This is a genomic window from Marinicrinis sediminis, from assembly GCF_042685085.1.
Lineage (GTDB): Bacteria > Bacillota > Bacilli > Paenibacillales > KCTC-33676 > Marinicrinis > Marinicrinis sediminis.
In genome coordinates this window covers 1-57545 of record NZ_JBHUMM010000037.1, presented here as the reverse complement: position 1 = coordinate 57545, position 57545 = coordinate 1, and the positions used below count along the sequence as shown (strand labels likewise).

Below are 57545 nucleotides of genomic sequence, written 5' to 3'. Positions count from 1 at the left end.
ACATTTAGACAGACTTCTAGAAGGTCGTTGTTTATACTAGTCTCATCGCTGAATCAGCCTGTTCCAAGTCGAGGTTGTGCGGGTGGAGGGGAGCATGCCAGATGGTGATCTACGCTGATATCGTATTTTTGACCAACGTCCTGATTGATACGATCACCCTCTCTATGACGGCCTGGATGCAGAAGCTGAAGATCAAACCGGTCAGAATTGGACTGGCTTCATGCTTGGGTGCCCTGTATGTGGTGATGATGTTTGTTCCGGCATTATCTGCCCTGTATACGCTTGCAGTAAAAGGTCTGTTCTCAGTGTGCATGCTTTGGATGGCGTTTGGCTTTCACAGCTTGCAGTCTTTTCTGCGAAATTTCATGGCGTTCTATATGGTCAACTTTGTAGCAGCGGGAGGCATATTCGGACTTTATTATATGTCCCAGTCTCATAAAGAACTGCTGAACGGCATCTGGTTCACGTCATCGGGCGGAGGGACAGAATCGATTCATATGAGCCTCATTACGGTGATGGTACTGCTGGTTGTCTTGCTGGTCCTTTATCGGCGGCTATTGCAGGCGACAGACAAAAAACAGAAACTGACGCATCTAGTATCGGATGTGACGATTCACATCGGGCCGCATGCATTCACTTGCAAGGGACTTGTAGATACGGGAAATCGGCTGTATGATCCGCTCACTTCCACCCCGGTCATGATCGTAGAATGGAGCGTCATTGAGGAAATCTGCACCGATGCGATACGCAGAGGAATTCAGGAGGGGCAGCAGGCGTTGTTTGATGCGCTGGAGGATGAAGAGTTTGCCTACCGGGAAAAGCTGCGTTTTGTGCCTTATCGCGGCGTACAGAAAGGGACCGATTTCCTGCTGGCGATCAAGCCGGAACGGGTATGCATTCAACAGGGAGCACACTGGATTGAGCAGCGAAAGGTGTTGCTGGGTTTGAAGGGAGAGGCGCTCAGCGGAGAAGGTGTGTTTCAGGCAATTATTCATCCAGACCTAATGGATGGTGCACAGCAAGAGCAGAAATCAATCAGCTAAATTTACTACAGGAGGTTGCGTATGTACTGGAAGTTGAAATTTAACCTGCAAATTTTATTTTATCGGTTTTTGTTCTTGTTGGGACTGAAAAGTGAAGAGATTTATTACATCGGAGGCAGTGAGGCGCTTCCTCCTCCGCTTACGAGAGAAGAAGAGGAGTTTTTGCTAGGAAAATTGTCCAGCGGGGATTCCGCGATCCGTGCCATGCTGATCGAGCGAAATTTGAGGCTGGTCGTATATATTGCACGAAAATTTGAAAATACGGGCATTAACATCGAGGATCTCGTTTCCATTGGTGCGATTGGCTTGATCAAGGCGGTCAATACATTTGATCCCGAGAAGAAAATCAAACTCGCCACGTATGCATCCAGATGTATTGAGAATGAGATATTGATGTATTTGCGCCGAAACAACAAGACAAGAACCGAAGTTTCCTTTGACGAACCCTTGAACATTGACTGGGACGGAAATGAACTGCTGCTGTCGGATGTACTGGGTACCGAAAATGATATTATTTACCGGGATATTGAGGAACAGGTGGACAAGAAGCTGCTGCTCAAGGCGTTGGATAAGCTGTCTGAACGGGAGAGAACGATTATGGAACTGCGCTTCGGATTGGTGGACGGAGAGGAAAAAACACAGAAGGATGTGGCGGATTTATTAGGGATTTCCCAGTCCTATATCTCGAGACTGGAGAAGCGGATTATTAAACGCTTGCGCAAGGAATTCAATAAAATGCTGTAGAGGTACGATTGGGATTCAAGAATAAATTAGCCTGCCAGGGGGATAATGTACAGTAATGTTTCACCTTGGGAGGTAATACGCAAATGACCCGAAACAAAGTTGAGATCTGTGGTGTGGATACCTCGAAATTGCCGGTTCTCACCAATGCAGAGATGAGGGAGTTATTTGTTCAGCTGCAACAGCATGAAGAGCTGTCAGCGAGAGAGAAGCTTGTAAATGGAAATTTGAGACTGGTGCTGAGTGTGATTCAACGGTTTAATAACCGTGGAGAGTTTGTAGATGATTTGTTCCAGGTAGGCTGCATCGGCCTGATGAAGGCCATAGACAATTTTGATCTCAGTCAGAATGTTCGGTTTTCTACATATGCCGTACCGATGATTATTGGGGAGATTCGCCGATACCTGCGGGACAATAACCCGATTCGGGTTTCCCGTTCCCTTCGAGATATCGCGTACAAGGCTCTGCAGATGAGAGACCAGTTGACGAACAGAAATTCCCGGGAGCCAACGATCTATGAGATCTCCAGTGAGCTGAATGTTCCCAAGGAGGATGTGGTGTTCGCACTGGATGCGATTCAGGACCCCGTTTCATTATTTGAGCCGATCTATCATGATGGCGGCGATCCGATTTATGTCATGGATCAGATCAGTGATGAGAAAAATAAGGATATGTCATGGATTGAGGAAATTGCGCTGCGTGAAGCGATGCGCAAGCTGAACCAGCGCGAGAAAATGATTTTGTCCAAGCGATTTTTCGAAGGGAAGACACAAATGGAGGTCGCGGATGAGATTGGCATCTCCCAAGCTCAGGTTTCCCGGCTCGAAAAGTCGGCCATCCAGCAAATGCAAAAGCATGTAAAGACTGTTGAAAAATAATACATGATCCGCTGAAGTCGTCGTTCAGCGGATTTTTTTATGCTTCAGCTTGACCGGAGTGGTGGGAGCTATCTTGGATGTTCACTCAGCGGCTGCGGAGACCGGGGCCGTAGAGTCCCGTTTGATCAGGGTGGCGGGTAGCAGCATTTCCAGATAGGGTTCATTGCGGTGTTCGATGCGCCAGAATAATCGCTCGGCGGCCAGCGTGCCATACCGATTCAGATCAATATCCATAGTGGTCATGAGCGGTGTGGTCATTCTCGACAACTGTCCATTGTCATAGCTGCACAGGGAGATGTCACCTGGAATGGAGAACCCGAGCTGCTGCATCGTGGAGTGAACCATGAACCCGAGACCATCATTGACACAGAACCAGGCTGTAGGCTGGCGATCCAGTGCGCCCACTGTTCGCGTCACATAGTCGAGCTCTTCCCTGGCATCGGTGATCATCCACTCCGGTTTCACGGGGAGGCTGTGCAAATGCATCGCTAAACGAAAGCCTTCCATCCGTTCATAGTAACTCGGAGAAAAGTCGATATTCCCGATAAACCCGATGTCCCGGTGACCGAGCTGAATGAAATGGGAAATGGCTTCAAAGGCTCCAAAACGATTGTTGGTGAGAATGCAGTCAGCCTGAAGACCCGGCTCATGATGATCAATAATGACGGTGGGAATCTCAGTCTCCAGTACTTTCTGGATATAATCGGAACTGATGTGCGACAGCACGATAATCCCGTCAACCGAATGATTCTCAATAAATGGCGGAAGGATGTGACGGTCTCTCATCGTTTGATCAATGGACTGGATATGAAGCTGCATGCCGCGTTTTGACGTTTCCTTCTCAATGCTTAAATAGATTTCGCCAAAGAAATTCTTTTTTGAAAAGGCAAATTCAGAGGCAATGAGGCCAATGTTGCCGGAGTAGAGAGTAGACAGTTTCTTTTTTTGTTTTCCGTACACATAGCCAAGCTTGTCTGCGGTCTCTATAATGATTTGACGGGTGTCCTCGCTGACGCCGGACTTCCCGGACAAGGCTTGCGAAACGGAGTTTTTGGAAATATTCAATTGATCCGCAATATCTTGCATTGTCACTTTATTTTTCATTCATTACACCCCATCATAGGCCTTGTTGTTAATATTGTAACGTTACAAAAATAAAAAAGCAATACTTTTATATATATACAATCATAGCAAGGATTTTAAACGATTTGAGACCGAAAGTTAGATTGGTTTTTATCGTGTTTTTCTCGAATTTAGCATGACTTTTTTCATGATTTATCATGACAAATAGATTGACAAAACAAATGATTTCTTGTAATTTAGCGATAATCAACCCATTCCATTGAATGGATGCAGGAGGTATCACGATGTCCACAGACAATCGGGAAATTCAATCATGTCAAGCTCTCTATCATCAATATCTGCAATCCGGCAACATCGTAAAGATTCGCAATGCCAGAAAACTCGTTTTCCGCGGCGTGGGAGAGCGGGATGTCTATAACATCTCTGCGCCATTTGATGAAGCTGGCCGGCTGGTTATCGCAGGGAGGGTGGAGAAAAGGGATAGTGAGCATTCCGAAGTTGTGTTTTTTTCACAGCAGTCCGATGGCAACTGGGTACCTATTGACGAGGCGCCGGTGTTAACCTTACAGGACCCGTTCTATACCCGCATCGGTGGGGAGCTTGTGATTGGAGGTGTGGAGATCTTTCCTCATCCTGATCAAGCAGATGCACTCATGTGGCGAACGGTTTTTTACAAAGAAAAAGATTTGACCTCACTGCGCCTATGCTTCACAGGTCCGGACGGAATGAAGGATTTGCGAATGCTGGAGCTGCCAGGTGGACGCATCGCAGTCTTCACTCGTCCGCAAGGTACCAAAGGGGGGAGAGGCACGATAGGCTTCACAATCGTGGATTCGCTGGATGATTTGTCTATGGAACAGATCAATGAAGCGCCGCTACTGGACAAGCAATTCCTTGCGGAAGATTGGGGAGGGGCCAATGAGCTTCACCTGCTGGCCAATGGCTGGATTGGGGTGCTTGGCCATATCGCACGCTTTGATGAGCAAGGGGACCGGCATTATTATCCGATGGTGTTTGCTTTACATGCGGAAACAGGTGAATATACCGAGATGAAGATCATCGCAGAACGCAGTGATTTCCTTCCCGGTGCAACCAAGCGTTCGGATTTGAAGGATGTCGTTTTCAGCGGTGGACTGGTTCGTCATGCGAATGGATGGGCAGACTTGTATGCAGGCATCAGTGATGCGGAGGCCCATTGTATCACATTGCCAGATCCGTTCATGCCCTTTGAACAGAAATGATAAGTATAAGTAACGTGACTGAAATGTCTTGTCATTGATTTGAAAATATTCGTCATGCTTAATTTATATGGCCTATACTATGCTTGTATGAACAGGAATAGCCTCTTCTATAGGCCGGTCAGTAGACCTGTCAGTTTATCAAATAAAAAGGTTGACTCCACACAAAAATCATGTAATAATCACATTAAGTAATTCGTTTTGTAACGTTACAAAATGTTAAGCCATCAAAGCAACATAAGGAACGTCAGGGAAAGAAGGGGAGAGCGTGACCAAGTATCGAAAATACGAAGGCTATCTCTACATCTTGCCATGGATACTCGGCTTTTTTATGTTTACGGTTGCCCCGCTGGGATTTGCTTTCTATGTGGGGATGACGGAATGGGACACCTTCAATGCACCGAAATTTGTAGGACTGCAAAATTACAAAGACCTGTTCCAGGATGAATATTTTTTGAGCTCGCTATGGATTACAGTGAAGTTTGCCATCCTGTCCATCCCGCTCGGGATTGCGACCTCCATGTTTATTGCCATTATGCTGAATAGCAAGGTAAGAGGGGTGTATTTCTTTCGAACCGCGCTATACATGCCGGCGATCGTATCTGGTGTGTCGATTGCGCTTCTGTGGAAATGGATTTTGGACAAGGATTTTGGACTGTTGAATCTGATCCTGTCCAAGTTCGGGATTCCAGCTGTTGGCTGGTTGAGCAACCCTGACATGGTGCTGCCCTCCTATCTAATCATGGCTCTGTGGGGAGCAGGCGGTGGAATGCTGACGTATTTGGCGGGGCTTCAGGACATCCCTTCCCACCTGTATGAGGCCGCTGACATCGACGGGGCAAACGCCATTCAGAAATTCAAAAATGTCACATTCCCAATGCTGACCCCGATCATTTTCTATAATCTCATTATGGGGATTATCGGTGCGATGCGGAAATTTACAGATGCTTATATCATTGGCGGTGCAGGCAATCAAGGCCGCTTCTATATGGTCTACTTGTATGAGAACGCTTTCCGGTACTTCAAAATGGGTTATGCCACAGCTATGGCCTGGGTATTGTTTGTCATCATCTTGCTGCTAACGCTTCTCGTATTCAAAACATCCTCAGCCTGGGTGTTTTATGTAAGCGAATTCAGCAATAAGAAAGAGAAGAAACGCAGAAAGAAGGAGGTGCGACATGCCAAGTAGATCTTTAAGCATCACGCAGCTCAGGCGCCTCCGCAAAGCTTTCTTGTATATCATGCTGATTCTGTTCTCGATCTCGACGCTGCTGCCTTTGTTCTGGATGATTTCGACCTCTTTGAAATCGGGAGACGTCATCTTTGAGATTCCGCCCCGCTTTTGGCCGGACGGCTTTCATTGGCAGAATTACACGCGAGCGATTGAGGAAATCAATTTTTTCACACTTTTTAAAAACACGCTGATCATTACCGGATTTCAACTGCTGTCCAACGTCTTCGTATCGGCGTTTGTCGCTTACGGGTTTGCGAGATTTGAATTTCCGGGAAAAAATATCTGGTTTCTGCTTGTGTTGTCCACCATCATGCTTCCCGGAGAAGTAACGATGATTCCAGTGTTTATCGGATTTAGTGAGATCGGTTGGGTTGACTCCTTCAAACCCTTGATTATACCTGGCTTTTTTGGCGGATCACCGGTATTTATCTTCCTGTTGAGACAGTTCTTCATGTCGGTTCCGAAAGAACTGGAAGAGTCGGCCATCATTGACGGCGCGAACAGCTTCAAGATCTTTTACCGGATCTTTCTTCCCTTGTCTGTTCCGGCGCTTATGGTCATTGGCATCTTCTCCTTCCAGGGAAGCTGGAATGATCTGCTTGGACCGTTAATCTACCTGAACTCGACGGACAAGTTTACACTTACGCTCGGTCTGGCGATGTTTAGAGGTCTGATGAAGGTAGAATGGGGTCCGCTCATGGCCGGTTCCATCATGGCGCTCGTGCCTGTGATCGTGGTCTTTTTTGCCGCACAGAAGCATTTTGTTGAAGGGGTCAAGTTGACCGGTATCAAAGGATAGTTCAATTACCCACACCATGTAAAGGGGAGTTCAAAATGAAAACGAACAAGACATTAAAAGGATCGTTCATTCTGGCACTGATTTTGATGATGGCTGTTTTTGCGGCTGCATGTGGAGGGAACAATGGCAATTCAGAACCATCGGCAAGCTCTGACAACACGTCGAATAACGGGGGAGAGGCAGTCGAAAAGGTGGAGCTGAAGGTCGCGACATGGGCCGGGGCAGGTGAGTTGAGTGAATTTGAAGAACTCGTTTCAGGCTTGAATGCCAAGTCTGATCAGTATGAGATCGAAATACAGAGCATTCCCGCTGACTATTACCAGAAACTGCAAACGATGATTGCAGGCAAGCAAGCGCCGGATTTCATGTGGCTTTCCCAGGAACACATTCCGCAGTATGCCAAGCTGGGTGTATTGCAGCCCCTGGATGAGCTGTTGAAGGAGACCGACGGATTCAACCGAGACGATTATTTTGACGGTGCCTACAACGTCAGTGTATACCAGGAACAGGCGTATGCGTTGCCATGGATTTCTCAGCCGTACATGCTCTATTTCAACCAGGATATGTTTGAAGAGGCTGGGGTAGAGGTGCCGGCCAATGATTGGACTTGGGAGCAATTTATTGCAGCCGGCGAGAAGCTGACGAAGGATGGACAGTGGGGCGCGCTGCTGAATAATATGCCGCTGCCGATGTTTATGTGGTCCTATGGTGGCGATACATTTGACGAAAATGGCGATATTGTACTGGGTGAAGAAGGTGCGATCAAAGGTCTGGAGATGTACCAGCGAATTGCCTCTTCCGGCATAGCACCGGAGCGGGCTACAGCCGATTCCATGGGCGGAGCAGATATGTTCAAGACAGGCAAGGTCGGCATGTTCATGGGCGGTGCCGGAGATGATCTGGAGAAGACCGTTTCATTCAACGTAGGTATGGCCGTTCCGCCAAAAGGGACAGAGCAGGTAACATTCAGCTGGATCGGGGTCACAGCGATGTCCAAGTCAACCGAAAATCCGGAAGTAGCTGCCCAAGCACTGGTGGATATGACCCAGGCTATGCATGAGTGGAAGGTTCCTGCACCAACGAAAACGGCCCTGGATCTTATTGCCGAGGCCAGACCGGACAAGGCCTATGCCGTTGACACGATTCGAGCTGCTTCTGAGGTGGCCAGAGGCTTCAACAATCAGCCGCAGCAAGCAGAAATTGACACGATGATCTGGGAAAAGCTGACTCAGCCACTGGAACAAGGTGAAGATGTACAGAAGGCCGTTGACGAAACCGTAGAGAAATTCGAAAAGATTATAAAATGATGGATCAGGATTGAGGAGACAACCATGAAGGCTTACCGCTATAAAGAGAACCCGCTAGTCACCCCTGCCGATGTCAAGCCGCATCGCCCAGATTTTGAAGTGATCGGCGCATTTAATGCAGGGATAGCCACCTACAACGATGAAATATTGATGCTGCTTCGGGTGGCGGAGAGACCGATCAGTGAGGACCCGAATGTCGTCAAGGCGCCGATGCTAAATCCGGTCACGCAGGAATTGGAAATCCGGGAGCTCTCGCGCCACGATGCGGCTTATGATTTCTCTGATCCCAGAGTGATACGAAACCGGCATTCACAGGCGTCCTTTGAATATTTGACCTCCATCTCCTATATTCGGATTGCGCGCAGCAAAGACGGGCATCATTTTACGATTGATGATCAGCCCTTTGTCTTTCCTTCGACTGAGCTGGAGATATTCGGTATTGAGGACCCGCGTGTCACCCAGATTGACGATGTGTATTATATTTACTTCTCGGCTGTTTCACCGGTGGGCATCGGAGAGTCGATGGTGTCGACCCGAGATTTCCAGTCTGTGACGCATCACGGGATGATTTTCGGTCCAGACAACAAGGACGTGCTGATCTTCCCGGAGAAAATCAACGGCAAATATTATGCGCTTCATCGCCCTACCACCAAGAGTGCGGGCAAGCCGGAAATGTGGATTGCCGAGTCAGACAATTTGCAGTATTGGGGCAATCACCGCCATTTGCTGGCTCTGCGTTCCGGCATGTGGGACAGCGGGCGTATCGGTGGAGGTGCTGTTCCTTTTCGCACCGAGAAAGGGTGGCTGGAACTGTATCACGGAGCCACGGAGGAGCATCGCTATTGTATGGGAGCTGTATTGCTCGACCTGGATGATCCGTCCAAGGTCATCGCTCGTTCGCATTCCCCAATTCTGGAACCTGAGGCCGAGTATGAACGCAACGGATTCTTCGGAGATGTAGTCTTTTCTTGTGGGGTAGTCGTCCGTGATGGCGTCGTCCGCATGTATTACGGCGTGGCGGATACTTCGATGGCCTGTGTGGAGCTGCAACTGGAAGACATTATGAATACATTGGAATATGTGTAGAAAAGCGCGTCAAAGTCTGTTCAGGCTTTGGCGCCTTTTCTATTCTATTTCACGACGAGGGATGCCTTTCCATGCCAATTGCATCCGGAGCAAAACGGATTGTACCGCTTGCAAAGATGTAGGACATTTTGCGGGTCTCTGACATATATTAATAGGAGACAGAAGGGCAGGTTACCCAAAGTGATGGTGGTGAACGGATGAAGATTTCAGATTTTCAGACGAAGGATGTCATCAATATTGTGGACGGCAAGAAGCTGGGACAGGTCAGCGATCTGGAGCTGGATCTCCGTCAGGGGCGGATTCAATCGATCGTCGTTCCGAGTACAGGGAAATTTTTTGGCTGGTTTGGCGGCGGTTCCGAGGTGATCATTCCGTGGAACCAGATTGTGAAGATTGGTATGGATGTGGTACTGGTGAAGCTGGATGACTCCAGGGCGTATCGCACGCCAGATCAGACAGAGATTTCTTCGGAGTATTATCGGAGCCAAACTTAACGAGGCATCCAGACATTATGACGGAGTCAGACATAAATCGGTCCGCGGGCATACGATTTTTTTAGGCCTGATATGATACAATGGACAGAAATGTTGGTATAGGAGAGAGAAGTGAATATGCGCGAACCTTTTCAGTTGAAACAGCACGAAGAATTGCGCTGGCTGGAGCTCTCGAACTGGATGGAACAAGTACCGGGTCTTCAGGCCGGATTTTCGACGCGAATCGGAGGGCAGCGTCCGGCAACATCGCTGGCGTTCAACACGGCGCTTCACGTTGGAGACGAAGCAGAGCAGGTCATCGCCAACCGCAAGCGACTGGCTGAGGCACTCCCATTGCCCTTCCATACGTATACGTGTGCGGAGCAGGTACATGGTTGTTCGGTTCACCGCGTAACCAGAGAAGACGCGGGAAGCGGCAGGGAGTCGAGGGATTCGGCCATCCCGAACGCGGATGCGCTAATCACAGATGAGCCCGGCGTTTGGCTTGCCTCTTTTTATGCCGATTGTGTTCCGATTTATTTGCTTGATCCGGTCCATCGCGTCATTGGTCTTGCTCATGCGGGGTGGAAGGGAACGACGCTGGAAATCGCGAGACATACAATGGAAGCGATGCAGAAGCAATATGGCAGTAAGCCTGAAGAGATGCGGGCTGCCATTGGTCCGGCAATCGGTATCTGCTGTTATGAAGTAGATGCACGGGTCTATGAGGCTTGCAAGTCCCTCTTCACTGAAGCAGAGTGGAACCGACTGGAACCGGTCTTGATGCAACAAACGGATGAAAGTCACTGGCGAGCAAACTTGAAAGAATGCAACCGACAGATTATGATGAAAGCAGGAATTATGGCGACCCATATCGAATGTACTGAATATTGTACAGCTTGTCGTCAGGATCTGTTCTTCTCTCACCGCAAGGAAGCGGGGAAGGCAGGGCGCATGATGAGCTGGATCGCTTTCAGCGACGAAGGAGAAAGGAATGCATCATCTTGTTAGACAGACAACAGTTTGAACAGCAGTTGGCACAGGTCGAGGCACGTGTCACATCCGCTTGTACACGCAGTGGGAGATCGAGAGAAGAGGTCCAGGTGATGGCCGTTACCAAATATGTCTCCCTAGAGACGACCAGACTGGTACTTGAACAGGGACATGCGCATATTGGCGAAAGTCGCTGGCAGGACGCCAGCCAGAAATGGGAGCAGCTTCATCAACTGGGAACCTGGCATTTCATCGGTCATCTCCAGTCCAATAAAGTGAAGGATGTGTTGGGTCGATTTGACTACATTCATTCTCTGGACAGGCTTTCCCTGGCCAAAGCCATTCACAAAAAGGCAACTCAGGATCAACAGCGTGTGAAATGCTTCCTACAGGTCAATGTGTCAGGAGAAGCGTCCAAGCATGGCATGGAACCGGAACAGCTGATATCTATGGCGGAATCGGTTCGCGAGATGCCTTCCATTGAGATTGTCGGCCTGATGACCATGGCTCCCTACACCGAACATCCAGAGGAAACCAGACCGGTATTTCGAGCGTTAAGACAACTTCGAGATGAACTGAACCAGCGCAGCATACTGCCGAATCCCGTGCAGCATTTGTCCATGGGGATGTCGAATGATTTTGATATAGCCGTCGAAGAGGGTGCAACGTTTATTCGTTTAGGTTCTGTATTGGTTGGAAAAGATGAAGGAGGGGAAACGAATGGGAGTCATGAATAAGTTCATGAATTTTTTAGGCCTTCAGGAAGAGGAAGAAGTCATTGAACGGGAGCGGGTTCAGGATCAGGAAGAAGAGATTGAACCGGTAGCCGGCGATTTTCGCAAGCAGCAAAAATCCAATGTAGTCAGCCTTCATTCCCAAAAAAACGTGAAGGTGATGCTGTGTGAACCCAATAATTATGATGAAACACAGGAGATTGCCGATTTCTTGAGATCCAGACGCTCAGTGGTCGTCAATTTGCAGCGGGTTCGCCGTGACCAGGCTGTCCGCATTGTCGATTTTCTCAGTGGGACCGTATATGCGCTGAACGGGCATATTTCCAAGGTAGGACCGAACATATTCATGTGTACGCCGGACTCGGTTGAAGTCCATGGCAAGATTACGGAAATGCAGGAACAGGCCGAGTAATGGTTTGGAATAATACGTAGAGGTGAACAAGCATTGACCCAATTTAATGAGTTTTTGAACATCGTGTACAACATCTATTTATATATGATTATTGCTTATATACTGTTGTCGTGGCTGCCAAATGCACGCAACAGTTTCATTGGTGAATTGCTCGGACGGTTCGTGGAACCCTATCTCGGTTTTTTCAGAAGATTTATCCCTCCGATTGGCGGGGTGCTGGATCTGTCTCCGATTATCGCGATCTTTGCCCTGCGGTTTATCTTCATCGGCTTGATGGTCGTGCTGGATTACATCGGAAAAATCTTCGTGTAAGGACTTGTTGGCATGAGTAAATCAACTGGAATTCATGAACATTTCAAGCCGGAGGAAGCGCCGTTTGTTGATCGTGTGCTCGACTGGATGGAGCGGGTAGAGCAGCAGCATATGACCAAGGAAACGGACTTTCTTGATCCCAGACAGATTCAGATCGTGCAATCACTGGCTAATCGCTTTCCCTCCGTGCAGGTGCTGACATGGGGAGGCTATGCAGACGCGGAGCGGCAACGTATGCTGCTCGCACCGGATTATGCCTATTTGACCGAAGAAGATGTTCACATCACACTCTTGTCCGTCACTTCTTCCGACACCAAGTTCGCTGACCTTCAGCATGGGGATTTCCTGGGGGCGATACTGGGTCTGGGGATGAAGCGGGATAAGATGGGTGATCTGCACATCCATGAGCAAGGCTGTCACTATATTGTCGCCGAAGAAACGGCTTCGTTTCTGGACACTCATCTGAGACAGGTGCATCGTGTACAGGTGTTTACGGAAGTGCTTCCGATTACGCAGCTCATTACTTCCGAAGAAAAAGTGGAGGAATTGACCATTTCGGTCGCTTCCCTTCGTCTGGACGGTGTGATGAGCGATGCCGTACGGATGAGTCGCGCCAAAATATTGCCCTGGATCAAGTCAGGCAAGTGCAAGGTGAACTGGAAGGTGGAGGAGAATCCTTCGATACTGCTCCAGCCAGGTGATATGCTGTCGCTCAAAGGCTATGGCCGATTCAAGCTGCTGGATATCTCAGGGCCGACCAAAAGCGGTCGACACCGGGTTACACTGGGCAAGTATGTATAACGAGCATCCGGCATGGAAGCGCTGAATATTTTGAGGACAAATGAAGGAAAAGGATTGTCCTTGTCGAATTACTACTCATGGTTGCTGTGAAGCCATTGAAAATATCGAGATGCAGGAGGTGTATCCAATGCCTTTAACGCCATTGGACATACATAATAAGGAATTCTCTCGCAGCTTTCGCGGGTATGACGAAGATGAAGTGAATGAGTTTCTGGACCAGGTAATCAAGGATTACGAATCTGTCCTTCGCGACAATAATGAATATAAAGAGCAGGTTGAGACCCTTCGAGAGAAGCTGGCCCATTTTGCGAACATTGAGGAGACCTTGAGCAAAACGATTATCGTGGCACAGGAAACCGCAGATGAAGTGAAGAGCAATTCGAAGAAAGAAGCCCAATTGATCATCAAGGAAGCAGAAAAAAATGCAGATCGCATTATTAACGAAGCACTGGCGAAGTCACGTAAGGTCGCGCTGGAGATCGAAGAGCTGAAGAAGCAGGCTTCCATCTACAGAACGCGCTTCCGTACCCTGGTTGAAGCACAGATGGAAATGCTGAAGGAGGATTCCTGGGAGTCCTTTGAGCGGTCAGCCGTCAACGAATAATTCGTGGAGACGGTACGCAGCTGCCCATTGACTGGGCGATGCGAATTGGTTAAGATATAGTCCATAAGTGAAATCAGTAATTAATAAACGAATAGCTTGGAAAACGAAGATCAGGATAAGTAGGCAGGAAACTGGCATTTGCAGCGAGTCAAGGAGGGTGAGAGCTTGACATGCCAATCTTGCTGAAGATCACCTGGGAGCGGTCTGCTGAATCGCATGCTATGAAGTAGGCAGACACGGGTCATTCCGTTATCGATGAAGCGAGTGACGCTGAATGAGAAAAGACATTCAGGGTAACAAGGGTGGTATCGCGAGAGACAGCTTCTCGTCCTTTGATGGACAAGAGGCTTTTTTTGTGTTTGTAGACGATTTGCGAATCGATAAGCATGAATGGAAGACCAACAAGAATACGAAGTCAAACAAGGAGTGGTAGAACGTGAAAGTGGATAACGAAAAAGACAACACAGAAAAGAAAGATTATGGCAAGACGCTGAATTTGCCGCAAACCGATTTCCCGATGCGCGGGAACTTGCCTCAAAATGAACCCAAGATGCAACAATGGTGGAACGAAGTAGACATGTATCGCAAGGTTCAGGAGCAGCAACAGGGCAAACCCAAATTCATTCTGCATGATGGCCCTCCCTATGCCAATGGAGACATTCATATCGGGCATGCGCTCAACAAAATATTGAAAGATATGATTGTCAGATACAAGACGATGCAGGGCTATGATGCGCCATATGTGCCGGGCTGGGATACCCATGGATTGCCGATCGAGCAAGCCATTTCTAACAGCGGCAAAGTGGATCGCAAAAAAATGAGTGTGCATGAATTCCGTGAATACTGCAAGGATTATGCATTGAAATGGGTCGAGAAGCAGAAAGAGCAGTTTCAGAGACTGGGCATTCGCGGTGACTGGGAGCACCCTTATGTCACGCTGGACCCGGTTTATGAAGCCCAGCAGATTCGTCTCTTCGGACAAATGGTGAAGAAGGGGTATATTTATAAAGGCTTGAAGCCAGTTTATTGGTCCCCATCCTCGGAGAGTGCATTGGCTGAAGCGGAAATTGAGTATAAGGAGAAAACCTCTCCTTCCATCTACGTGGCCTTCGATGTCCAGGACGGCAAAGGCAAACTGCCGCAAGACGCATCTCTGATCATTTGGACGACCACACCATGGACCTTGCCAGCCAACCTCGGCATCAGTGTGCATCCGGACTTTGATTACGTGCTGGTGGAAGCGGACGGGAGAAAATTCGTACTGGCTGAGGGCTTGCTGGAGCAAGTGCAGCAGGAAATTGGCTGGGAGCAAGTACAGAAGATCCAGTCGTTTAAGGGAACAGAGCTGGAAGGCATGACCTGTCAGCATCCGTTCTATGATCGCACTTCACTGGTCATGGTCGGAGAGCATGTCACGCTGGAGGCAGGTACAGGCTGCGTCCATACCGCTCCGGGTCACGGGGAGGAAGACTTTGCAGTAGGCAAGAACTATGATCTCGGTGTCCTGTGTCCTATCGATGACAAAGGGAAGTTTACGGCAGAAGCACCGGGCTATGAAGGAATGTTCTATGATGCTGCCAACAAGCCGATCACACAGCGTCTGGAAGAGAGCGGTCATCTGCTGAAGCTGTCCTTCATCAAGCATCAGTATGCGCATGACTGGAGAACGAAAAAGCCGGTTATCTACCGGGCAACCGAGCAGTGGTTTGCTTCCATCGATCAGTTCAGGGAAACGATGCTGGAAGAGATCAAGCGTATTAACTGGACACCTGAGTGGGGTGAGGTGCGTCTGCACAATATGATCGCAGACCGCGGAGATTGGTGTATTTCCCGCCAACGGGCATGGGGCGTTCCGATTCCGATTTTCTATTGCCGCAGCTGTAACGAACCGCTGGTGAATGATGAGACGACCGAACATGTCGCACAGATTTTTGAACGCGAAGGCTCGAACAGCTGGTTTATTCGCAGTGAAGATGAGCTCCTGCCAGCAGGCACGGCGTGTGGATGCGGAGGCAAGGAATTCCGGAAGGAAACGGACATTATGGATGTTTGGTTTGACTCGGGCTCCAGCCATATGTCTGTCCTGCAAACCCGTGAGGACCTGCAATCTCCGGCTGACCTGTATCTGGAAGGATCGGATCAATACAGAGGCTGGTACAACTCTTCACTGATCACAGGCGTTGCGGTGAACGGTCACTCTCCGTATAAGGGCATTCTCAGCCATGGCTTTACGCTGGATGGAGAAGGTCGCAAAATGTCCAAGTCACTTGGGAATACCGTGGACCCGACGAAAGTGTCCAATCAGCTCGGGGCGGATATTTTGAGATTGTGGGTGGCGTCTGCGGACTATCAGGCAGACCAGCGGATCTCGGATGCGATCCTCAAGCAGACTTCGGAGGTCTATCGTAAAATTCGCAATACGCTGCGTTTCTTCCTGGGGAACCTGACCGGATTTGATCCGTCATCCGATGCTGTACCGGTTGCGAATATGCGCGAACTGGATCGTTATGCGATGATCCAGCTGAACCGAATGGCCGACAAAGTGCTCAAGGCGTACGAGAAGTATGATTTCCATATCGTGTATCAGGCCGTGCATCACTTCTGTGCCGTTGAGATGAGTGCCTTCTATCTGGATATCGTGAAGGATCGTTTGTACGCGAGCGCACCTGATGATGCAGGTCGCAAAGCGGCGCAAACCGTTCTGTATGAAGCGTTGCAGGTCATTACCCGACTGATTGCACCGGTTCTGCCTCACACGGCTGATGAAGTGTGGAAGTACATCCCGAATACTTCGCTGATGAGCGTTCAGCTTGCGGAAATGCCAGTCGTTCGCACAGAGGTGTTCGATGCGGAGATTGAGCAGAAATGGAGCCGCTTCATGGAAATCAAGGATGAAGTGTATCGCGCGCTGGAGCTGGCACGAAAAGAGAAAGTAATCGGCAATGCGCTTGGAGCCAGGGTAACGCTGTATCCAACCGAAGAAACAGCTGCCTTCTTGCGTCGATTTGATAGACTGAATGAGCTGTTCATTGTCTCCCAGGTTGAAGTGATGGCGCATGATGCGTCACTGCCGGAAGGACTGAGCAAAGGTGAATTTGCAGCGGTTCAGGTGGAAGCGGCTGAAGGTGAGAAATGTGAGCGCTGCTGGATCATTTCAACCGATGTGGGTCAACATGCAGATTATCCACAGCTGTGTCCGCGCTGTACGGATGTTGTCATGAACCACCATGCTGAGTAGCACAGACGACGATTCATGCCGAGTGAATCCTGCCGGACAAGCGGGATAGCCAATGGATTGTTAAAAAATACATGTAGATGATGGGGAAGGGGACTGTCTGGAACGTTCATACTAATGGATAGCTCACCTTCCCTCTTGCATGAGAGGGAAGGTAAAGCAAGAGAGACAGGAGGCCAGGAGGATGAAGCAGCAAGTCTCGATCCAGGGTATTGAGGAACGTTTGGAGCGCCTTGCCAAAAAGCTTGAATCCGGCGAAATTGCAGAATATGTGCGACTGGCTAACTCACCAGGCAAATTGCTTATTCGCAATTTGTTTGCCGGAATTGCGAGAGGGGTCGGCTACGCCATCGGCATCTCTGTATTTTTGCTGCTGATGCTGTATATACTCCGTGCTCTTGGCGCATTGAACCTGCCCATCATTGGTGATTTTATTGCGGATATCGTCAAAATCGTACAAATTCAACTGAAACTGGACGGCTATGCAGAGCTTAGTCATACCGTCTCAGCTATGATACACATCGGTCATATCAACAGGATTTGACACCATTTCGTCGATTTCGCTGGTCATATACTTTTCATATTCACGATTGCGCACCACCTGAATAGACGTCCCGTACAAATCTGTGGCCAGGAAGCTTTCGATGGGCTGTACATAGCCATCTGGTTCATCCTGTTCTACGTACAGATCATCGTAGTCACTGGTTTCTGCCTGCTCGGCAAAGGCAGGGGAGTTAGAGGTGCCCCAGCTCTCGACAATTTGCCAGGCGTCTTCCCCGTCAAAGCCGTTGTACTCATCGTGGTCATCCATGCTGCTTCGACCGAACGGGGGCGTCAGAAAGGCTTCTTCTGCCGGTCTGCGCCGGGAGACATGCTGGTCAGGGGTGTGGGCGACACAATAGACGGCGGTCGGATAAGCTTCCAGTCGATCATAGGGAATCGGGCGTTTGCAGGTCGGACACTCGCCGTACGTCCCTGTCTCCATGGACGCGAGCGCACGATCAATATCTTCGAGATGAAGCTCCAGATGCTCTTGCAGGGCAATGTCTTTTTCTCGTTCATACAGTTCTGAAGCCAGATCACCCGGGTGATTGTCCAGTGTAGACAATTCCCCGACGGCTTCCCGGTGCGACACCTTCAACTGGTGTTCATCACGGCTGTGCAGTTGCTGCTCGAGACTTTGTTTGTCACGCAGCAGTGCCTGTTTCAGGTTATGGAGTTGCGATTCGGTCAATCCGTTCATGACGTCAGCTCCTTCCGATCGTGCTGTCTTATCTTTTGCGATCCGTCGAAAATTTAACGAGGTAATTCCTTGAACCGCAAGCAAAGCTTTACGGTCTCAGGGAGAGAGGAGAATTATGCGAAACAAGATGGGGATATACCTGCTCATTTCCCTGCTGGTCATCATCATCGATGCCGCGACCAAATGGTGGATCAAATCTGAAATGAATTATGGGGAGTCCATACAGGTTATCGGAGATTTTTTTCGGATTACATCACACCGTAATTTGGGTGCGGCGTTTGGAATTTTGCAGAATCAGCGTTTGTTCTTCATAATCATCACGATCGTGATTGTGATCGGAATCGTCTGGTTTTTACGCAAGAGCGTGCAGGAACAGAACAAATTCCTAAGCTTTGCCCTGTCTCTACTGCTCGGCGGTGCCATCGGCAATTTTATCGACCGCGCTACAACAGGCGAGGTTGTGGACTTTTTCGATTTTTACTTTGCTTTTATCGATTATCATTTTCCCATTTTCAATATTGCAGATTGCGCGATCGTGATCGGGGTTTGCATGTTGATCTTGGATAATCTGTTGCTCTGGAGAAAGGAAAAAAAGGAATCGGTGATGAAGCATGAACAATCATAAACAGAATGAATCGCAAGGGAAGAATGATGTGGAAGAAACGGTGGAAGAAATGATGGAGGCCTCCATGGAGGAATCCTCGTACAGCTGGCAGCTGGCGGCTGAGCATGAACAGGTTGGACAGCGTATTGATAAATTTATAACCGATGAGCTGGGGGATGAAGTCTCTCGTTCCCAAGTCCAGCAATGGATCAAGGATGGGCATGTCTCGGTACAGGGCAGACCTGTCAAGTCGAATTACAAGCTCAATGCGGGTGATGAGGTGGAACTGCACATTCCGGATGAAGTGGATGGGGAGATTATGCCTGAAGCGATTCCGCTGGAAGTGGTCTACGAGGATACGGACGTGATCGTGGTGAACAAGCCGAGAGGGATGGTGGTGCATCCCGCCGCCGGTCATCGTTCGGGTACACTGGTCAATGCGCTGATGCATCACTGCAAGGATCTGTCAGGCATTAACGGTGTCATAAGGCCCGGGATCGTACACCGCATTGACAAGGATACGTCCGGCCTGATCATGGCGGCCAAAAACGACAAGGCGCATGCCTCCTTAGCTGAACAACTTAAGGCACACACCGTCAATCGCAAGTACCTCGCCATCGTACATGGCAGGCTGGAACACCAGCAGGGCACGATTGATGCCCCAATCGGTCGAGACCCGAAAAACCGCAAAGCGTATACCGTCATTGAACGCAACAGCAAGCAAGCCGTCACACACTTTGTCGTGCTGGATCAACTGGAGGATTATGCCATTCTCGAGCTGAAGCTGGAAACAGGCCGAACGCACCAGATTCGCGTGCATATGAAATTCATCGGTCATCCGCTCGTGGGAGATCCGATGTATGGAAGGTCCAAAGGCATGACGATGGAGGGGCAGGCGCTTCATGCTGCTGTGCTCGGTTTTGTTCATCCTGCAAGCGGAGACTACATGGAGTTCGAAGCTCCTCTACCACCGGAAATGGAGCAGCTGCTGCAAGTGCTGCGCGTAAGGGACGAATAGCAAGCGGAGCAAAATACAAACTATTGTACGATACATCCATTTCATATGGCTGTGAGGATTGATAGAATCTTGTTTATCATTAATTAGGTAAAGGAGTGTCTTGGATGAGTCAGGAAAGCTATATCCAAAGCATGTTTGCAGAACGAATTGGTGGTGCGAATTACGGTAAAGGCACCGCTATTTATAAATTCGAGAAAATTAAGCGCGCCAAAGCGGCAGCCAAGAAAGAGCATCCGAATGTTGCCCTGATCGATATGGGTGTAGGGGAGCCGGACGAGATGGCTGACAGCGGAATTGTCGCCAAGCTTGCCGAGGAAGCGTCCAAGCCTGAGAACCGCGGCTATGCCGATAACGGTGTTCAGGACTTCAAGGAAGCCGCAGTCCGCTACCTGAAGAATGTATTTCAGGTGGATGGTATTGATGTGGAAACGGAGATCAATCACTCGATCGGTACGAAGCCTGCCCTGGCGATGTTGCCAACTGCCTTCATCAACCCAGGAGACGTGACCATCATGACGGTGCCAGGCTATCCGGTCATGGGTACACATACCAAATATTTGGGCGGGGACGTATACAATGTTCCGTTGTTAAAAGAAAACAACTTCCTGCCAGACTTGAATGCCATTCCGGAAGACATTGCCAAGAGAGCGAAGCTCTTTTATCTGAACTACCCGAACAACCCGACGGGTGCAAGTGCAACGGTAGAATTTTTCGAGCAGGCGATTGCGTTTGCCAAGAAGCACAATATCGTCATCGTGCATGATGCGCCGTATGCAGCCCTGACGTATGACGGCTTGAAGCCTTTCAGCTTCCTGTCTGTGCCGGGTGCAAAGGAAGTCGGCGTTGAGCTGCACTCCCTTTCAAAGTCCTACAATATGACGGGCTGGAGAATCGGGTTCATTGCCGGAAATCCACTGGTTGTGAAAGCGTTCAAGGACGTAAAGGACAACAACGATTCCGGTCAATTTATCGCCATTCAAAAAGCCGCAGCCTACGGTCTGGACCATCCAGAGATCACCGAGCAAATTGCGGACAAATATTCCCGCCGTCATGATATGCTGGTTGCAGCGCTGAACGAAATTGGCTTCAAGGCGGAGAAACCGAAAGGCTCCTTCTTCCTGTACGTGGAAGCACCGAAGGGGATTAAAGGCGGACAATCCTTTGAAAGCGGAGAAGACTTCTCCCAGTATCTCATTCGGGAAAAGCTGATCTCTACCGTGCCTTGGGATGATGCAGGACGCTTTATCCGTTTCTCTGTTACGTTCGAAGCAGACGGCATCGAGAAGGAACAGGAAGTCATCGGTGAAATCAAGCGCCGCCTGACAGACGTTGAGTTTGAATTTTAATCGCAAATAAACAGTACGGCTCCATGTTCGATGCATGGGGCCGTTTTTATGAAAAAAATCATACGTGGATATTGACTTCTCTTGTCGAACATGGGATAATGCTATCAATTGAATAGGAACCTTTAATTCAGTCCCGTGAGACTGGCAAGGTGATCGACATTGAGACGAAGCTCCGTGAACCGGATTGTGCGTTTCTCCAGTAGTCGCTCCGCATCGTGCATGACCCGTGAGTCTGACGATGCAAGCATCGGAGAAACCGACCCCATTTGACCGCTTTACCCTGGCAACGCGCAGGCTGCCCGCAATCAGGCAAACTGCACGACAACGCACAGACCAGGCCTGCCAAGGGCCGTGTGCAACCAACCAGTAGGGGAAGCAGAATGGAAGGTTGGCACATCTGTACACCGTGTGGATCTTAGACAAACTCCTTGCCTGATGGGCAGGGAGTTTTTTTGTGGCTTGCCTGCTGAATGTTGCATACGTCAGGTTGATCATGAGGCTCCAAACAGGGGAGGCTGTGGACGAATGAACAAGATGAGCAAGAAGCATACCATCATGGATGAAGCTGCCATACGCAGGGCTTTGACACGGATCGCTCATGAAATTATCGAGAAGAACAAGGGGATTGAGGATTGCGTCATCGTAGGCATACGAACCCGGGGCATCTATCTGGGCAAGCGAATTGCCGACAAGATCATGCAGATTGAAGAAGCGTCTATCTCCGTTGGTGAACTCGATGTGACCACGTTCAGAGACGATTGGGACGGAGACCCGCAGGACAGCCCCTTCATCACGGAGGTGGACATCCAGGACAAGAAAGTCATTCTTTTCGATGATGTGCTCTACACCGGGCGCACCGTTCGCGCGGCACTGGATGCGCTCATCTCGCACGGCAGACCGAAGATGATTCAGCTCGCCGTGCTGATTGACCGCGGTCACCGGGAATTGCCGATCCGAGCCGATTATGTAGGCAAAAATGTACCCACGTCCAAAGACGAAGAAATCGAAGTGTTTCTGACGGAAGTAGACGGTTCCGAAGAGGTCGTCATTTGCACAGGAGGCGAGACTTGAGTGAGTTATACACAAACTAAATCCAAGCATCTGCTAGGTCTGAAATCACTGAGCGCGGAAGAAATCGACAGCATCCTGACTCGAGCCGCATACTGGGAGCATCATCCGGTGAAAGTCTCCAACATGCTGCATGACCGCTTTGTTGCGAATATGTTTTTTGAAAATAGTACACGAACACGCTTCTCCTTCGAGGTGGCTGAGAAAAGACTGGGTGCCCAGGTGCTCAACTTTACCGCTGCTTCCTCCAGTGTAGAGAAGGGAGAAAGCATTTACGATACGGTGCGCACGCTGGAATCGATGGGGATTGATGCAGGTATCATTCGGCTGAAGCCGGTAGGCGTGCTAGCAGAGATCGCAGAGAAAGTGCAGTTTGCTCTGATCAACGCAGGGGATGGAAACAACGAGCATCCGACGCAGGCGCTGCTGGACATGTATACGATGAAGAAGCATTTCGGTACGCTGAAAGGATTGACGGTCTCCATTATCGGAGATGTCGCGCACAGCAGGGTAGCCCGCTCCAATCTGTGGGGACTGCAAAAGCTGGGTGCAAACGTGCAGTTCTGTGCCCCACCTAGCATGCAGGCAGCAGAATTGAGTGAACATGCTCCTTATGTCAGCATGGATCAAGCCTTGCAGGCTGATGTGGTGATGATGCTGCGTGTCCAGCTTGAGCGGCATGACGGACAGGGAGTGCTGGGGTCCGCAGAGGGGTATCGGGCGCAGTATGGCATGACAGCAGAGCGAATGGAGAACATGCCGTCGCATAGCATTATCATGCACCCTGCACCGGTCAATCGCAATGTAGAGATGGATGATGAAATTGTCGAGCATCCACGATCAAAAATTTTCACCCAGATCGGCCATGGCGTGCCGATTCGCATGACGGTGATCGAACGAGCTCTTTCCTGACGAGGGAAGGGGATACACAGAAAACCAGGTAAGTTGAACCATAAAAGGAGGATATCATGGGGATTTGGATCTTGAACGGCCAGGTGGTCGAACCGGCAAGCAAGAAAATGGTACAAAAGCATCTTTTTATCGAAAACGGCCTCATTCAGCAAATGACAGACGCGACGGAATCTGTGAATACAGAGGGTCACGAGGTCATAGAAGCGAAAGGGAAGCTCGTCAGTGCGGGTTTCATTGATATGCATGTACACTTACGCGAGCCTGGATTCGAATACAAAGAGACGATTGAGAGCGGAAGCCGATCGGCAGCGAAGGGCGGCTTCACCACGATCGCCTGTATGCCGAATACACGCCCGGTGACGGGGGATGTAGAGACGGTCAAGTATGTATTGGATAAAGCGGAGCAGGAAGCGATTGTGAAGGTGCTTCCTTACGCCAGCATCACGGTGAACGAGCTGGGCAGAGAACTGACCGACTTTCAGGCACTCGCCGAAGCAGGAGCGATCGGCTTCACAGATGACGGGGTGGGCGTACAGAATGCGCAGATGATGAAGGACGCGATGGCGCGGGCCAAGCAACTGAACAAGCCCGTCATTGCCCACTGTGAGGATGATTCCCTGGTGACGGGGGCAGCTGTAACAGAGGGCGCCTTTGCACGGAAGCATGGCTTGAAGGGCATTCCGAATGAATCCGAAGCCATTCACGTCGGGAGAGATATTCTGCTGGCGGAAGCCACAGGGGTGCACTACCATGTGTGTCATGTGAGCACCGAGCAGTCCGTTCGGTTGATTCGCCAGGCCAAGCAGCTGGGTATCCACGTGACCGCAGAGGTTTGTCCGCATCATCTGCTTCTCTCTGACGAAGATATTCCAGCGCTTGACGGTAACTGGAAGATGAACCCGCCGCTGCGTACTCCGCGCGATGTGGAAGCGATGATCGAGGCGCTTGAGGACGGCACGATTGACATGATCGTCACCGACCATGCGCCGCACAGCGAAGAGGAGAAAGCAAAGGGAATGGCGCTTTCGCCATTCGGCATCGTCGGACTGGAGACAGCATTTCCACTGCTGTACAGCAAGTTCGTTACGACAGGCAAGTGGACACTGGCTTTCCTGCTGGAGAAAATGACCGCCATTCCGGCACAGGTATTCGGATTGCAGACGGGTGTGCTCGAAGTAGGGAAAGCAGCAGATATCACCTTGATTGACTTGGAAACGACAAAAGCGGTCGATCCTTCGACCTTCTTGACAAAAGGAAGAAATACACCATTTACAGGGTGGGAGCTGAAAGGCTGGCCAACCTTGACGATGGTAGACGGCAATATTGTGTGGGCTGAATAATCAAGCAGACAGAAGGAGTGATCCATGTGAGTGCAAAACAGGCGAGATTGTTGTTGGAAGATGGAACATTATTTACAGGTCAGTCATTCGGCAGTGAAACAGAATCGACAGGTGAAGTCGTATTTAATACAGGTATTACAGGCTATCAGGAGGTATTGTCCGATCCTTCCTACTGTGGACAGATCGTGACGATGACGTATCCGCTAATCGGAAACTACGGCATCACTCGGGATGACTTTGAAGCCTTGCGTCCGTACATTCATGGCTTCGTCGTTCGCAATCATGAAGAGATTCCTTCGAACTGGAGAGCAGAATATACACTGGGCTCGCTCCTGAAGGAATTCGACATACCGGCCATCCAAGGCATCGATACCCGTATGCTTACCCGCAAGCTGCGCCACTACGGTACAATGAGGGGCATTCTGACGACATCCAGCGAGCCGGTTGAAGCGCTCATGGAGAGACTCCAAGGCTCCAGCTTGCTGACAGATCAGGTGGAGCGGGTTTCCACGAAGCATGTCTTCAGCTCCCCGGGAATGAAGGAACGCGTGGTACTCGTGGATTACGGTTCAAAAAGCGGGATTCTCAGAGACCTGGTGAAACGCGGCTGTGATGTGGTTGTGGTACCTCATACCGCTACCGCCGACGACATTCGCAAGCTGTCCCCGGACGGTATCTTGCTCTCGAACGGACCCGGAAATCCGAAAAATGTTCCGCATGCCGTAGAAACGGTGAAGCAACTGATTGGCGAATATCCAATGTTCGGGATTTGCCTCGGGCACCAGCTGTTTGCCCTGGCAAGCGGAGCGGATACTGAAAAGCTCAAATTCGGTCATCGCGGTGGCAACCATCCGGTGAAGGATCTCATCAGTGGACGCTGCTACATTACTTCTCAAAATCACGGTTATACGGTGAAGGAAGAATCCATTGCCCAAACCGAGCTCGAAGTAACCCATATCAACAACAATGACAAAACGGTCGAGGGATTGCGTCACAAGACGGCACCGGCTTTCTCCGTGCAGTATCATCCGGAGGCGTCACCGGGACCATTTGATTCCAGCTACCTGTTTGATGATTTCATCGAGATGATTCGCACGCACCAGCAGAATCATCCGCAATCACCAAAGCAAGCTCAAATTGCAGCAGCTGCAAAAGCGTCGAAGGGAGAATACGCACATGCCCAAAAATAATGAACTCAAAAAAATTCTCGTTATCGGCTCAGGTCCGATCGTTATCGGTCAGGCTGCCGAATTCGACTATGCCGGAACACAGGCTTGTCAGGCTCTGAAGGAAGAAGGCATGGAGGTTGTTCTGATCAACAGCAATCCGGCTACGATCATGACGGACACCAATATGGCCGACAAAGTATATATCGAACCGATTACGCTCGAGTTTGTCACACAGATTATTCGTCAGGAGCGTCCGGACGGCTTGCTGCCGACACTCGGCGGTCAGACCGGACTGAATATGGCTGTAGAGCTTGCTCGTGCAGGCGTCCTGGAGCAAGAAGGAGTCAAGCTGCTCGGAACGCAGCTGACCGCGATTGAAAAGGCTGAAGATCGGGACTTGTTCCGCGACCTTATGCGTGAGCTGGAACAGCCTGTACCGGAAAGCATCATCGTTACAGCAGTCAAGGAAGCGGTGGAATTCGCCCGTGAAATCGGCTACCCGATCATCGTTCGTCCTGCCTACACCCTGGGAGGCACGGGAGGCGGAATCGTCAATGATGAAGAGGAGCTGCGCGAAATCGTGGCCTCCGGTCTTCGCTACAGCCCGATTTCCCAGTGTCTGGTTGAGAAAAGCATTGCAGGCATGAAGGAAGTCGAGTACGAAGTTATGCGCGACGCCAATGACAACTGTATCGTAGTCTGTAATATGGAAAACTTCGATCCTGTCGGGGTACATACCGGAGACAGTATCGTCGTAGCGCCAAGCCAGACCTTGTCTGATCGCGAATATCAGATGCTGCGCTCTGCCTCGCTCAAGATCATTCGCGCGCTGAATATTGAAGGGGGCTGTAATGTTCAGTTCGCACTGGACCCGCACAGCTACCAGTACTATGTGATCGAGGTGAACCCGCGTGTCAGCCGTTCTTCGGCGCTCGCATCCAAGGCAACCGGCTATCCGATTGCGAAGATGGCAGCAAAAATCGCGATCGGCTACTCCCTGGATGAGCTGGTCAATCCGGTTACCGGTCAGACCTATGCTTGTTTCGAACCGACATTGGATTACATCGTCAGCAAAATTCCGCGCTGGCCGTTTGACAAATTTACTTCCGCCAACCGCAAGCTCGGCACGCAGATGAAGGCGACGGGCGAAGTGATGGCGATCGGACGTACCTTTGAAGAATCGATGCAAAAAGCAATCCGTTCCCTGGAAATCGGGGTGCATCGTCTCTACCTGAAGGAAGCGACTCAGCTGGATGACGCTACCCTGCGCCTGCGTCTGGAAAAGCCGGATGATGAGCGGATGTTCCTGATCGCAGAAGCGTATCGCAGAGGTTTCGAGCTGGAAGAAATCCAGGATATTACGAAGATCGACTGGTGGTTCCTGCACAAGCTGCAGAAGCTCGTCGTATTCGAGGAAGAGCTGAAGCAGCCGGAATTGACAAAGGAATTGATGTTCGAGGCCAAGCGCAACGGATTTACCGATCGTGCGATAGCCGAATTGCGCCAGCTGGCAGCTGGACTGAGCCATACAACGGAAGCCGACGTTCGCAAGCTTCGCAAGCAATATGAGATCGAGCCTGTATATAAAATGGTAGATACGTGTGCAGCTGAATTCGAAGCAACCACGCCATACTACTACTCCACCTATGAGATGGAGAATGAAGTGACGCAATCTGCCAAGGAAAAAATCGTTGTGCTGGGTTCTGGTCCTATCCGGATCGGGCAAGGGATTGAGTTCGACTATTCCACGGTTCATGCTGTATGGGCCATTCAGGATGCCGGTTACGAGGCGGTCATTATCAACAACAACCCGGAGACGGTTTCCACGGACTTCAATACGTCAGACCGACTGTACTTTGAGCCGCTGTTCTTCGAGGATGTCATGAACGTGATCGAGCAGGAGAAGCCGGTTGGCGTCATCGTACAGTTTGGGGGTCAGACCGCAATCAATCTGGCGGACCCATTAGCCAAGGCGGGCGTTCGCATTCTTGGAACGAGCCTGGACAATATCGATGCGGCAGAAGATCGCAAAAAATTTGAAGCCTTATTGCGCAACCTGGACATTGCCCAGCCGCAAGGGAAAACCGTAACCTCCGTACAGGAAGCAGTCGGAACAGCTCAGGAACTTGGCTATCCGGTTCTGGTTCGTCCATCGTATGTCCTTGGCGGCAGAGCGATGGAGATTGTCTACTCTGATGAAGAACTGCTGAACTATATGGAACAGGCGGTGAAAATCAATCCGGAGCATCCGGTTCTGATCGACCGCTATATGCTTGGCAAGGAAGTGGAAGTGGATGCGATCTGTGATGGTGAAACGGTCCTCATTCCAGGCATCATGGAACACGTCGAGCGGGCAGGCGTTCACTCCGGTGACTCCATCGCGGTGTACCCGCCTCAGTCACTGTCAGATGCTGTGAAGGAACAGATCGTAGAGGTCACAACGAAGATTGCACGCGGTCTTCAGGTGATCGGGCTTGTGAACATCCAGTTCGTCATCTTCAAGGAACAGGTTTACGTGATCGAGGTGAACCCGCGCTCCTCCAGAACAGTTCCATTCCTGAGCAAAGTGACCAGTATCCCGATGGCGAATCTGGCTACACGTCTCATCCTGGGTCAGAAGCTGAAAGACTTGGGCTACGAGGATGGACTGTGGAGAGAAGACGATCACGTCTCTGTCAAAGTACCGGTCTTCTCCTTCGCAAAGCTGCGCCGGGTAGATACGACGCTCGGACCGGAAATGAAATCCACGGGAGAGGTCATGGGAAGAGACATCAGCTTTGCCAAGGCACTCTATAAAGGACTTATTGCAGCGGGTATGAAAGTACCAAGCGGCGGTACAATTGTGGCAACCGTAGCGGATAAAGATAAGGAAGAAGCTGTGGAAATCCTGCGCGGATTCTCTACGCTCGGCTACAAGCTGGTGGCCACTGGCGGTACGGCTACCGCACTGGAAGAAGCCGGACTGCTCGTGACACGCGTCAATAAATTAACCGAGGGATCACCGAATATTCTGGATCTCATCCGCAATGGAGAGGTACAGCTGATCGTCAATACCCTCACCAAAGGCAAAACGCCGGAGAGAGACGGGTTCCGCATTCGCCGTGAATCTGCGGAGAACGGAATTGTATGTCTGACGTCCCTGGATACCGCTAATGCGCTTCTGAAGATGATGCAGACGATCAATTTCTCATCCCGCTCCATGCCGGCATTTATCTAACATCATCATCGAGTATCGCTTTGTCGGCTGCTCGGTGAAGGAGAGAACAGCCTGACCATTCAAGGCAAACTTGAATGACAGGCTTTTTTTCCGACAACTTGCAAATCAAAGATCGGGGGAGATGACATGGAAGACTGGACACAAGCGGAACGGATTATGGTGGCGCTGGACTATCCCAATAAGCAGCAAGCCGAGCGACTGCTCCAGCAGCTTGAGGGAATTCCGTGCTATATGAAGGTGGGCATGGAGCTGTTCTATGCAGAAGGCCCTTCTTTTGTTGCGGAGCTGAAAAAACAGGGATACCGGGTGTTTCTCGATTTGAAGATGCATGACATCCCCAATACGGTCAAAGGTGGAGCAGCCAGCATTACCCGCATGGGCGTAGATATGTTCAATGTGCATGCCGCAGGCGGAAGTGCCATGATGGAAGCAGCGATGGAAGGTGTGGCACAGGCTTCTGCAGGAAGCAACGAAAGACCAACGGTCATTGCCGTCACCCAGCTTACCAGCACCAGTCAGCACATGCTAAACGGGGAAATTGGCATTGCCGGTACGGTGCAAGATACCGTTGTCCGTTATGCGAAGCTTGCCAGTCAGGCCGGTTTGCAGGGGGTTGTCGCCTCGCCGGTTGAAGTGGCCGCGATCAAGGAAGCGTGCAGCGCCTCTTTTGTAACCGTGACACCGGGTATCCGTCCTGCCGGAGCGGCAATCGGCGACCAGTCCAGAGTCATGACACCGAAAGAAGCACGAGCTGCAGGAACGGATTATATGGTGATCGGCCGACCGATTACGGCAGCTGAGCATCCAAGACAAGCGATCGAACAAATCGTAAAGGAGTTGTCTGAATGACCATCTATGATCAAGCCCTTTCCAAAGAGATTGCACAAGCTTTACTAAACATCGAAGCCGTATTTTTGCGTCCACATGAACCCTTCACCTGGACATCCGGCATTCAATCCCCAATTTATTGCGACAATCGCATGACGCTTTCTTTTCCGGAAGTGAGAGAGAAAATTGCGGACGGCTTTGTACAAATCATTCGCGAGCAGTATCCCGATGCAGAAGTGATTGCCGGTACCTCTACAGCCGGGATTCCGCATGCGGCCTGGATAGCGCAGAAGATGAATCTGCCGATGGTATACATTCGGGACAAGGCGAAAGGCCACGGCAAGCAAAATCAGATTGAGGGACTGCTGAAGAAGGGTCAAAAGGTCGTCGTGATCGAAGATTTAATCTCAACGGGAGGAAGTTCGCTCAAAGCGAGTCTGGCCGTTCGGGAAGCAGGTGCCGAAGTGTTGGCCACGATTGCCATCTTTACGTACGAGTTTGAGAAGGCCAAACAGGGCTTCGACGATGCAGGGATCCAGCTGGCTACGCTGTCCGGTTATTCGGACCTGATCAAGGTAGCGGTAGAAAGCGGAAACGTCCAGGAAGAAGATGTCGCTCTACTAAACAGCTGGAGAGAAGATCCATCTGCCTTCGGTAAATAGAATCGGATTTTAGTCCCATCGCCAATCGTTTCATCGCCTCTAACACGGGCACGAAACGGTTGGCTTTTTTCATTGGAAAATTTTAAAATCATGGTTTGCATGGCTCCTATTGTATGCGAAAATAGATGGGGGATAGGTGTAGGACCCCATACATAGTGATGATGGACATGAATACGGATGAATTCCGATGAGGGAGGGACACGCATGGTTGTGGTGCAGGTAGAGCATTTGAAGAAAACCTTTGGTTCGATAACGGCCGTTGAAGATGTCAGCTTCGAGGTACAGGAAGGAGAAATCTTCACGATTATCGGTCCAAATGGTGCGGGCAAGACGACGACACTGGAAATGATAGAAGGACTGCAACATCCGGACAGCGGTTCGATTACCGTAATGGATATGAATTGGAAGCAGGATGAAGCGAAGATCAAGCAGCGAATCGGGGTGCAGCCTCAGACCAGTGCTTTGTTCGATTTGCTAACGGTATATGAGAACCTGCTCTTGTTCCAGAGCTTCTATCATCAGCAACGGGCCGTAGAGGAAATTCTGGAACTGGTCAATCTGACGGAGCATCAGACGAAGAAGGTCAAGGCCCTGTCAGGCGGGCAGAAGCAACGGCTGGCGATTGGACTGGCGATGATTAACGACTCGGATATTTTATTTCTGGATGAGCCGACGACCGGACTGGACCCGCAGGCGAGACGGAATATCTGGGACATTATTCTGAAGCTCAAGGAAATGAACAAGACCACCATCCTGACGACGCATTACATGGAAGAAGCAGAGAAGCTGAGTGATCGGGTGTGTATTGTCGATCAGGGGAAGATCATTGCAATGGACACCCCGGCACAGCTTATTCAGCAGCTGAGCAAGGAACGGGAAATCGTCGTTCGGCTGGAGCATAAACAGACCGCACTGGAAGAGGAAGAACTGTTGAATCATGCAAGCGGGCTTCCTGATGTGGTACGGGCAGAATGGGATGCCGGCCGCCTGAGCCTGGTCTCTACCAATGCGGAGGTTACGCTATTCCATTTGCTCAAACATACGAATGAGCAGGAGATCGGCATCGAACAGATTTCCATTCGTGAAATGAGTCTGGAAGACGTGTTCATTGCTTTCACAGGAAAGGAGTGGCGTGACTGATGAATCAGCTGGGCAGGTTGTTTGTTGCGAATTTTAAAATGACGTTTCGGGAAAAGCAGGTCTGGTTCTGGTCGATTTTTTATCCGGTTTTGCTGCTGATTATATTCCTGACGATCTTCAGCGGTATCGGCGGGGATGACGGTGACGGATTCAAGGCGGAAGTGGTACTGGTGCAGGAAGAGAGCACATCGATGCCGATGCTTGGCGGCATTTTGCGCAGTATACCGGTGCTGGAATTTGAGGAAGAGCAGGCCGTTTCTCTGGACAAGGCGGAGGAAATGGTGCGGGCCCAGGATGTGGATGCCGCGATCGTGCTGCCTGACGCGGGAGGGGAACAGCAGGTTTCCCTGATCATGAACACGGAGAATGAGAATGCTTCGACTTCGCAGGCGCTGAGAAGCATTCTGGACGGGGTCCTGCAGGAAATGAATTATCAGGAAGCACAAGTGGAACGGGTCTATTCCCTGGATACTCGCTTCGTCTCGGCGGGCTCGGAAGACATGGACTATAACGACTTTCTGTTAACGGGGCTGATTGCGCTGTCGATTGCACAGGCTGGCATGTTCGGACTGGTAGAACTGGTGCAAATGAGAAAGAACGGGATGCTGAAGCGTTTGCGTATGACGCCGATGAATATGCGTATTTACGGAATCAGTAACATCCTGGTTCGTTTTATCTTGTCGGTGATCCAGATTGTAATGCTGACGCTGATCGGACTGTTCCTGTTTGACGCGCATCTGAATTTTGCCATCTTCTCCTTTATTCTAATGTTCACGGTGGGGACGATGTCGTTCACAGCCTTTGGCTATTTCTTCGCTTCTGTGAGCAAATCGATGGAAAGCTATATGGGTGCGGCGAACCTGGTCAGCTTTATTATGATGTTCCTGAGCGGCATTTTCTTTGATTACAATTTGTTGCCAGGCTACGTGAAGCCGATTGCGGATGTAATGCCGCTGACCTATTTTGCAAACGGCATTCGCGATACGATGCTGCTAGGTCAAGGCATGATGGATTCGTCCTTCTGGATCAACATTGGTGTGTTGCTGGCATGGGGACTTGGGATGTTCGTCCTTGCAGGGAAGTTTTTCCAGAGTCGTTCAGATCTCAATCGTTAACATAGAGAGCATGTAGTCGTTCATTCGACATGAATGGATGTGTATGGAATGGCTCGCAATGGTGCGGGCCATTTTCTTTTTTTCAGCAGGTGAGAAAATTTGCAGAGGATGTAACCTTTTATGGGATGATGTCGTCCATATATACGTAGAGAAATCATCAGAGGGGGAAAGTGTGTCTGTATGCGATGGCGATTAAAGAAAAAAGAACCGACCAGCCATTTGGATGCCCAGAAAGTCGCTGAGCAGCCTGGTGTTGACAGTGTCACCAACGTGTCTCAGGAGCCGATTGTCATGGGTATCTCTGAACACGCGGATGACATGGAACGCCCACAATCCGATGCACGGTCCACCGGGTCAGGCGTGGAGATGGCTTTAGGTGAACGGACGAATCAAGATGAGGCCGCAACGAATGATTCAGCCGGTCAGCCTGCGGGCAGTCAGATGGTGAAGGAACCGGAATACGAAGGACCTTTACTGAAAGTCAGTGGCGTCGAGCGTTCCTTTCAGACAGGAGGGCGCAAACTGGACGTATTGAAAGGTATACATATGGAATTATGGCCGAAGCAGCTTGTCATGTTGAGAGGGCGCTCCGGTTCAGGAAAAACGACCCTCATGAACATTATTGGGGGTCTCGATCAACCGTCCAGAGGCGAAGTATACTTCAAGGAACGTCCCATTCATGCCTGGAGTGACGAGAAGAGAACCCGGATACGGCGTAAGGAAATCGGCTTTATTTTTCAAACCTATGCGCTTTTGCCCTTGCTGTCCGCGTATGAGAATGTGGAGCTCTCGCTTCGCATGTCCGGCTATCCGAGAAGCGAGTGGAAGTCACGGGTGAAGCATTGTCTGGAGCTTGTGGGACTGGGCAAGCGTATGGATCATCGCCCTTTTGAGATGTCGGGGGGAGAACAGCAGCGGGTGGCCATTGCCAAGGCGATTGCTCATCGACCGTCTCTGATTCTGGCTGATGAGCCTACGGCGGAGCTGGATTCGCAGATGGGTGCCCAGATCATGGCGGTTTTTCAGGATATTATCGAGGCAGAGCATGTGACCATATGCATGACTACGCACGACCCTACAATATTGGAGGTAGCCGATCATGTCTATCAAATGGTGGATGGAAGATTTACAGAAACAGCGATCGAAGACATACAGCCATGATCGTAAACGAAGCAGAAAGTGGACGGTGGCTGTTCTGGCCGTGATGATCGGAATTAGCGCCAGTGGCTGTGCCCTGTTGCCCGAAGAAAAGCAGGAGGAAGTCATACCGGTGATTACGCCGCCGAAGCTGTCGGAGAAGCCAGTCTATGCAGCAGCCGCGCAAACGATTGAGTCAAAGGTGAGCGGGGTAGGCAAGCTGATGTCGGCCAGAGAGGAAACGCTGTTCTTCACAGAGGAAGGAAAGCGGATTCGGGATATTTACATCGCGCCGGGTGACTTTGTCCAGGCGGGGGACGTGCTGATGTCCCTGGATGTACAGGAATTGCAGGATCAACTGCGCGAGAAGCGACTCGGATTTCGGGAAGCGGAGCTGCGGATGAAGCAGACGCTGCGGAACCAGGATCAGATGACCGATGAAGAATTTGAACGGGAGAAGATTCAATTCGAGAAGCAGCGTCTGGAGCTGACGGAGCTTCAGGAACAGATTGGACGTTCAACGCTGACGGCGCCGTTTAGCGGCACGATTGTGACCATCAGTGCTGCCAAGGGGGATCAGGTGAAGGCATACAGTCCGGTGGCCGTACTGGCTGATCTGACCCAGCTGGCGGTGACGGCAAAGCTCAGCAGCAACGATCTGCAAAAGGTCGCCCCGGGGATGGAGGCGATTGTAGAGATTAACGGAGCTGGACAGCACAAGGGAAAAGTCAAGCAGATGCCGGTCAATGAAACGTCGGAGGGGAATCGGGATTCGTTCAACGGTTTCGATCCGTACAATCCGAATGGTGGCGGGACCAAAATAGAGAAGATCGAGGATTTCCTTGTGGTTGAACTCAGTGAAATGCCGGAAGGGTTGAACCGCGGTACCCCACTGAGTGTCGCGATCGTCATTCAGCGTAAGGAAAATGCCATCGTCATCCCTCCTTCTACCTTGCGAACTTACGGAGGCCGCACCTACGTGCAGGTCGTAGACGAGGACGGGAGCAAGCGGGAGGTTGACGTTGAGGTTGGGCAGCAATCCTCGACGGTCGTGGAGATTGTGAAAGGGCTGGAGCCCGGTCAGAAAGTAGTGGGTAAATAATGCTCATGCTGCGGTTTGTATTTCGAAAAATGTGGAATACCCGCTGGCTGACGATCAGTACGCTGGCGGGACTTATTATCGCGGTGGCATTCTCAACCAGTATCCCGATGTATGCCAATGGATCGCTGAAGCGGGTTGTAGCGAACTCCCTGATGGAGAACAACAGCGGACTGCCAGCCGGATCACTGCTCATTCGTTATCAGGCAGTTGGGGCAGAAAAACCGGATTTGGATGCACTGAAGGAAGTCAATCAATACATAACGGACGAAATTCCGGAAAAAATCGCATTCCCTCAACATAACTATGTGCGAGCATATTCGCTTCGCTCCACCCGTATCAAACCGCTGGACCCGGATACCGATGCAAGCAAGCGACGCCAGATGTCCATGATGTCCCTGACAGATGTGCAGTCTCATATCCGTGTGGAGAGCGGCAGCCTGTTCAGTGATGAGATGAAAAACGGGGTCGTGGAGGCCATTGTGCTTCAGGATTCCTTGTACCGCAATTATTTCAGGGTGGGAGAGACGTATGCGTATCCCGTCTCGGCAGGAAATGTGAACAGCACGATTAAAGTGAAGATCGTGGGAACCTTTGAGCCCGAGGGATCGACCAATCCGTTTGATGCCTACTGGTTTCAGGGCATGGATGCGATGCTGAATACTTTTGTGATCAGCGAGAAGGTCATGGAGGAAGAATTGCTGGAAAAACAGCGTTTGCCGCTGGATTTGGCCAAATGGTATTACAATATCGATCTGCGGGACATTCAGACGAGTCAGCTGTCTTCCCTGGCTGGCACACTGGAGAGACTGGATGTCGATGTATATCAGTTGCTGAAAAATACAAAAGTTGATCTCTCATTCGAAGACATGCTGAAAGACTTCCGCAAGCAAAGCCTGCAATTGCAAGCTCTGCTGTTTACGCTGGCGGCTCCGATGATTGCGATGGTCTTTTATTATATCGCGATGAATGCCAGACAGTCGCTGGAACGTCAGCGCAGTGACATTGCCGTGCTTCGCAGCCGGGGAGGCAGTACGAAGCAAATTTTCCTCGTTTATTTTATTGAAGGACTGCTGCTCGGTGCAGTTGCCATTTTGACAGGGCCGCTGCTGGGCTGGTTTATGGCAAAAAGCATCGGTTCATCGAACGGCTTTTTATCATTTGTCAATCGGTCATCCATTCCGATCGATATCAATATGGATGCCGTGCTGTACGGACTGGTTACGGTGCTGATCGCCATGCTGTCCAGTCTCATTCCTGCCATCTCGTATGCCAGACAATCCATTGTAGGCATGCGCAAGCAAATGGCGCGGGGAGACCGCAAGCCACTCTGGATGCGCTGGTTTCTCGATGTGGCACTGGTGGGGGCAGTCGGTTATGGCTGGTACACTTTTGAGCAGAATCAGGTACTGTCTATGCAGACGGGCCTGTCCAACAGTGAGCTGCAGGTGCAGCCTTTGCTGTTCTTTGTGCCCGCGCTTAGTATTTTCTCATTGGGACTGCTGTTCCTGCGCATTTTCCCGTGGCTGCTGAAGCTGTTTACATGGCTGGGCAAATCATTCATGCCTGTTCCGCTGTACCTGACTCTGACACAGCTGTCCCGTTCCGCGAGATCGTATTATCCGCTCATGCTGCTGTTGATTCTGACGCTTGGTCTTGGGGTCTATAATGCGTCCTCGGCCCGAACGATTGATCAAAATTCAACGGAGCGCACGCAGTACGAGTACGGGACGGATGTCGTGGTGCGTAGCGTATGGGAAGGGTTTGTGGAAGTTTTCCCGGATGCTCCTCCGAAGCAGCCTGGGGAGGACAAAGGAGGCGGAGAAAATCCGGACAATGGCGGTGGCGGAGGTCAACCGGGCGGGCCCAATCAGCCTGGCGGACAGAAGCCCCCGGTCAAGGTGAACTACCGCGAGCCTCCTTTTCAGATCTTTCAAAACTTGCCAGGCGTGGAGCAGGCTGCCAGAGTGCTGAAGACACCGGGCAATGCAGTAGTGGCTGGACGTACAGCCGGTCAGGGTGTTGTGCTGGGCATTGACAATCTGTCCTTCTCTGAGGTGGCCTGGTTCCGGGATGGAGACCTCCTTCCCGTCCATCAGAATCATTATTTGAATGTACTGGGCTTTCATGAAGCGGCGGTGATCGTGCCGGAGAGTTTCGCCGAGCGGCATCGGCTGGAAGCTGGAGACATCATCAATATTGCGATTGAGCAACAGTCGATTGAATTTATCGTAGCGGCCACAGTCCCTTACTGGCCTTCACAGTATCCAGATGAACAACCGTTTTTTGTGGCCAACCTGGACTACATATATGATCAGGTTCCGATCATCCCTTATGAGGTATGGCTGAAAATGGAGGATGGCGCACCGGCCACACCGATGGTGGAAGCGCTGGCTGAGAAAGGCATTCAGCTGTCATCCATTCAGGATATGCGCAGCGAATTGGTCAAGCAGGAGAAGCATCCTTCACGTGGGGGAGTATTCGGGATTTTGAGTCTCGGATTTCTCGTATCGGTGATGGTGTCACTGACTGGATATGTGCTGTACTGGTTCTTCAATCTGTCCAGCAGAGTTGTGCAGTTCGGGGTGCTCAGAGCGATGGGATTGTCGCGCAGGCAGCTGACTGGCATGCTGTTTCTGGAGCAGGTGTTTACAGCCGGACTTGCGATCGGACTCGGGGTATTGATCGGCAAGTTGACCAGCTTGCTCTTCCTGCCGTTTCTGGAAACGTCGGAAAGTGCGCAAAAGCAGGTCCCTCCGTTCAAAGTTGTGTTCGATTCACAGGATACGATGCAGCTCTACATGGTCGTATCTGTGATGATGGTGATCGGGGCCGCCCTGCTATTCATGCACATTCGCAAGCTGCGTGTCCATCAGGCGGTGAAACTCGGAGAGGAGCGTTGATCCCATGATTGAATGTGAAGGACTGGTCAAGATTTACCAGACCGATGAAATTGAGGTTGTGGCCTTGCAGGGACTGAATATTCACGTAAAGCCGGGTGAGATGATGGCGATCATCGGAAACAGCGGCAGCGGGAAATCTACCCTGTTGAACATTCTGGGTGGTCTGGATAAACCTTCAGCCGGTCAGGTGCGGGTAGGGGAATGGAATCTGCTGAAAATGACGGATGACCAGCTGGTGGAATACAAGCGAAAAACAGTGGGCTTCATCTGGCAAAACAATGCACGGAATCTGGTGCCTTACCTGACCGCGATCGAGAATGTCGAGATGCCGATGATGCTCAGTGGGAAGCTGGATCGGGCATATGCGAGGCAACTGCTCGAATGGGTCGGGCTGAAGGAACGTATGCATAATAAGCTTCAGCAGCTCTCAGGTGGTGAACAGCAGCGTGTGGCCATCGCGATTTCATTGGCCAACCGACCTTCGCTGCTGCTGGCGGATGAGCCGACCGGTTCTGTGGATACGCAAACGGCCGATATGATTATGGATATTTTTCGGCGCATGAACAAGGAGCTCGGGGTGACCATTGTCATTGTGACGCATGATTTGACGCTCGCTGGTAAGGTCGATCGGGTGATAGCGATCCGTGACGGGCTGACCAGCACCGAGTTCGTGAAGCGAAATCCGAATCTCGATCTGCTCAGTCAGGAAGGAAGCAGAAGGATCGGGGAAGCGCATGAAGAGTATGTGGTGGTGGATCGAGTAGGCCGCCTGCAGATTCCAAAGGATTTTCTGGAGGCGCTGAATATAGATAATAAAGCATCGATGGAGTTTGATGGTGATCAGATTGTCATTAAGTCACCGAAAAAATTGGAGGGGAATCTGAATGAAAAGAAGTAAGTGGACGAAATGGTCTGCGTTGACGCTGGCGGTTGTCATGATGCTAACTGTGCTGGCTGCCTGCAGCAAGGATTCAGGGGATACAGACGGAGAGAAGCGGTTGCTGCGAATAGCCACGCTGTACGGAAGCGGCAATAACGAGCATTTGCGCAGTACGTATACAGATCTGTATGCCTTTGCGAATCCGAACATCGAAATTGAATTTGTATCGGCTGTGGATTGGAACAAACATTATTTCACGAATGAAAATTATGAAAACCCGAATCAGGAGCCGGATGCGGTGGAAGAAATGACCAAGCTGCTGGAAGGCGACAATCCGCCGGATTTGCTGTTCGTGGACCAAAACAGCCTGCAGCAATTTGTGGAGAACAATCTGCTGCAATCGCTGGAGCCATTTATTCAGGACAATGAATTCGATCTGGAAGATTTTGTGCCTGTCGTAAAGGACAGTCTGCGTGAAGCAGGAAATGGTGAAATGTATGCCTTGGCGCCAACGTTTTCTTCTGCAGCACTTATTTACAATCTGGATATTTTTACAGAAGCAGGGGTATCCCCTCCTACAGATAAAATGACCTGGGATGAAATTTTTGATTTGGCTCAGCGGATCAGTGCACATTATGCGACTGCGGATGAGAAGAAGTATGGCTTCGCCTTCACCCAATGGTCCAACAGCAGAAATTTGTTTGAAGATATGAGATCATACACGTCATCGCTTGGCTTGCAGGTGTATGATCCGGAAGCGAATACCATGCTGGTGGATTCCCCGGAATGGGAGCAGGTGTGGACGAAAATGATTCAGCTGAAGGAAGCAAATATTTTTCCTGAAGAGCCGGACTATGAGAAGATGACCGAGCAACAAATGAGAAGCCGCTACTACAGTCACAATTTCCTCTCCGGTCGCACGGCGATGATGCTGATGGACTACGGACAGATCAACGAAATCATTACCGCGATGACGTATGCGAATGAAATGGATGATTTTGAGCCGTTCACGTGGGATTTTGTTACCTATCCGGTACATCCTGACCAGCCGGACACGGGTGGATTCGCCTCCCTTGATCCGATCATGGCGATTCCGGCTAAAGCGCAAAATACGGAGGATGCTTGGGAAATGATTGCCTTTATCAATGGGGAAGAATGGGCGAAGCTGAAGTCCAAGAGCACCTATAATATGGTATCTCGCAAATCGTACATCGAAGAGCCAGCCGGATATGATATTAATCTGGAAGCTTTCTATACACTTAAAACAGGACCGAACCCTTATCTCGCAGATTATCGGAACAACCGCTACTGGGAAGTGAGCTCCTTTGCTTATGACCTCTTTAACCGGGCCTCGAATGGTGAAATGACAGTGAAAGAGGCCTTGCAGGAGTGGACGGCCAGAGGGAATGAAATGCTGCAGCGTCCGCAAGGTGACAATGGGTTCGGGATCCCGATCGATGGCGCTGTTACAGAATCTGAGGCCACGATTGAAGTGATCGAATAGACGTTTGACTAATTGATTTGGATCACAGCCCTCCTGCCTACGATCATTTCGTATAGGCGGGAGGGCTGTTTCCGTATGAGGAGGTACATGATATAATAGTACAAATTCACAGAAGAGGTGAGCACGATGACAAGAAGAGTACATAGCAAAGAAGTGCATGAGGCCGCACTAAGAAAGCTGAGTGACCGCGGCGTCACGATCGAGGATATCGCCTACATCGTGTTCGAGATGCAATCTCCCTATCAACCGGATCTGACTATGGAGGAATGCGCAGAGAGTGTGCACGCAGTGCTGCGCAAACGTGAGCTTCAGCATGCTTTGCTGGTTGGAATTGAACTGGACGAGCTGGCGGAACAGAAGAAGCTGTCTGAACCGCTGCAATCCATTGTAGAGTCCGATGAAGGGCTGTTTGGCTGTGACGAGACGCTGGCCCTGGGGTCAGTACTTGGATACGGGTCGATTGGGGTGACCACGTTCGGTCATCTGGATAAAAATAAAATCGGGATTATTCGCAAGCTGGATACAAAGACAGGCAAAGGCGTGCATACGTTCCTGGATGATCTGGTGGCCAGCATTGCCGCATCTGCTTCCGGACGGATTGCGCATCGCATGCGGGATGAGGAAGAGCGGGAAGGAAACATCGAACCGTTTGCCGGTTAAGCTATAAGCAGGCAACGGATGTAGGGGTCTGCAGCAAAGAAAGCGTCTGAAATCTGAATTCATGTGTAAGAAATCCACGCCATCTGGTTATGCTAGAAGAGAGCAGCGCTTAGTAACCGTAATGGAGTGGTAAGACATGAATTGGGTATACTGGAATCGCTTGTATAACACCAAATTCCAGGCGAGCTGTGTAGCCAGACGAATGGAAGAGGACTGGTGGTTGTACGGCTATGAATGTCCAGAACATGTGGAGATATACCGTTCGAGAAAAGGACGTTTCGGAGTTCGCTACACGCTGTAGAAAAGAATTCAGATGATTGGCTTGACATGGATGAGCAAATTGGTGTATATTAGTTCTTGTCGCTGTTCGTATTCAACAAGTGATCGACAAGTAATCGACAGCACTGAAATGACGCGGGGTGGAGCAGTCTGGTAGCTCGTCGGGCTCATAACCCGAAGGTCGTAGGTTCAAATCCTGCCCCCGCAACCAACCTCATCATGCGGGCCTTTAGCTCAGTTGGTTAGAGCGATCGGCTCATAACCGATTGGTCGGGGGTTCGAGTCCCTCAGGGCCCACCATTAAGAACGTATGATTGCGGACTGATACATAGATTTAGACATAACCATTGCGTAAAAAAGAATTACAAAAAAGATAAAGACATAAAAAATTCCGTTCAGGCAGCTGATGCTGTTGAACGGAATTTTTTTGTATTTCCACCCGTTATGGATGCCCCTGCTATGAATGCTGTGAATGTTCCTGGCTTAGGAAGATGTGGAAGGGGATGAAGGCTCCTCAACCGGAGGTCCTGCAAACGGATTTTCCTTTTCGATTGGCTCTTGGACTTTCAGAACCGGGGTGTACTCCCCGCCTACATACGCATTTACTTTCGGTTGTGTTAAGGCCTGCAAGTAGGACTCTGTCCATACCGGCACGTGTTTTCTAACATATACGTGTGCCTCTCCCGATTCTGTAAATTCTACTTTCTCCAGAATGAGATAATAACCGGAATTCGGTTTGACTCCCCATGTAACGGTTACTTCCTGAACCCCCGAATCCAGCTTGTTTACTTTCATCACAGGCTCATCGTCGAGGGTCACTTCTTCGTCCCCTTCATATAAATCAGAGTCGATCGGATTGGATACGGGATCGTCACCATCCGGAAGCTCGGTGTCCACCGGTTCCTGATTGTCGACCATTTGCAGCGCTTCATACAGAATGCCTGCTGCTTCTCCGCGCGTAATGACACGTTTCGGGTAGAAGTTCTGGTTTTCATCCAGTTCTACAATGGAGGCATTCAACAAGCTCTGAATGTCGCCTTTGGAATCTGGATCGATATCGGCTTCATCATTGATGGTGAAGTACATTTCGGTAAAGGCATAATTGCCTTTCGCTTCAATCGCCGACATGATCAGGCTGGCGAATTCTTCACGGGTGATGGTCGCAGACGGATTAACATCGCGGTCAACGGCCAAACCATAAACGCCTGCAATAATGAACGATTGCGAGTACCAGGCATCTTCCGGCACCTGTGTGAAGGAATCCGAGGCCTGCGGGGCTTTGATGAAGAGCATATGGGCCAGATTCAGATTGAAGCCGCTGACGACCATGCTGACGGCCTGGGCATACGTCATTTCCCCTTGCGGGTTGAATTGATCCTTGCTGACGCCATTTACGACGCCGTTTTGCTTGAGCTCCATAATTTGATTGCGGTTCGGACTATTCTGGATGTCATTGAACGCATAGACGGAGCTGGACATCAGCAACGCGCCAGCTACAGAAAGTGATAGCGCTCGTTTCATAGATTTTTTCACAATTTCACGCTCCTAACGAATTTGAATGGATCATTTTGGTGGTTCACCCTTATGAACGCGAGCCAGTTTCGAAAGGTTGCACCAAGAATGCGAAAATTGGTTATTTGTTGACCTTGGACAATTCAACAGGTCAATGGTATGGTTGATTCATCATGATTTCATATGGAGGTGAACCGGCGATGACAAGTCACGTACGCTGGGGAATTCTGAGCGCGGCCAATATTGCTGTAAAATCGTTTTTACCCGCTGTGAAGCAATCTGAAACGGCTGTGGTAGTGGCCGTGGCTTCCAGAAACGAAGAGAAAGCCAGGTCATTTGCAGACGAGCACGGGATAGAGCGGGCGTATGGCAGCTATGAGCAGTTGTTGCAAGACCCGGATATCGATGCTGTGTATATTCCACTTCCGAATCATTTGCATGCGGAGTGGACGATACGGGCAGCCCAGGCAGGCAAGCATGTGCTGTGCGAGAAACCGCTGGCGATCAGCGAGGAAGAAGCAGCCCGGGCTGTGACAGCTTGCAAGAAGGAAGGCGTACAACTGACGGAAGCATTTATGTATCGCCATCATCCGCGATATGATCAGATTAAAGCTTGCATCGCCGCCGGAGAGATTGGAGACATACGGGGGCTGTATGCCAACTTTACATTCGATAAGCATACGGATACGGATAATGTGCGCTTCCAGAAGAAGATGGGTGGCGGCTCGCTGTATGATGTAGGATGTTACCCGATTTCTGCGGCCAGATATGTGCTGGAGCGGGAGCCGGAAGCGGTGGCGGTACAGGCGTTTTTTTCCGAGGACCACGATGATGTAGATATGATGGCTTCAGGGCTGATTGAGTTTCCGAATCAGGTCGGGTTGACGTTTCAATGTGGCATGTGGGCAGAGCGTCGGAACAACTTGCTGATCATTGGTAGTGAGGGAAGCATCGAGGTGCCGTCAGCTTTTATTTATGATCCCGACAATCGGCATTTCTATGTATCTGTTAAAGGGGAGCGCCGCGAAGTAGAGGTACCCGAAGTGAATCATTATACGTTGCAGCTCGATGATTTCGGTCGCAGTATTCTGGAAGGGCGTAGTCCGAGGTTTCCGGCAGAGGACAGCCTCTTGAACATGCGCGTGATTGAGGCTTGTTTGCGATCAGCCAGAAATCGGGAGCGAATTCATTTGTAAGGCAATCATCCATCAGAATGGAAATGAAGAAGGGAGCGGATAGGGAGAATGAAGCACAAGACACCCTTTCAACTGCAGGTCGGGACGGACCCGGATCGGATCCTGCGTGGCGATGTGTTTTCACCACCGTCTGGTGATCCGAAAGGCATCGTGATCATTTGCCATGGCTATAAAGGCTTTAAGGATTGGGGCATGTTTCCCTACACAGCCAGTGAATTAAGCGACGAGTACGAGGTAGTGACCTTTAATTTCTCCCACAATGGGGTGGGGACGGATATGGAAACCTTCACGGAGCTGGAGAAATTTGCGCACAATACGTACAGCAGAGAGCTGGAAGATCTGGGTGTGCTGATTGAGGCTGTTTCGGCATCTTCGCATGTGGTTCAACAGACGGACAGCACTACGAACCAGTTGCCTATTTATTTGCTCGGTCATAGCCGTGGAGCGGGCGTTAGTTTGCTCTATGCGCTCGATCATCCGGAGCAGGTAGACGGGGTGATCAGCTGGAACGGAATCGGGGATGTGGATCTGTTTTCCAGTGAAGAGAAGGCCGCGATGTGGGAGAAAGGACGGGCTTATGTCTTCAACAGCCGTACGCAGCAGCATATGCCGCTCGATGTAGAGATATTGAAGGATATGGAACGGAATCGGGAGCAATTCGACCTCATCACGCGGATCAGCGAACTGGCCGTTCCGGCGATCCTCATTCAGGGCAGTGAAGATTTCACCCGATTGAAGAAGCAAAATGAGAGACTGAGAGAGCAGCAACCACGTCTTGCCTACGTACAGATTCCGGAGGGGAATCATACTTTCCTGGCGGTGCATCCCTTCAAAGGGACGACCGGACCGCTCGAAGGCGCGATAGCAGCCACGAAGAACTGGCTCTCTCAGCAGATTCAATCCGATAAGGATAAGAAAGAGGAGTAAGGTTTATGCAACAACCCGTTTTCAACAGCATGAAACTGGCATCTATGATCGGAATGACCATGGCGGGCTTATTAATTAGTTATTTGAATGGGTGGCCGCTGGCTGCCGGGTTTTCGATCGGATTGATTTATACGGTTATGGTCGCTTTTCGTGGTGCGATTCCTTGGCGAGAAATAGGAAAGGGCATGCGGGAAGGTGCTTGGCATACAAAAGAGGTCATGATGATCCTTCTGTTCGTGGGACTTCTGATCCCGGCCTGGACGGGCAGCGGTACGATCCCCTACCTGATTCAGCAATGTCTGGCGTGGCTGCCACCCAGCTATTTTCTCGTGTTTTGTTTTGTATCCAGCAGCATCGTGGCGATGATTCTCGGTACTTCAACCGGAACGCTGAGTGCGCTTGGTATTCCGCTTGTGGGCGCTGCGGCTGCCCTGGATGTCCCGCTAGCGATGTGTGCAGGGGCACTGGTTTCCGGGGCTTTTGTGGGAGACCGGACGTCACCTGTATCGAGTGCAGCCCGTCTGACTGCGAGTTCTGCCGGGAATGTACCGGAGGTGCACCGCAAAGCAATTCGTGGAACAACGCTGGCCGCGATCACCCTCACGGTTACTTTCTTCCTGATCCTCGATCTGCGTCATGCATGGGGGGCGAACGGCATTCCGATGCCGGAATATCTCGGTCTGTTTGATCTGCATATTTCCCTTGCGCTTCCCGCCATGATTCTGGTGACCGCGATGTTGCTCAAATGGCCACTTATCTGGACGTTTGGCATTTCGATTGCCACCAGTATGGTGCTCGGCAGTATCTGGCAGGGTGTGACCCTCATGGAGTGGTCGACTTCTCTGCTTACGGGTTGGGATCAAGGTGGGTATGCCGCGCTGCATACCAAGGGTCTTCTGGATATGCTCGATCTGATCTGCCTAATCGGACTGGCAGGCGCGCTGATTGGCGTGCTGGAAAGAGCGAATGCCATTGAGCCGTGGATTCAGCGAATGATGGGCGGCCGTACATCCATGCTGGTGGCAACGATGAAACTGTTCGGGTTTGGCGTGTTATTGGGCATGATCTCCTGTACCCAGACCCTGCCACTCATGGTAAGTGGCAAGACGGTTCGACCGGTGTGGATTCAACGCTTTGCCTCTGCCGATCTTTCGAGGGTTGTCTCGGACACCGCACTGGTGACAGCCGGACTGATCCCCTGGAATATGCTCGCCTTGCTCTGTGCGACTATTTTGGACGTTCCGGTTACGGCGTATGTGCCATATGCAATTTTTCTGTGGTGTCTGCCGCTCTGTACGCTATGGGTGTCGATGCGAAGAGACAGGAGCTCGCAAAAGGCTCAACCTTCCATACCAGCCAATCTGTCTTCCTGACGGTTTAAAGGCTGGTATGGAAAGTTTCCCTTGATATCATCCGGGTTTATTTGGAACGAATCACCTTATCCTTTTCATCAAATCGAGTGCTATGAACGGCTCAGGTATCGTTGAAATATACGGTACCTTTTTTATGTTCGGATCTTACGATTTGCAGGCAGTCATTCCACGATGTGAATCGATTCGGCGGTTCCAATAGGCGGGTCGGATGCGGCGACTTCTTCACTTGCCTGTATTTCCACTACGTCCCCGATGTTCAACGTGTCGTACATGTCTTCATCCTGAACATACAACCAGATGAGTTGACGGTTACGGGCTGCTTCCTCAATCAAGTCATCTAATTCGTCTACATCATCTTGTTTCTCCACTTCTTGCAGGAACAAGATGTGTGGCTTGCCTTTCACATATTCCTTTGCCCCGACCAGACCGATGTCGCCACTGCTTTCAGCTGGTTTATTCATGCAACCGATAGCGAAAAGGGAAACGAGTAGAAGCAGGATAAGCAAGCCTGTTATTCTCCAATTGGTTCTCATTTTGGGCCTCCTATGTTTCTTTCACTTATTTTTCTATCTATACCCTGATGTGCGTCTTATGAATGACGGACAGGTGAAAGATATTTGCCAGGCTGCCCAATACCAGAGTGTATACCAATGAATATATCAAGTCTGTATCAGTGCCTATCCCAAAACACTTTTCAAAAGACTGTACCACACTCTGCACCAAAGAAGACTGCACCAAAGACCGAACCAGCGTCTGTACTAAAGAGGACTGTACCAGAGTCTGTTCGAGTTGTGTAACTTCTGGTTGCATAAGATCGTTCCGCTCTGAAATTATGCTTGTCGCTTGGGACTCTGACTGGACTGGGACGGTTCCATGAACTTGAACGATCTGGTAACGATCCTTAGTTGTAGGTTCAGGTCACTCATTTTTGGTAGCGTACACGCGCAGTCTGACATAGTCTGCTGTCCAACGTGTCCCGTCATAGAGCTTTGGCTTTAGCAGTTCAACGACACGATGCAAACAGGAGTCTCGTTGCTCGGCATCCAGACTTACGAAGAGAGAGGAGGCAAATTGTTCGAGCCAGTGTCGCATGCTCTGTTCCCCCGGGACAAGCGGTGTCGGTCTGGGAACGATGTTCGCCATGTGTACGGTAAACTCGTGATGGGTGAGCAAGGCAGTATAGGTTTCCCGAGTTGGGAAATACCACGGCAGCAGGGGCGATGCATCGATGCCATGATCCTGCTGGAGAACGTGAAGAATAGCCTCTATGATATGCTGGATATTTCCGAAGCCACCCATTTCTGCAACAAAGCGTCCGTTTGGCTTCAGATGTTGATGAATGCATCGGATCACACCTTCGGGTTCCTCCTTCATCCAGTGGATCGCCGCATTGGAAAACACCGCATCGAACTGCTGGTTGAGATGAAAGCGCTGGCCGTCTGCCACGGCCAGGTTGAGCTGCGGGTATTTGCTTCTCGCCTGGTTGATCATCTCTGCGGAACCATCGATTCCGTATACATGGCTGCCATATTGAGCGATTTCAGCAGCCAAATCTCCCGTGCCACAGCCCACATCCAGAATGTTCTCCCCTTTTACTGGCGCGAGTACATCTATGAGTTCTTGACCATAGCCGGAAACATAACCATGTTGCTCGTCGTATTGATTGGCGTTCCAATGATGTGTTTGCATGTGTAAACATCCTTTCTAATTGGGGTGTAGAATCAAAAAACCGCTTGCCAAATGATGGGGTTTTGATATATTCATAGCATAACCGGATTTTATACATAGATGAAATATATAAAAATTATGAAGTTAATAGTATATACCTATAATTAAGGATTGAGAGGGGTTTTACGTTTGTCGAGTCATGATCAGATTTATCAAGAACAAGCCCAGCAATACGATCAATTGATCGGTCGTCAACGCAGCCTGATGCCTGAGATCAGCCGGATCGTGGATCTGAAAGGTAAGCAGGTGCTGGATATTGGGGCAGGTAGCGGACGGCTTACGTTTCCTGCGGCCATCTATGCTGAGCGGGTCGTGGCCTTGGATGTGTCAAAGGAAATGCTTGAACTGCTCTTGGATAAGGCACGAATGCAGGCACTGCAACGCATTGAAACGGTCGTTTCTGACCATCTTCAGCTTCCATTTGGAGATAATCAATTTGATGTGGTACTGGCTGGTTGGAGTTTGTGCTATTCAGCCAACCTTCATGTGACAGGCTGGCGTGACAACTTGCAGCAAATGATGATGGAAATCACCCGTGTGCTGCGAACAAATGGCACGATTATCCTGTTCGAGAATATGGGAACGGCGACGACCACGCCAGAACCGCCTGATTTTCTCGTTCCCTATTTCAAGGAACTGGAAACGACATATGGAATGAAGCGAGAAGTCTTCAGACTGGATTATGCGTTCGATCATGTGGAAGAGGCGATCGAAGAAGTACGGTTTTTCTTCGGGGCGGAGTTTGCAGATCGGGTGAAGGAGGCCCAGTGGTCCACCGTACCGGAATTTGCGGGAATGTGGTGGAAACAGCTGTAGGAGCAGCTGTTGAAGCTGAGTGATCAGGAATGAGACGCAATGACAAGACTCGAAGTGCACGGACATCTGTGAATGAGGGTGACTGGCAGCAGGGTCGAAGTTGGCAAATCGATTCGAGCAGGTTTACAATAAGGGAAGACACAGAAATGAAGAGGCAAGGAAATGAGGCGAGTAGGCATGTGGAAGAGCATCTTGCTGGGTATGGTCGCGATGTGCGGCATTCTGATCTATGGTTGGGTAAGTGGAGATAGTGACGGAACGGGCGTGAGCGAGACGAGAACGCTGCTTCTGGCTGTAGGTATTGGTGGTGGCTTTCTGTCTGCTGTACTGTCAGGTGGACTGCTAAACGGCGGTCAGGTGAGAAGCAATACGGTAAGTGAGACAGACGAAGATCGAAAGAGCAGGCAGCGCTGGACGCTTTATGTACTCGGTTTCGCCTTGCCCAGTCTGCTGGCGGGTGCCGTAATGCTGTGGCTATAAAAGGGCCGTAAAGAAAATGTAAAAATCCGTGTTGACAGTCAAGAGAAAACTTGATAAGATAATCCTTGTCGCCAAACGGCACAGTCAACCAACAAGCATACCCGACCTGTTAGCTCAGCTGGGAGAGCGCCATCTTGACAGGGTGGAGGTCACTGGTTCGAACCCAGTACAGGTCATTTCATCTAAAGCTTAAAATCCCTTCATACTAAAGGGATTTTTTTGTGCGCGAAATCCGCATCGTGATCTAGGTCTTGTTAATTGTTAGATGTGGTGCTATTTTTGGTGCTACAAATACCGCAGGAACAATTTTTCATTAGGGAAAATAATATCATAAAGCAGCTCACTAGATAAATTGATGAGCTATTTTTAGTACTATTTTAACTCGCTCAACATCTTGAAACAGCCATTGCAAGCACCATAAGTTACTACTATCTATGCTACTCTAATGGTTTTATAATATCTAAATAGTCTTTTGATATTTTTTAAATTTTAAAGTTTTACGCCTTATCTTTACTGTAGCGAGGGAGTGACGACATGAGTGAAAAGGAATTTGTTTATATTAATGGAGACAAGTACAGGTTAGTTATCAATAGTGAAGGGGAAAAATGCTTGATATGTGATAAAAACAGCGATGGTTTCAAAATGACGATACATCTTGTAGAAGACCCTATTAGTTTAAAATCAGCACAAGAAGCATTAGATAGATTTGTTGTTAACTGCTTATTGTAAATATTGCGACCTATTACTAATTTCAAGCGGTTCAACCTTGTTTTTCTCTTCTTGCAATTTATGCATCACCTCAATATTATGTATGTTTACCCTATTGATTAGCTTTTATACTTTTATAAAATCCAATACATCCCAACAACAATGTACTCGCACTAAACAAAGGCATTAAAATCCTCAAATAGGCTGGATCATCATGGGACATTAACAAAAAAATAGCCACACCGATAATGATGCTTAATAGGCTTAGGTACAATAATGGCTTATTCATATTTTAGATCACCTCCATATAAATTCTGATTTAAGGCTCCTAATCAATGGGGGTCTTTTTTAAGATTGTCTATATAATGCTTAATTTTAGCAATCTGATCTTGTGTTAAACCTTCAACACTAATAGATTCTTGTCCGTTTATTAACCAATCTAAACTCACCTCAAAATTTCTTGCTATTGATTGTAAAGCAACAGAGCTTGGTGTTGAGACTCTTTTATCGCTCTCCCAATCGCCTACGTTGCCAGCCGATACTCCAATGATTTCGGCAAAAGCCTTCATGCTGAGACCCTCATTTAAACGCAATTGTTTAATCCTGTCATTAATCTCTTTCATAATTTCCTCCAAAAAAATAAAAATAGTTGTTGACCAATCGTAAATACGTATGTATAATCAAAGTATAAATAATCGTAAATACGATTACAGATATAAATTTACCATTACAACCCTAGACTCACAATGGGTATAATGGACTAATTTCCTATTTCCAATTTTTAGTATAAGGGAGGACGAATCATGCAACCAACAACCACAGACAAACCAAGTATCCAATGTATTTTAAGCGTTATGTCTGATGAGGATCTTCAAACATTGGTGGACATAGCTCAATGCCATCTACGGCTTGCCAGTACCAATATGGGACGATTCCCCTCGGATGAGCAAGTAGGCGCTGTACAAGCTCAAATTGACCGTCTGAGAGCCGAACGAGATGACATTATCAGCAAATGGAAGGGGATTCTCCTGAATGACTGAACTTTTGTATACTATTCCCGTTATGACTCAAAATAGAGAGACGCATTGGCTTCCAGTCAATTCAATCGATTTTATTGAATGCGATCAGTCCGGCTATATTGGTTATGCTGATCATACTATGTATAATTTGATTTCTAATTTTATATTTTTAGGAGATGCTTTAACAGCACATGGATTTATAAAAGGTAGATCGACCTTACTCAATCCAAATAACGTCATTGCATTAGATCATGATCTTAAGATAGCAAGATATACTGGTGCTGATGTAATCTTATCACAACAACAATATAAGCAAATCAAAAAAATATTAAAATAAGGAGCTGTTTGTTATGTCTAGTGCTGTAGAAGTTAGAAAAGTATGGATACTTGATATTAATGGAGAGATGGCCTTTACTAGTGATCAAAATGTAGTAAATAGTAATGATGGGTATCACCTTGCCACATACAATGACTTATATTTCTACGCTCCGATTGATAGTTTTAAAAATTTTGTATGCGAAGTAAAAGAGGGCTATTTTGTATACTGGCAAAAAACAGTGGAATGTGTACTAGGGTCAGATGAGACATTGGGTGAGGAATCGTTTGATTGGGGATTTAAGCAAGTATATTTTGAATGATAAAAAAGAATCTAAAAAGTAAATAAATATTCGAATGATAAATAAACTCTTGTAATAATTACTAGAGTTTGGTATGTTAATATGATAGGGGTGCTAGCTTTGTGGTGATCTAGCATCCTAACTTTTTATTCGCTTGTTCGGAGGTGCTGATCATTCCATTTTAATTAAAAGCATGTTCTTTATCTGTATCTGAATTATATATCATCTATGTTCATTTTTCAACTATAACTTAGTTATATCTAAAAAAATCTAAAATACAATCGGAGGAAACAAATGATAAGTAAGGATTTAGTAAAAAAATGTAATAAGTCAGAACTAAAAAAATTTTTAGGATTTGAAACACACACTAGAATGTCTGATATCAAATTGTTTGAAATTATTCAGGAGAAGTGTGTAAAGGATGAGTCTAAGCTTGAGGAATTCTTCACTCAATTTGGTTTAGTTACAGGTGTAACACCGGTAGAATTCGAATCGAAATACAACTGTACCAAAACGGAGCGCCAACGCTGGACTGAGGAAAATAAGCTTCCAATTGTAGGATACAAGAGGAGCCAATACGGGAATTATCCCTTATTCAATCGTTACTATATTGATCGCTTAAATAAAGAGATGATTGAACAATGGAGGGTTGCACACAAACAAAAAGTATCAGAAAACAGAAAGAAAGCTGTTGAAAAAGCAAAGAATACACGTTTAAAAAATATCGAATTAAATAAAAAGAAGGCACAAGCCAGAATTGAATTCGAAAAAAATATAAATAAAATTAGAAGTAAATGGGATTTAGAAGAAAACAGTATACTGTCTTCCACATATGATCTAGCTTTTTGGACAGTATGGATATCAAGATGGGCGAAAGAACATCAGTGTAATGGTGATTATGATGCAAAAGAACTTTTTTACGAAATGAAAAATGAAGCCATGAAGCAATTAGTGTTGTCACCTTATACTAGTATTGCATTCTATCGACCTGAAAATCACAAGAAAACAACAATTGATTTGTGTTCAATGCATTATGATGAATATAAATATACCGATGTTGATATCAAATCGTATGTAGATATATATTCCGAAGAAATTGAATCTTGTTCGTATTGTATTCACTATACCGAAAGAGATTATTATTCCTTATATTTTATTCAAATTGAGAATGAAAACATTCCCGATATATCCTTTTCATTTCACTCACCATATTCAATTGGGGAAAGTTATCTCCCTTCTCCTAAATTGTTGGAGAAAGTAGACAAAGAAACTCATCGTTCATCTGAAGGCATGTTTAGATTCGGACGAAGTTTATATAATGAAGAAAAGACTCTCTTCAATGAAGAATATACACAAAAAAATTTTAGGATAGCCTTATCAAAATACATGTCTATTTTAGCAGGAAAACAGAGTAGAGGATATCCTCTACTCTCCTGATACTAAATATTTTTGGAGGTAACAACTAATGCAAGAATACTTTTACGTTTACGATAGATCACTCATGAGATTCCTTCGATACCAGCACAATTTTGAATTCATCTGCACAGGATTCCATGTGGTAAGCAAGGATCAATTCTGGCAGTTTAAGAGTACACCTGAGCTTCACGAGATAGTAAAGGAATATTCTAAAAATCGGAATAAAACCGATAGGGTAGTGAATGTGTAACGTGTAACATATTCAATCCTACCGATAGGGTACTAAACATGTAACAGGTGACATGTACCGATACAGGAGTAAACATGCTACACGTTCATGCTCCGATAGGGTACTAAACATGTAACAGGTAGCGCATTTACTACCCTAATATTAACAGAATACAATTTAACAGAATACAATTTAACAGAAAACAAACTAACAGAATACAGTAAGGTAGGTAAGTGTTTTTTGGAATTGAAAATCTGAAACACTAAATAATTTTGGAAGGAAATTACTAAATGAAGAATGAAGGATTTATTAAATTTTATAACTGTTTTATGGATACTGGTAAATATAAATTATCACCACTTGATTGGTACTGGTATGCTCTTTTGGCTAGTAGATGGAATGCATTTTTGAACGTTGCTGAAATTACTATCAATAGGTTAACAGAGATTCAACATTATTACAAAAATAAAAGATCGGCTATAAACAAAGGAAATGTAAAAAATAAAGTTTGGGAGTTACAGGATCGGGGATTAATCACAATACTTACATCTGATGATGAATTGATTGCTAATAAAAAGGGTGAATTTAATTACGACAAAACAATAGTAATAGCATTCAACAACTTTGACGGTAAATATGAGCCGATACATAAGAGCTTATATGACAAAACAGACGATGTATATGAAAATTATGCTCTCTGCTGCATTCATCGCATTGAACAATCTAATAAAAAGAACCGTAACAAAAAGGGATTTGATAAAAGCCTTACTGCTTGGGAATCACTACTGGAATGTAGCAGTGATACGGTAGAAAGAACAATTGGAAGTATGCTTGATAAGAAGCTGGTTAGTCGCGAAGGATGGAATAAAAAGCAACTGAATAACGGTCAATACAAATCCACTCCTTACGAGTATTTTATTGGGGTTCAAGATAAGGTTCCAGGTACGCCAATGAATGATTCAACTGAACAACAAGATACTGAACAGAAAATAGAAATTGAATGGGGTAACTGGAAAAATTGGAATGCAAGAATTACATATGAAGATTGTCTTTTATATCATAAACAAATTGACATTCCAGAGTTTAAAGAGCAATGTGACAAGCGACTGAAAAAAATACCTGAGAAAACCATGTTCTACATTAATAAAGACATGATGGCTGCTGAAGCAAAATTGAACGAAGCAAAGATGAAAGAACAGGCACAGCAACGTGTTAGAGAAAAGAACGAAATTATAAGTATTGTTGCTAAGTGCAAAGGTATTCCCTTAATGAGAGATGGAAATGTTATTGATTTTTCTGTGAATGATGCAGATAAACTAACGCTTCAAGATACAATTATACGCACTAATAAGACTGAGGATCATTCTTTTGATGGTGGTTTTACTGGTTATACAACACATATTGAAGAGATACCAATGAGAGGGTTTTTGTCTGGTGACTATGGATTGGGTGAACATGATGGATATATTAGAGTTTCAAGTGAAATAATCTCAAAATTGTTTAAACAGTTTAAGGATATGGTTTTGAAAGAAAATCAATGGAACCAAACAATTTATAAAAACAAGTTCGACCAGTTGCGTAATCGAATTAAAGAAGAAGTCAACAGTGATAAAAAATATGATGAAGATTGGGAATTTGATCATTGGATGTGCTACGGCCCAAATGATGAAGAGAACTTGTCAAAAAAAGAACGAATGAGAGAGCAGAGACGAATTGAAAAACAACAGGAAGAAAAGAAAATAATCGTCGATGACTCTAGACCTAGTGTTAATCTGAATAATCCATTTGATAACCCATTAATTGATGAAATAAATAGAGAGTATAATATAGGGTAAATCTATGGCGCAAATTTGCACCGCTTAAATTAGAAACTCAACGAAAAATGTGAAGTAATAGAAATTCTCCTACTCTCCCAAGGGATTTCGTCACATTCACGAGAAAACATCTGAAATTATAGATTTGAAATCCCTTGGGAGACAAGGACTTTCGCTCGTCTGTGTTTTTTGAGTTTTCGAGATAATGGTATTTATAGGGGAGTGAATATTCATATCTTGTAGAAAAAGAATAGAACTTACAAGTAATAGAAAATTATATTGTAGCGACTGTTGGAAAGAAAAGCAGAAAGATATATGGAAGAGAAGTAAAATGAAAAAACGAAAAAAAATCCGACAAATAGAAATTCTCCTACTCTCCCAAGGGATTTCGTCACATTCACGAGAAAACATCTGAAATTATAGATTTGAAATCCCTTGGGAGACAAGGACTTTCGCTCGTCTGTGTTTTTTGAGTTTTCGAGATAATGGTATTTATAGGGGAGTGAATATTCATAGTGAAATAAATCATTCCCCTATAAATCAAAATAAATTATAATACACTTATGTAATGTTGATAGCAATAGTATTATAAGGTTTTATCATTGATACTCGGCATATTTTTATGAGAATACCTTAAGTAGAGACAGGCGTAATTGCATATTGATTTTTTAAGACTCACTTACATTATGTAGGTGGGTCTTTTATATATGGACTGTTGTGATAATAGCCCTTTAGCTTGTAATGTAGCAAGCGACCTATTATTGACGGAACCAATACGGAGGATTGCTTAAGTTAAGCAGTCCTTTTTGTGTTGGGCAAAAATAATAGAGATGTGAAGGGGTTTAATAAGAAATGAGTAAATTAATGGGTGTGTACGCAATTGTATGTAACGAGAATGACAAGATGATTATTGGGAGTGCCAGTGACATCAAAAAGAGATGGAGCAATTATAAAAGTTTACTGAAGAAGGACAAGTACTCTAATGCAGATTTGCAGGCAGATTGGGATAAGTACGGTGAGGATGCATTTGCATTTACAATCGTCGAACAAGTAAGCCGAAAAAGTGACCTGTACATAGTTGAACAATATTGGCAGGATGTATATTGGGATGCAGGAATGCTCTATAACAAGAATCGTGTAAAGTGCGTAAAAAAGAAAATGCGTAGTGGCAGAGAAGCTGCTAACCATAAAGCCAAAATGAGTGAGGTTCAATCGGGAATTTCAAATCCTCGCTGGAATGGCAAATGTCAGATTGAAGATATCGTACGCATCAAATTACTCGTAGAAGCAGGGAAGAGCAACAAAGAGATCCATGAATTATATAAAGATAAAATTGAATATGCTATGATTTCACGTATTCGTATACGTGATAGGTACAAATCTGTTGAACCAGAAATGTACCCGTACGTTACTTTAGATGACATTAAACTGGAAGTATAAACTGAGTATTTTGTAGTAAGTAACAATTGTCATTATTAAGACATATAGAGTTATCTTTAATTTTAGAAATAAGTCCTTTATCTACTAACTTACCGTCTTGATATACTTCGATAGGAGTCATATTTCTTTGAAGATGTTCAAATTGATGACGAGCTGTTATTTCAAGCGGCATTTATATCACCTCCATCGGAAATAGTATAACACATATATTTATGCCCAATAAATTTAGTATAATAGGTTTATTAATCCAAAAGGGGAAGTGAGTATGGGCATGCTTGACAAATTTAAAGAGCAATTAAATTTTAAAGAGGCTTATAGCAATTTTAAAAATGAGCAAAAGGCGATCAGCAAAGGATTAGCTGGCAGATTTGATTATCTTGGAGGATTTAATAAACTAATTGCTGGTGAGATAATTGTATGGAGAGGCGAGACTGATTATAGTCTAATCCTTCAACACAACACAGGAAATAAAAAGTATGAGATTAAGATTACAGGCATCGAATGGGACGAAAAAGGTCAGCGATCCGCAGGTAAAGCCGCTGCTGGAGCTATAATTGGCGGTGTTTTAACAGGTGGCTTGGGAGCTGGAGCAGGCGCTGCCATTGGTGGTAAAAAGACAGATAATAGTTTAGCAGTGATAAAGTATAGAGATGGCGATTTTGAGGGTGAGATATATTTTAGGACAGATAATAAGCAATATCAGCACCTAACAAGATTATTATAAACTATATTTGCTAGGTAGAGACACTCATTAATCTGGGTGTCTTTTTTGCTGCGGTAATTATTAGAGGAATGAATAATTAACTGTTGTTATGAAAAGATAAAAAACCACCTACGGAAAAATTTAATTGTAGGTGGTTGATCAAGGTATCCAAAAGTACAATGTACCTCCCAGACATGTGTACATCAGATATTCATCCTTTCGTCAAAGCGAAATTATATCTACGCTATTTAGTTTTTAAAAATTCGTTATAAATATATTAGTTATTATACTCGCTCAGTTTTATCTGTAAGGGTAAGGATGATGATGGTCAGTGCTGCAACAAAAGGGTCTGTCAATAATTTTGTGTAAACTCATTTATAAGGAATCTCCCATAAGGGAGATTGACCTGATGATTCAGGGTAAATGCTGACCAATACGCTCTGGATAGAAAACGGATAGCTGGAGAAGGA

At 48.0% G+C, this 57545-nt stretch carries 58 protein-coding genes, 3 tRNA genes and 1 other annotated feature; of the genes, 52 read left to right on the top strand and 9 right to left on the bottom strand.

The features are described 5' to 3' along the window. Window positions 1-101 precede the first annotated feature (101 nt). The 3 genes from spoIIGA (at window position 102) to sigG (ending at window position 2662) form a co-directional block, all read left to right on the top strand. Window positions 102-1043 carry a sigma-E processing peptidase SpoIIGA gene (spoIIGA, locus tag ACFSUC_RS12095; protein WP_379929858.1) on the top strand — a complete coding sequence of 314 codons (942 nt, stop codon included), beginning with the start codon at window positions 102-104 and terminating at the stop codon, window positions 1041-1043. Window positions 1044-1064: 21 nt separating this feature from the next. Further along, window positions 1065-1787, top strand: a complete 723-nt coding sequence (sigE, locus tag ACFSUC_RS12090; RefSeq protein ID WP_379929857.1) for an RNA polymerase sporulation sigma factor SigE — start codon at window positions 1065-1067, stop codon at window positions 1785-1787. 83 nt (window positions 1788-1870) lie between these two features. Further along, a complete protein-coding gene (gene sigG / locus ACFSUC_RS12085; RefSeq protein ID WP_379929856.1) occupies window positions 1871-2662 on the top strand; it encodes an RNA polymerase sporulation sigma factor SigG in 792 nt (263 codons plus the stop codon). A gap of 81 nt (window positions 2663-2743) precedes the next feature. Here the strand turns inward: sigG and ACFSUC_RS12080 are convergent, their stop codons facing one another. Next, window positions 2744-3766 carry a substrate-binding domain-containing protein gene (locus tag ACFSUC_RS12080; protein ID WP_379929854.1) on the bottom strand — a complete coding sequence of 341 codons (1023 nt, stop codon included), beginning with the start codon at window positions 3764-3766 and terminating at the stop codon, window positions 2744-2746. Window positions 3767-4029: 263 nt separating this feature from the next. On the opposite strand from ACFSUC_RS12080, the gene ACFSUC_RS12075 reads away from it, so the two are divergent. The 14 genes from ACFSUC_RS12075 (at window position 4030) to ACFSUC_RS12010 (ending at window position 17517) form a co-directional block, all read left to right on the top strand. Then, window positions 4030-4986, top strand: coding sequence for an MTP-1 family protein (locus tag ACFSUC_RS12075; RefSeq protein ID WP_379929853.1), 957 nt, complete (start codon window positions 4030-4032; stop codon window positions 4984-4986). Between the two features lie 265 nt (window positions 4987-5251). After that, window positions 5252-6172, top strand: a complete 921-nt coding sequence (locus ACFSUC_RS12070) for a carbohydrate ABC transporter permease (RefSeq protein ID WP_379929852.1) — start codon at window positions 5252-5254, stop codon at window positions 6170-6172. Continuing rightward, on the top strand, window positions 6162-7016 hold the full coding sequence (locus tag ACFSUC_RS12065; protein WP_379929851.1) for a carbohydrate ABC transporter permease: 855 nt from the start codon (window positions 6162-6164) through the stop codon (window positions 7014-7016). The genes ACFSUC_RS12070 and ACFSUC_RS12065 overlap by 11 nt, the downstream gene beginning before the upstream one ends. A gap of 35 nt (window positions 7017-7051) precedes the next feature. Next, window positions 7052-8323 carry an ABC transporter substrate-binding protein gene (locus tag ACFSUC_RS12060; RefSeq protein WP_379929849.1) on the top strand — a complete coding sequence of 424 codons (1272 nt, stop codon included), beginning with the start codon at window positions 7052-7054 and terminating at the stop codon, window positions 8321-8323. 24 nt (window positions 8324-8347) lie between these two features. After that, window positions 8348-9409: a BtaManbiosPhlase gene (locus tag ACFSUC_RS12055; RefSeq protein WP_379929848.1), complete on the top strand. Its 1062-nt coding sequence runs from the start codon at window positions 8348-8350 to the stop codon at window positions 9407-9409. A gap of 197 nt (window positions 9410-9606) precedes the next feature. Next, window positions 9607-9903 carry a YlmC/YmxH family sporulation protein gene (locus ACFSUC_RS12050; protein ID WP_379929846.1) on the top strand — a complete coding sequence of 99 codons (297 nt, stop codon included), beginning with the start codon at window positions 9607-9609 and terminating at the stop codon, window positions 9901-9903. 117 nt (window positions 9904-10020) lie between these two features. Then, on the top strand, window positions 10021-10893 hold the full coding sequence (pgeF, locus tag ACFSUC_RS12045) for a peptidoglycan editing factor PgeF (protein WP_379929845.1): 873 nt from the start codon (window positions 10021-10023) through the stop codon (window positions 10891-10893). Then, entirely contained in the window at window positions 10887-11612 is a 726-nt protein-coding gene (locus ACFSUC_RS12040) for a YggS family pyridoxal phosphate-dependent enzyme (RefSeq protein ID WP_379929844.1), read from the top strand. The genes pgeF and ACFSUC_RS12040 overlap by 7 nt, the downstream gene beginning before the upstream one ends. Then, window positions 11596-12021 (top strand): cell division protein SepF, encoded by a 426-nt coding sequence (locus ACFSUC_RS12035; protein ID WP_379929843.1) that lies wholly within the window; start codon window positions 11596-11598, stop codon window positions 12019-12021. Before ACFSUC_RS12040 ends, ACFSUC_RS12035 begins: the two co-directional genes overlap by 17 nt. 33 nt (window positions 12022-12054) lie before the next feature. Beyond that, on the top strand, window positions 12055-12333 hold the full coding sequence (locus tag ACFSUC_RS12030) for a YggT family protein (RefSeq protein WP_379929842.1): 279 nt from the start codon (window positions 12055-12057) through the stop codon (window positions 12331-12333). Between the two features lie 12 nt (window positions 12334-12345). Then, window positions 12346-13134 carry a YlmH family RNA-binding protein gene (locus ACFSUC_RS12025; protein WP_379929841.1) on the top strand — a complete coding sequence of 263 codons (789 nt, stop codon included), beginning with the start codon at window positions 12346-12348 and terminating at the stop codon, window positions 13132-13134. A 127-nt stretch (window positions 13135-13261) separates the two neighbouring features. Next, on the top strand, window positions 13262-13738 hold the full coding sequence (locus ACFSUC_RS12020; RefSeq protein ID WP_379929840.1) for a DivIVA domain-containing protein: 477 nt from the start codon (window positions 13262-13264) through the stop codon (window positions 13736-13738). A 97-nt stretch (window positions 13739-13835) separates the two neighbouring features. Then, window positions 13836-14074, top strand: a binding site (T-box leader). A 181-nt stretch (window positions 14075-14255) separates the two neighbouring features. Further along, window positions 14256-16976, top strand: a complete 2721-nt coding sequence (gene ileS, locus ACFSUC_RS12015; protein ID WP_379929993.1) for an isoleucine--tRNA ligase — start codon at window positions 14256-14258, stop codon at window positions 16974-16976. 181 nt (window positions 16977-17157) lie between these two features. Next, window positions 17158-17517, top strand: a complete 360-nt coding sequence (locus ACFSUC_RS12010) for a DUF5665 domain-containing protein (RefSeq protein ID WP_379929839.1) — start codon at window positions 17158-17160, stop codon at window positions 17515-17517. Here the strand turns inward: ACFSUC_RS12010 and ACFSUC_RS12005 are convergent. Next, complete coding sequence (locus tag ACFSUC_RS12005; RefSeq protein ID WP_379929838.1) at window positions 17479-18216, bottom strand: TraR/DksA C4-type zinc finger protein; 738 nt, start codon at window positions 18214-18216, stop codon at window positions 17479-17481. The genes ACFSUC_RS12010 and ACFSUC_RS12005 overlap by 39 nt on opposite strands. Before the next feature lie 115 nt (window positions 18217-18331). On the opposite strand from ACFSUC_RS12005, the gene lspA reads away from it, so the two are divergent. From lspA to ACFSUC_RS11990, 3 genes are all read left to right on the top strand, one after another. Continuing rightward, a complete protein-coding gene (gene lspA / locus ACFSUC_RS12000) occupies window positions 18332-18841 on the top strand; it encodes a signal peptidase II (RefSeq protein ID WP_379929837.1) in 510 nt (169 codons plus the stop codon). Next, window positions 18828-19838, top strand: coding sequence for an RluA family pseudouridine synthase (locus ACFSUC_RS11995; protein ID WP_379929836.1), 1011 nt, complete (start codon window positions 18828-18830; stop codon window positions 19836-19838). Before lspA ends, ACFSUC_RS11995 begins: the two co-directional genes overlap by 14 nt. A gap of 104 nt (window positions 19839-19942) precedes the next feature. After that, the gene (locus ACFSUC_RS11990; protein WP_379929835.1) at window positions 19943-21184 is read left to right on the top strand and encodes an LL-diaminopimelate aminotransferase; all 1242 of its coding nucleotides are present in this window, start codon (window positions 19943-19945) and stop codon (window positions 21182-21184) included. Between the two features lie 122 nt (window positions 21185-21306). On the opposite strand, the gene ACFSUC_RS11985 is transcribed toward ACFSUC_RS11990, so the two are convergent. Further along, a complete protein-coding gene (locus ACFSUC_RS11985) occupies window positions 21307-21432 on the bottom strand; it encodes a hypothetical protein (RefSeq protein WP_379929833.1) in 126 nt (41 codons plus the stop codon). Window positions 21433-21718: 286 nt separating this feature from the next. On the opposite strand from ACFSUC_RS11985, the gene pyrR reads away from it, so the two are divergent. The 18 genes from pyrR to ACFSUC_RS11895 all read left to right on the top strand — a co-directional run bounded on the left by pyrR (window position 21719) and on the right by ACFSUC_RS11895 (window position 41397). Continuing rightward, window positions 21719-22255, top strand: coding sequence for a bifunctional pyr operon transcriptional regulator/uracil phosphoribosyltransferase PyrR (pyrR, locus tag ACFSUC_RS11980; RefSeq protein ID WP_379929992.1), 537 nt, complete (start codon window positions 21719-21721; stop codon window positions 22253-22255). After that, complete coding sequence (locus ACFSUC_RS11975; RefSeq protein WP_379929831.1) at window positions 22256-23164, top strand: aspartate carbamoyltransferase catalytic subunit; 909 nt, start codon at window positions 22256-22258, stop codon at window positions 23162-23164. Between the two features lie 56 nt (window positions 23165-23220). After that, window positions 23221-24504 (top strand): dihydroorotase, encoded by a 1284-nt coding sequence (locus ACFSUC_RS11970; protein WP_379929830.1) that lies wholly within the window; start codon window positions 23221-23223, stop codon window positions 24502-24504. Window positions 24505-24530: 26 nt separating this feature from the next. Further along, window positions 24531-25694 (top strand): glutamine-hydrolyzing carbamoyl-phosphate synthase small subunit, encoded by a 1164-nt coding sequence (gene carA / locus ACFSUC_RS11965; protein WP_379929829.1) that lies wholly within the window; start codon window positions 24531-24533, stop codon window positions 25692-25694. Beyond that, window positions 25681-28890, top strand: coding sequence for a carbamoyl-phosphate synthase large subunit (carB, locus tag ACFSUC_RS11960; protein WP_379929828.1), 3210 nt, complete (start codon window positions 25681-25683; stop codon window positions 28888-28890). Before carA ends, carB begins: the two co-directional genes overlap by 14 nt. Before the next feature lie 126 nt (window positions 28891-29016). Next, a complete protein-coding gene (gene pyrF, locus ACFSUC_RS11955; RefSeq protein ID WP_379929827.1) occupies window positions 29017-29739 on the top strand; it encodes an orotidine-5'-phosphate decarboxylase in 723 nt (240 codons plus the stop codon). Further along, a complete protein-coding gene (gene pyrE, locus ACFSUC_RS11950; RefSeq protein ID WP_379929826.1) occupies window positions 29736-30380 on the top strand; it encodes an orotate phosphoribosyltransferase in 645 nt (214 codons plus the stop codon). Before pyrF ends, pyrE begins: the two co-directional genes overlap by 4 nt. A gap of 204 nt (window positions 30381-30584) precedes the next feature. Continuing rightward, window positions 30585-31520, top strand: a complete 936-nt coding sequence (locus ACFSUC_RS11945; RefSeq protein ID WP_379929825.1) for an ABC transporter ATP-binding protein — start codon at window positions 30585-30587, stop codon at window positions 31518-31520. Beyond that, window positions 31520-32635, top strand: coding sequence for an ABC transporter permease (locus tag ACFSUC_RS11940; protein ID WP_379929823.1), 1116 nt, complete (start codon window positions 31520-31522; stop codon window positions 32633-32635). Before ACFSUC_RS11945 ends, ACFSUC_RS11940 begins: the two co-directional genes overlap by 1 nt. Window positions 32636-32815: 180 nt before the next feature. Beyond that, window positions 32816-33796, top strand: a complete 981-nt coding sequence (locus ACFSUC_RS11935; RefSeq protein ID WP_379929822.1) for an ABC transporter ATP-binding protein — start codon at window positions 32816-32818, stop codon at window positions 33794-33796. Then, the gene (locus tag ACFSUC_RS11930) at window positions 33735-34874 is read left to right on the top strand and encodes an efflux RND transporter periplasmic adaptor subunit (protein ID WP_379929821.1); all 1140 of its coding nucleotides are present in this window, start codon (window positions 33735-33737) and stop codon (window positions 34872-34874) included. The genes ACFSUC_RS11935 and ACFSUC_RS11930 overlap by 62 nt, the downstream gene beginning before the upstream one ends. After that, the gene (locus tag ACFSUC_RS11925; RefSeq protein ID WP_379929819.1) at window positions 34874-37774 is read left to right on the top strand and encodes an ABC transporter permease; all 2901 of its coding nucleotides are present in this window, start codon (window positions 34874-34876) and stop codon (window positions 37772-37774) included. The genes ACFSUC_RS11930 and ACFSUC_RS11925 overlap by 1 nt, the downstream gene beginning before the upstream one ends. A gap of 4 nt (window positions 37775-37778) precedes the next feature. Further along, complete coding sequence (locus ACFSUC_RS11920; protein WP_379929818.1) at window positions 37779-38672, top strand: ABC transporter ATP-binding protein; 894 nt, start codon at window positions 37779-37781, stop codon at window positions 38670-38672. Continuing rightward, window positions 38659-40158: an ABC transporter substrate-binding protein gene (locus tag ACFSUC_RS11915; protein WP_379929817.1), complete on the top strand. Its 1500-nt coding sequence runs from the start codon at window positions 38659-38661 to the stop codon at window positions 40156-40158. The genes ACFSUC_RS11920 and ACFSUC_RS11915 overlap by 14 nt, the downstream gene beginning before the upstream one ends. A gap of 126 nt (window positions 40159-40284) precedes the next feature. Beyond that, the gene (locus tag ACFSUC_RS11910; RefSeq protein WP_379929816.1) at window positions 40285-40818 is read left to right on the top strand and encodes a phosphatidylglycerophosphatase A family protein; all 534 of its coding nucleotides are present in this window, start codon (window positions 40285-40287) and stop codon (window positions 40816-40818) included. 136 nt (window positions 40819-40954) lie between these two features. Then, complete coding sequence (locus ACFSUC_RS11905) at window positions 40955-41119, top strand: hypothetical protein (RefSeq protein ID WP_379929815.1); 165 nt, start codon at window positions 40955-40957, stop codon at window positions 41117-41119. Between the two features lie 112 nt (window positions 41120-41231). After that, a tRNA-Met gene (locus ACFSUC_RS11900) sits at window positions 41232-41308 on the top strand. Window positions 41309-41320: 12 nt separating this feature from the next. After that, window positions 41321-41397 (top strand) — tRNA-Ile (locus ACFSUC_RS11895). Window positions 41398-41580: 183 nt separating this feature from the next. Here the strand turns inward: ACFSUC_RS11895 and ACFSUC_RS11890 are convergent. After that, window positions 41581-42630, bottom strand: coding sequence for an S-layer homology domain-containing protein (locus ACFSUC_RS11890; protein WP_379929814.1), 1050 nt, complete (start codon window positions 42628-42630; stop codon window positions 41581-41583). 179 nt (window positions 42631-42809) lie between these two features. Here ACFSUC_RS11890 and ACFSUC_RS11885 point away from each other — a divergent pair, with 179 nt between their 5' ends. The 3 genes from ACFSUC_RS11885 to ACFSUC_RS11875 are packed head-to-tail and all read left to right on the top strand — an operon-like array spanning window position 42810 to window position 46105. Further along, window positions 42810-43805, top strand: coding sequence for a Gfo/Idh/MocA family protein (locus tag ACFSUC_RS11885; protein WP_379929813.1), 996 nt, complete (start codon window positions 42810-42812; stop codon window positions 43803-43805). Window positions 43806-43853: 48 nt separating this feature from the next. Beyond that, the gene (locus ACFSUC_RS11880) at window positions 43854-44732 is read left to right on the top strand and encodes an alpha/beta hydrolase family protein (protein WP_379929812.1); all 879 of its coding nucleotides are present in this window, start codon (window positions 43854-43856) and stop codon (window positions 44730-44732) included. A gap of 5 nt (window positions 44733-44737) precedes the next feature. Further along, on the top strand, window positions 44738-46105 hold the full coding sequence (locus ACFSUC_RS11875) for a Na+/H+ antiporter NhaC family protein (protein WP_379929811.1): 1368 nt from the start codon (window positions 44738-44740) through the stop codon (window positions 46103-46105). Between the two features lie 161 nt (window positions 46106-46266). On the opposite strand, the gene ACFSUC_RS11870 is transcribed toward ACFSUC_RS11875, so the two are convergent. Further along, entirely contained in the window at window positions 46267-46638 is a 372-nt protein-coding gene (locus ACFSUC_RS11870; protein WP_379929810.1) for a DUF3221 domain-containing protein, read from the bottom strand. A 385-nt stretch (window positions 46639-47023) separates the two neighbouring features. After that, the gene (locus tag ACFSUC_RS11865; RefSeq protein ID WP_379929809.1) at window positions 47024-47794 is read right to left on the bottom strand and encodes a class I SAM-dependent methyltransferase; all 771 of its coding nucleotides are present in this window, start codon (window positions 47792-47794) and stop codon (window positions 47024-47026) included. A gap of 168 nt (window positions 47795-47962) precedes the next feature. On the opposite strand from ACFSUC_RS11865, the gene ACFSUC_RS11860 reads away from it, so the two are divergent. From ACFSUC_RS11860 to ACFSUC_RS11845, 4 genes are all read left to right on the top strand, one after another. Beyond that, window positions 47963-48649 (top strand): class I SAM-dependent methyltransferase, encoded by a 687-nt coding sequence (locus tag ACFSUC_RS11860; protein ID WP_379929808.1) that lies wholly within the window; start codon window positions 47963-47965, stop codon window positions 48647-48649. A 162-nt stretch (window positions 48650-48811) separates the two neighbouring features. Further along, a complete protein-coding gene (locus ACFSUC_RS11855; protein WP_379929807.1) occupies window positions 48812-49129 on the top strand; it encodes a DUF5316 family protein in 318 nt (105 codons plus the stop codon). A 103-nt stretch (window positions 49130-49232) separates the two neighbouring features. Then, a tRNA-Val gene (locus ACFSUC_RS11850) sits at window positions 49233-49305 on the top strand. A 358-nt stretch (window positions 49306-49663) separates the two neighbouring features. Then, on the top strand, window positions 49664-49858 hold the full coding sequence (locus ACFSUC_RS11845) for a hypothetical protein (protein WP_379929805.1): 195 nt from the start codon (window positions 49664-49666) through the stop codon (window positions 49856-49858). A gap of 91 nt (window positions 49859-49949) precedes the next feature. Here ACFSUC_RS11845 and ACFSUC_RS11840 read toward each other — a convergent pair whose 3' ends face one another. After that, window positions 49950-50126 (bottom strand): hypothetical protein, encoded by a 177-nt coding sequence (locus tag ACFSUC_RS11840; protein ID WP_379929804.1) that lies wholly within the window; start codon window positions 50124-50126, stop codon window positions 49950-49952. Window positions 50127-50169: 43 nt separating this feature from the next. Further along, entirely contained in the window at window positions 50170-50460 is a 291-nt protein-coding gene (locus ACFSUC_RS11835; protein WP_379929803.1) for a helix-turn-helix domain-containing protein, read from the bottom strand. A gap of 180 nt (window positions 50461-50640) precedes the next feature. Here ACFSUC_RS11835 and ACFSUC_RS11830 point away from each other — a divergent pair, with 180 nt between their 5' ends. The 6 genes from ACFSUC_RS11830 to ACFSUC_RS11805 all read left to right on the top strand — a co-directional run bounded on the left by ACFSUC_RS11830 (window position 50641) and on the right by ACFSUC_RS11805 (window position 56372). Continuing rightward, the gene (locus ACFSUC_RS11830) at window positions 50641-50877 is read left to right on the top strand and encodes a hypothetical protein (protein WP_379929802.1); all 237 of its coding nucleotides are present in this window, start codon (window positions 50641-50643) and stop codon (window positions 50875-50877) included. Beyond that, window positions 50870-51193, top strand: a complete 324-nt coding sequence (locus ACFSUC_RS11825; RefSeq protein WP_379929801.1) for a hypothetical protein — start codon at window positions 50870-50872, stop codon at window positions 51191-51193. Before ACFSUC_RS11830 ends, ACFSUC_RS11825 begins: the two co-directional genes overlap by 8 nt. 13 nt (window positions 51194-51206) lie before the next feature. Beyond that, window positions 51207-51494 carry a hypothetical protein gene (locus tag ACFSUC_RS11820; RefSeq protein WP_379929800.1) on the top strand — a complete coding sequence of 96 codons (288 nt, stop codon included), beginning with the start codon at window positions 51207-51209 and terminating at the stop codon, window positions 51492-51494. A gap of 273 nt (window positions 51495-51767) precedes the next feature. After that, window positions 51768-52910 (top strand): hypothetical protein, encoded by a 1143-nt coding sequence (locus tag ACFSUC_RS11815; RefSeq protein ID WP_379929798.1) that lies wholly within the window; start codon window positions 51768-51770, stop codon window positions 52908-52910. Between the two features lie 498 nt (window positions 52911-53408). Beyond that, complete coding sequence (locus ACFSUC_RS11810; protein ID WP_379929796.1) at window positions 53409-54953, top strand: hypothetical protein; 1545 nt, start codon at window positions 53409-53411, stop codon at window positions 54951-54953. 831 nt (window positions 54954-55784) lie between these two features. Then, entirely contained in the window at window positions 55785-56372 is a 588-nt protein-coding gene (locus ACFSUC_RS11805) for a GIY-YIG nuclease family protein (RefSeq protein ID WP_379929795.1), read from the top strand. Here the strand turns inward: ACFSUC_RS11805 and ACFSUC_RS11800 are convergent. Next, a complete protein-coding gene (locus ACFSUC_RS11800) occupies window positions 56356-56544 on the bottom strand; it encodes a hypothetical protein (protein WP_379929794.1) in 189 nt (62 codons plus the stop codon). The genes ACFSUC_RS11805 and ACFSUC_RS11800 overlap by 17 nt on opposite strands. Window positions 56545-56637: 93 nt before the next feature. Between ACFSUC_RS11800 and ACFSUC_RS11795 the strand changes: the two genes are divergently transcribed. Further along, window positions 56638-57096, top strand: coding sequence for a hypothetical protein (locus ACFSUC_RS11795; protein WP_379929792.1), 459 nt, complete (start codon window positions 56638-56640; stop codon window positions 57094-57096). Window positions 57097-57545 lie beyond the last annotated feature (449 nt).

Coding starts and splice junctions, on each gene's coding strand:
- ACFSUC_RS11795 (WP_379929792.1), top strand. CDS start 56,638: ATGGGCATGCTTGACAAATTTAAAGAGCAATTAAATTTTAAAGAGGCT.
- pyrE (WP_379929826.1), top strand. CDS start 29,736: ATGACCATCTATGATCAAGCCCTTTCCAAAGAGATTGCACAAGCTTTA.
- ACFSUC_RS12005 (WP_379929838.1), bottom strand. CDS start 18,216: ATGAACGGATTGACCGAATCGCAACTCCATAACCTGAAACAGGCACTG.
- ACFSUC_RS11830 (WP_379929802.1), top strand. CDS start 50,641: ATGCAACCAACAACCACAGACAAACCAAGTATCCAATGTATTTTAAGC.
- sigG (WP_379929856.1), top strand. CDS start 1,871: ATGACCCGAAACAAAGTTGAGATCTGTGGTGTGGATACCTCGAAATTG.
- ACFSUC_RS12035 (WP_379929843.1), top strand. CDS start 11,596: ATGGGAGTCATGAATAAGTTCATGAATTTTTTAGGCCTTCAGGAAGAG.
- ACFSUC_RS11985 (WP_379929833.1), bottom strand. CDS start 21,432: ATGCTTGCATCGTCAGACTCACGGGTCATGCACGATGCGGAGCGACTA.
- ACFSUC_RS11835 (WP_379929803.1), bottom strand. CDS start 50,460: ATGAAAGAGATTAATGACAGGATTAAACAATTGCGTTTAAATGAGGGT.
- ACFSUC_RS11875 (WP_379929811.1), top strand. CDS start 44,738: ATGCAACAACCCGTTTTCAACAGCATGAAACTGGCATCTATGATCGGA.
- ACFSUC_RS11855 (WP_379929807.1), top strand. CDS start 48,812: ATGAGGCGAGTAGGCATGTGGAAGAGCATCTTGCTGGGTATGGTCGCG.
- ACFSUC_RS11885 (WP_379929813.1), top strand. CDS start 42,810: ATGACAAGTCACGTACGCTGGGGAATTCTGAGCGCGGCCAATATTGCT.
- ACFSUC_RS12010 (WP_379929839.1), top strand. CDS start 17,158: ATGAAGCAGCAAGTCTCGATCCAGGGTATTGAGGAACGTTTGGAGCGC.
- pyrF (WP_379929827.1), top strand. CDS start 29,017: ATGGAAGACTGGACACAAGCGGAACGGATTATGGTGGCGCTGGACTAT.
- ACFSUC_RS11880 (WP_379929812.1), top strand. CDS start 43,854: ATGAAGCACAAGACACCCTTTCAACTGCAGGTCGGGACGGACCCGGAT.
- ACFSUC_RS11930 (WP_379929821.1), top strand. CDS start 33,735: ATGTCTATCAAATGGTGGATGGAAGATTTACAGAAACAGCGATCGAAG.
- ACFSUC_RS11870 (WP_379929810.1), bottom strand. CDS start 46,638: ATGAGAACCAATTGGAGAATAACAGGCTTGCTTATCCTGCTTCTACTC.
- carB (WP_379929828.1), top strand. CDS start 25,681: ATGCCCAAAAATAATGAACTCAAAAAAATTCTCGTTATCGGCTCAGGT.
- ACFSUC_RS11845 (WP_379929805.1), top strand. CDS start 49,664: ATGAGTGAAAAGGAATTTGTTTATATTAATGGAGACAAGTACAGGTTA.
- ACFSUC_RS11990 (WP_379929835.1), top strand. CDS start 19,943: ATGAGTCAGGAAAGCTATATCCAAAGCATGTTTGCAGAACGAATTGGT.
- ACFSUC_RS12025 (WP_379929841.1), top strand. CDS start 12,346: ATGAGTAAATCAACTGGAATTCATGAACATTTCAAGCCGGAGGAAGCG.
- ACFSUC_RS11805 (WP_379929795.1), top strand. CDS start 55,785: ATGAGTAAATTAATGGGTGTGTACGCAATTGTATGTAACGAGAATGAC.
- pyrR (WP_379929992.1), top strand. CDS start 21,719: ATGAGCAAGAAGCATACCATCATGGATGAAGCTGCCATACGCAGGGCT.
- ACFSUC_RS11935 (WP_379929822.1), top strand. CDS start 32,816: ATGCGATGGCGATTAAAGAAAAAAGAACCGACCAGCCATTTGGATGCC.
- ACFSUC_RS11910 (WP_379929816.1), top strand. CDS start 40,285: ATGACAAGAAGAGTACATAGCAAAGAAGTGCATGAGGCCGCACTAAGA.
- ACFSUC_RS12080 (WP_379929854.1), bottom strand. CDS start 3,766: ATGAAAAATAAAGTGACAATGCAAGATATTGCGGATCAATTGAATATT.
- ACFSUC_RS11995 (WP_379929836.1), top strand. CDS start 18,828: ATGAACAATCATAAACAGAATGAATCGCAAGGGAAGAATGATGTGGAA.
- sigE (WP_379929857.1), top strand. CDS start 1,065: ATGTACTGGAAGTTGAAATTTAACCTGCAAATTTTATTTTATCGGTTT.
- ACFSUC_RS12020 (WP_379929840.1), top strand. CDS start 13,262: ATGCCTTTAACGCCATTGGACATACATAATAAGGAATTCTCTCGCAGC.
- ACFSUC_RS12065 (WP_379929851.1), top strand. CDS start 6,162: ATGCCAAGTAGATCTTTAAGCATCACGCAGCTCAGGCGCCTCCGCAAA.
- ACFSUC_RS11970 (WP_379929830.1), top strand. CDS start 23,221: ATGGGGATTTGGATCTTGAACGGCCAGGTGGTCGAACCGGCAAGCAAG.
- ACFSUC_RS11905 (WP_379929815.1), top strand. CDS start 40,955: ATGAATTGGGTATACTGGAATCGCTTGTATAACACCAAATTCCAGGCG.
- ACFSUC_RS11800 (WP_379929794.1), bottom strand. CDS start 56,544: ATGCCGCTTGAAATAACAGCTCGTCATCAATTTGAACATCTTCAAAGA.
- ACFSUC_RS12050 (WP_379929846.1), top strand. CDS start 9,607: ATGAAGATTTCAGATTTTCAGACGAAGGATGTCATCAATATTGTGGAC.
- ACFSUC_RS11915 (WP_379929817.1), top strand. CDS start 38,659: ATGAAAAGAAGTAAGTGGACGAAATGGTCTGCGTTGACGCTGGCGGTT.
- lspA (WP_379929837.1), top strand. CDS start 18,332: ATGCGAAACAAGATGGGGATATACCTGCTCATTTCCCTGCTGGTCATC.
- ileS (WP_379929993.1), top strand. CDS start 14,256: ATGCGCGGGAACTTGCCTCAAAATGAACCCAAGATGCAACAATGGTGG.
- ACFSUC_RS11945 (WP_379929825.1), top strand. CDS start 30,585: ATGGTTGTGGTGCAGGTAGAGCATTTGAAGAAAACCTTTGGTTCGATA.
- ACFSUC_RS12055 (WP_379929848.1), top strand. CDS start 8,348: ATGAAGGCTTACCGCTATAAAGAGAACCCGCTAGTCACCCCTGCCGAT.
- ACFSUC_RS11840 (WP_379929804.1), bottom strand. CDS start 50,126: ATGAATAAGCCATTATTGTACCTAAGCCTATTAAGCATCATTATCGGT.
- ACFSUC_RS11820 (WP_379929800.1), top strand. CDS start 51,207: ATGTCTAGTGCTGTAGAAGTTAGAAAAGTATGGATACTTGATATTAAT.
- ACFSUC_RS11925 (WP_379929819.1), top strand. CDS start 34,874: ATGCTCATGCTGCGGTTTGTATTTCGAAAAATGTGGAATACCCGCTGG.
- pgeF (WP_379929845.1), top strand. CDS start 10,021: ATGCGCGAACCTTTTCAGTTGAAACAGCACGAAGAATTGCGCTGGCTG.
- ACFSUC_RS11940 (WP_379929823.1), top strand. CDS start 31,520: ATGAATCAGCTGGGCAGGTTGTTTGTTGCGAATTTTAAAATGACGTTT.
- ACFSUC_RS12060 (WP_379929849.1), top strand. CDS start 7,052: ATGAAAACGAACAAGACATTAAAAGGATCGTTCATTCTGGCACTGATT.
- ACFSUC_RS11810 (WP_379929796.1), top strand. CDS start 53,409: ATGAAGAATGAAGGATTTATTAAATTTTATAACTGTTTTATGGATACT.
- ACFSUC_RS11865 (WP_379929809.1), bottom strand. CDS start 47,794: ATGCAAACACATCATTGGAACGCCAATCAATACGACGAGCAACATGGT.
- ACFSUC_RS11815 (WP_379929798.1), top strand. CDS start 51,768: ATGATAAGTAAGGATTTAGTAAAAAAATGTAATAAGTCAGAACTAAAA.
- ACFSUC_RS12075 (WP_379929853.1), top strand. CDS start 4,030: ATGTCCACAGACAATCGGGAAATTCAATCATGTCAAGCTCTCTATCAT.
- spoIIGA (WP_379929858.1), top strand. CDS start 102: ATGGTGATCTACGCTGATATCGTATTTTTGACCAACGTCCTGATTGAT.
- ACFSUC_RS11825 (WP_379929801.1), top strand. CDS start 50,870: ATGACTGAACTTTTGTATACTATTCCCGTTATGACTCAAAATAGAGAG.
- ACFSUC_RS11920 (WP_379929818.1), top strand. CDS start 37,779: ATGATTGAATGTGAAGGACTGGTCAAGATTTACCAGACCGATGAAATT.